This window comes from Massilia putida, assembly GCF_001941825.1.
In the GTDB taxonomy this organism is placed as follows: domain Bacteria; phylum Pseudomonadota; class Gammaproteobacteria; order Burkholderiales; family Burkholderiaceae_D; genus Telluria; species Telluria putida.
The window spans coordinates 6222965-6280635 of sequence record NZ_CP019038.1; the positions used below are offsets into that span (position 1 = coordinate 6222965).

47 protein-coding genes, 2 tRNA genes and 1 pseudogene (2 of these 50 running past the window's edge) are annotated in these 57671 nt (G+C 65.6%); 28 read left to right on the forward strand and 22 right to left on the reverse strand.

Features of this window, described 5'->3' with window-relative positions; genetic code table 11:
* The 10 genes from pstB to BVG12_RS30000 form a co-directional block, all read left to right on the forward strand.
* Positions 1 to 517, forward strand: the 3' portion of a protein-coding gene (gene pstB / locus BVG12_RS29955) for a phosphate ABC transporter ATP-binding protein PstB (protein ID WP_229503953.1). The gene continues 287 nt to the left of window position 1, outside the view; 517 of the gene's 804 nt are visible here — the last part of the coding sequence; its start codon lies beyond the left edge, outside the window; it ends in the stop codon at positions 515 to 517.
* Positions 518 to 552: 35 nt separating this feature from the next.
* On the forward strand, positions 553 to 1278 hold the full coding sequence (gene phoU / locus BVG12_RS29960) for a phosphate signaling complex protein PhoU (RefSeq protein WP_075795589.1): 726 nt from the start codon (positions 553 to 555) through the stop codon (positions 1276 to 1278).
* Positions 1279 to 1281: 3 nt separating this feature from the next.
* The gene (locus tag BVG12_RS29965; RefSeq protein WP_075795590.1) at positions 1282 to 1974 is read left to right on the forward strand and encodes a response regulator; all 693 of its coding nucleotides are present in this window, start codon (positions 1282 to 1284) and stop codon (positions 1972 to 1974) included.
* Positions 1975 to 1987: 13 nt separating this feature from the next.
* On the forward strand, positions 1988 to 3280 hold the full coding sequence (gene phoR / locus BVG12_RS29970; RefSeq protein WP_075795591.1) for a phosphate regulon sensor histidine kinase PhoR: 1293 nt from the start codon (positions 1988 to 1990) through the stop codon (positions 3278 to 3280).
* 229 nt (positions 3281 to 3509) lie between these two features.
* Positions 3510 to 4445, forward strand: a complete 936-nt coding sequence (locus BVG12_RS29975; RefSeq protein WP_075795592.1) for a patatin-like phospholipase family protein — start codon at positions 3510 to 3512, stop codon at positions 4443 to 4445.
* 51 nt (positions 4446 to 4496) lie between these two features.
* Positions 4497 to 4904 carry a heme-binding protein gene (locus BVG12_RS29980; RefSeq protein WP_075795593.1) on the forward strand — a complete coding sequence of 136 codons (408 nt, stop codon included), beginning with the start codon at positions 4497 to 4499 and terminating at the stop codon, positions 4902 to 4904.
* Between the two features lie 360 nt (positions 4905 to 5264).
* Positions 5265 to 6434 (forward strand): glutamine-hydrolyzing carbamoyl-phosphate synthase small subunit, encoded by a 1170-nt coding sequence (carA, locus tag BVG12_RS29985; protein WP_075795594.1) that lies wholly within the window; start codon positions 5265 to 5267, stop codon positions 6432 to 6434.
* On the forward strand, positions 6435 to 9665 hold the full coding sequence (gene carB / locus BVG12_RS29990; RefSeq protein ID WP_075795595.1) for a carbamoyl-phosphate synthase large subunit: 3231 nt from the start codon (positions 6435 to 6437) through the stop codon (positions 9663 to 9665).
* A gap of 217 nt (positions 9666 to 9882) precedes the next feature.
* Positions 9883 to 10356, forward strand: a complete 474-nt coding sequence (greA, locus tag BVG12_RS29995; RefSeq protein ID WP_075795596.1) for a transcription elongation factor GreA — start codon at positions 9883 to 9885, stop codon at positions 10354 to 10356.
* 20 nt (positions 10357 to 10376) lie between these two features.
* Positions 10377 to 10817: a DUF4149 domain-containing protein gene (locus BVG12_RS30000; RefSeq protein ID WP_075795597.1), complete on the forward strand. Its 441-nt coding sequence runs from the start codon at positions 10377 to 10379 to the stop codon at positions 10815 to 10817.
* A gap of 49 nt (positions 10818 to 10866) precedes the next feature.
* Here BVG12_RS30000 and yhbY read toward each other — a convergent pair whose 3' ends face one another.
* Positions 10867 to 11334, reverse strand: a complete 468-nt coding sequence (yhbY, locus tag BVG12_RS30005) for a ribosome assembly RNA-binding protein YhbY (RefSeq protein WP_075795598.1) — start codon at positions 11332 to 11334, stop codon at positions 10867 to 10869.
* Between the two features lie 43 nt (positions 11335 to 11377).
* Between yhbY and BVG12_RS30010 the strand changes: the two genes are divergently transcribed.
* The 6 genes from BVG12_RS30010 to BVG12_RS30035 all read left to right on the forward strand — a co-directional run bounded on the left by BVG12_RS30010 (position 11378) and on the right by BVG12_RS30035 (position 16732).
* Positions 11378 to 12025 (forward strand): RlmE family RNA methyltransferase, encoded by a 648-nt coding sequence (locus BVG12_RS30010; RefSeq protein ID WP_075795599.1) that lies wholly within the window; start codon positions 11378 to 11380, stop codon positions 12023 to 12025.
* 242 nt (positions 12026 to 12267) lie between these two features.
* A complete protein-coding gene (gene ftsH / locus BVG12_RS30015; RefSeq protein ID WP_075795600.1) occupies positions 12268 to 14148 on the forward strand; it encodes an ATP-dependent zinc metalloprotease FtsH in 1881 nt (626 codons plus the stop codon).
* A gap of 86 nt (positions 14149 to 14234) precedes the next feature.
* Positions 14235 to 15077 (forward strand): dihydropteroate synthase, encoded by an 843-nt coding sequence (gene folP / locus BVG12_RS30020; protein WP_075795601.1) that lies wholly within the window; start codon positions 14235 to 14237, stop codon positions 15075 to 15077.
* Between the two features lie 18 nt (positions 15078 to 15095).
* Positions 15096 to 16436: a phosphoglucosamine mutase gene (glmM, locus tag BVG12_RS30025; RefSeq protein ID WP_075795602.1), complete on the forward strand. Its 1341-nt coding sequence runs from the start codon at positions 15096 to 15098 to the stop codon at positions 16434 to 16436.
* Positions 16437 to 16499: 63 nt separating this feature from the next.
* A tRNA-Pro gene (locus tag BVG12_RS30030) sits at positions 16500 to 16576 on the forward strand.
* Between the two features lie 79 nt (positions 16577 to 16655).
* Positions 16656 to 16732, forward strand: a tRNA-Arg gene (locus BVG12_RS30035).
* A gap of 12 nt (positions 16733 to 16744) precedes the next feature.
* On the opposite strand, the gene BVG12_RS30040 is transcribed toward BVG12_RS30035, so the two are convergent.
* Positions 16745 to 18046, reverse strand: a complete 1302-nt coding sequence (locus tag BVG12_RS30040; protein ID WP_156895769.1) for a family 1 glycosylhydrolase — start codon at positions 18044 to 18046, stop codon at positions 16745 to 16747.
* A gap of 442 nt (positions 18047 to 18488) precedes the next feature.
* Positions 18489 to 19493, reverse strand: a complete 1005-nt coding sequence (locus BVG12_RS34340) for a hypothetical protein (protein WP_075795603.1) — start codon at positions 19491 to 19493, stop codon at positions 18489 to 18491.
* Here BVG12_RS34340 and BVG12_RS34345 point away from each other — a divergent pair, their 5' ends adjacent.
* From BVG12_RS34345 to BVG12_RS30060, 3 genes are all read left to right on the forward strand, one after another.
* Positions 19494 to 20216, forward strand: coding sequence for a TonB C-terminal domain-containing protein (locus BVG12_RS34345; protein WP_075795604.1), 723 nt, complete (start codon positions 19494 to 19496; stop codon positions 20214 to 20216). It begins immediately after the preceding gene.
* 123 nt (positions 20217 to 20339) lie between these two features.
* Positions 20340 to 21467, forward strand: a complete 1128-nt coding sequence (locus BVG12_RS30055) for a polysaccharide biosynthesis/export family protein (protein WP_075795605.1) — start codon at positions 20340 to 20342, stop codon at positions 21465 to 21467.
* Between the two features lie 57 nt (positions 21468 to 21524).
* Positions 21525 to 23813, forward strand: a complete 2289-nt coding sequence (locus BVG12_RS30060) for a polysaccharide biosynthesis tyrosine autokinase (RefSeq protein ID WP_075795606.1) — start codon at positions 21525 to 21527, stop codon at positions 23811 to 23813.
* Positions 23814 to 23838: 25 nt separating this feature from the next.
* Here BVG12_RS30060 and BVG12_RS30065 read toward each other — a convergent pair whose 3' ends face one another.
* The 16 genes from BVG12_RS30065 to BVG12_RS30140 all read right to left on the reverse strand — a co-directional run bounded on the left by BVG12_RS30065 (position 23839) and on the right by BVG12_RS30140 (position 41474).
* Positions 23839 to 24996 (reverse strand): acyltransferase family protein, encoded by a 1158-nt coding sequence (locus BVG12_RS30065; protein ID WP_156895770.1) that lies wholly within the window; start codon positions 24994 to 24996, stop codon positions 23839 to 23841.
* 99 nt (positions 24997 to 25095) lie between these two features.
* Entirely contained in the window at positions 25096 to 25698 is a 603-nt protein-coding gene (locus BVG12_RS30070; protein ID WP_075795608.1) for a phosphatase PAP2 family protein, read from the reverse strand.
* Positions 25699 to 25714: 16 nt separating this feature from the next.
* A complete protein-coding gene (locus BVG12_RS30075) occupies positions 25715 to 26305 on the reverse strand; it encodes a sugar transferase (RefSeq protein WP_075795609.1) in 591 nt (196 codons plus the stop codon).
* Positions 26302 to 27480 (reverse strand): DegT/DnrJ/EryC1/StrS family aminotransferase, encoded by a 1179-nt coding sequence (locus BVG12_RS30080; protein WP_075795610.1) that lies wholly within the window; start codon positions 27478 to 27480, stop codon positions 26302 to 26304. Before BVG12_RS30080 ends, BVG12_RS30075 begins: the two co-directional genes overlap by 4 nt.
* Positions 27473 to 28720, reverse strand: coding sequence for a glycosyltransferase family 4 protein (locus BVG12_RS30085; RefSeq protein ID WP_075795611.1), 1248 nt, complete (start codon positions 28718 to 28720; stop codon positions 27473 to 27475). Before BVG12_RS30085 ends, BVG12_RS30080 begins: the two co-directional genes overlap by 8 nt.
* Positions 28717 to 29502 carry a polysaccharide deacetylase family protein gene (locus tag BVG12_RS30090; RefSeq protein ID WP_075795612.1) on the reverse strand — a complete coding sequence of 262 codons (786 nt, stop codon included), beginning with the start codon at positions 29500 to 29502 and terminating at the stop codon, positions 28717 to 28719. Before BVG12_RS30090 ends, BVG12_RS30085 begins: the two co-directional genes overlap by 4 nt.
* Complete coding sequence (locus BVG12_RS30095) at positions 29499 to 30191, reverse strand: hypothetical protein (RefSeq protein WP_075795613.1); 693 nt, start codon at positions 30189 to 30191, stop codon at positions 29499 to 29501. Before BVG12_RS30095 ends, BVG12_RS30090 begins: the two co-directional genes overlap by 4 nt.
* Positions 30192 to 30255: 64 nt before the next feature.
* The gene (locus BVG12_RS30100; protein ID WP_075795614.1) at positions 30256 to 31419 is read right to left on the reverse strand and encodes a glycosyltransferase family 4 protein; all 1164 of its coding nucleotides are present in this window, start codon (positions 31417 to 31419) and stop codon (positions 30256 to 30258) included.
* A complete protein-coding gene (locus tag BVG12_RS30105; RefSeq protein WP_075795615.1) occupies positions 31325 to 32596 on the reverse strand; it encodes a hypothetical protein in 1272 nt (423 codons plus the stop codon). The genes BVG12_RS30100 and BVG12_RS30105 overlap by 95 nt, the downstream gene beginning before the upstream one ends.
* A gap of 10 nt (positions 32597 to 32606) precedes the next feature.
* Positions 32607 to 33824, reverse strand: a complete 1218-nt coding sequence (locus BVG12_RS30110) for a lipopolysaccharide biosynthesis protein (RefSeq protein WP_229503753.1) — start codon at positions 33822 to 33824, stop codon at positions 32607 to 32609.
* 23 nt (positions 33825 to 33847) lie between these two features.
* Positions 33848 to 34978, reverse strand: coding sequence for a DegT/DnrJ/EryC1/StrS family aminotransferase (locus tag BVG12_RS30115; RefSeq protein WP_075795617.1), 1131 nt, complete (start codon positions 34976 to 34978; stop codon positions 33848 to 33850).
* A gap of 16 nt (positions 34979 to 34994) precedes the next feature.
* Complete coding sequence (locus BVG12_RS30120; protein WP_075795618.1) at positions 34995 to 35600, reverse strand: acyltransferase; 606 nt, start codon at positions 35598 to 35600, stop codon at positions 34995 to 34997.
* Between the two features lies 1 nt (position 35601).
* Entirely contained in the window at positions 35602 to 36663 is a 1062-nt protein-coding gene (locus BVG12_RS30125) for a Gfo/Idh/MocA family protein (RefSeq protein ID WP_075795619.1), read from the reverse strand.
* A 10-nt stretch (positions 36664 to 36673) separates the two neighbouring features.
* Entirely contained in the window at positions 36674 to 38002 is a 1329-nt protein-coding gene (locus BVG12_RS30130) for a nucleotide sugar dehydrogenase (protein ID WP_075795620.1), read from the reverse strand.
* A 45-nt stretch (positions 38003 to 38047) separates the two neighbouring features.
* A complete protein-coding gene (locus BVG12_RS30135) occupies positions 38048 to 40039 on the reverse strand; it encodes a polysaccharide biosynthesis protein (protein ID WP_075795621.1) in 1992 nt (663 codons plus the stop codon).
* A gap of 436 nt (positions 40040 to 40475) precedes the next feature.
* Positions 40476 to 41474 carry an N-acetylmuramoyl-L-alanine amidase-like domain-containing protein gene (locus BVG12_RS30140; protein ID WP_083685525.1) on the reverse strand — a complete coding sequence of 333 codons (999 nt, stop codon included), beginning with the start codon at positions 41472 to 41474 and terminating at the stop codon, positions 40476 to 40478.
* A 195-nt stretch (positions 41475 to 41669) separates the two neighbouring features.
* Between BVG12_RS30140 and BVG12_RS30145 the strand changes: the two genes are divergently transcribed.
* From BVG12_RS30145 to BVG12_RS30170, 7 genes are all read left to right on the forward strand, one after another.
* Positions 41670 to 44615 carry a TonB-dependent receptor gene (locus tag BVG12_RS30145; RefSeq protein ID WP_075795622.1) on the forward strand — a complete coding sequence of 982 codons (2946 nt, stop codon included), beginning with the start codon at positions 41670 to 41672 and terminating at the stop codon, positions 44613 to 44615.
* A gap of 317 nt (positions 44616 to 44932) precedes the next feature.
* Positions 44933 to 45106: a hypothetical protein gene (locus tag BVG12_RS34635; RefSeq protein ID WP_169926849.1), complete on the forward strand. Its 174-nt coding sequence runs from the start codon at positions 44933 to 44935 to the stop codon at positions 45104 to 45106.
* A gap of 42 nt (positions 45107 to 45148) precedes the next feature.
* Positions 45149 to 45319: a hypothetical protein gene (locus tag BVG12_RS34640; RefSeq protein ID WP_169926850.1), complete on the forward strand. Its 171-nt coding sequence runs from the start codon at positions 45149 to 45151 to the stop codon at positions 45317 to 45319.
* Positions 45320 to 45511: 192 nt separating this feature from the next.
* Complete coding sequence (locus BVG12_RS30155) at positions 45512 to 45886, forward strand: LiaF transmembrane domain-containing protein (protein ID WP_075795624.1); 375 nt, start codon at positions 45512 to 45514, stop codon at positions 45884 to 45886.
* The gene (locus tag BVG12_RS30160) at positions 45876 to 46574 is read left to right on the forward strand and encodes a LiaI-LiaF-like domain-containing protein (RefSeq protein WP_075795625.1); all 699 of its coding nucleotides are present in this window, start codon (positions 45876 to 45878) and stop codon (positions 46572 to 46574) included. Before BVG12_RS30155 ends, BVG12_RS30160 begins: the two co-directional genes overlap by 11 nt.
* Before the next feature lie 12 nt (positions 46575 to 46586).
* Complete coding sequence (locus BVG12_RS30165; RefSeq protein WP_229503754.1) at positions 46587 to 47693, forward strand: sensor histidine kinase; 1107 nt, start codon at positions 46587 to 46589, stop codon at positions 47691 to 47693.
* 3 nt (positions 47694 to 47696) lie between these two features.
* On the forward strand, positions 47697 to 48446 hold the full coding sequence (locus tag BVG12_RS30170) for a LytR/AlgR family response regulator transcription factor (RefSeq protein WP_075795626.1): 750 nt from the start codon (positions 47697 to 47699) through the stop codon (positions 48444 to 48446).
* A 74-nt stretch (positions 48447 to 48520) separates the two neighbouring features.
* Here the strand turns inward: BVG12_RS30170 and BVG12_RS30175 are convergent, their stop codons facing one another.
* From BVG12_RS30175 to BVG12_RS30185, 3 genes are all read right to left on the reverse strand, one after another.
* On the reverse strand, positions 48521 to 50794 hold the full coding sequence (locus tag BVG12_RS30175; protein WP_075795627.1) for an ATP-dependent DNA helicase: 2274 nt from the start codon (positions 50792 to 50794) through the stop codon (positions 48521 to 48523).
* The gene (locus BVG12_RS30180; RefSeq protein WP_075796657.1) at positions 50791 to 52449 is read right to left on the reverse strand and encodes a VRR-NUC domain-containing protein; all 1659 of its coding nucleotides are present in this window, start codon (positions 52447 to 52449) and stop codon (positions 50791 to 50793) included. The genes BVG12_RS30175 and BVG12_RS30180 overlap by 4 nt, the downstream gene beginning before the upstream one ends.
* Positions 52450 to 52575: 126 nt before the next feature.
* The gene (locus tag BVG12_RS30185) at positions 52576 to 53292 is read right to left on the reverse strand and encodes a hypothetical protein (protein ID WP_156895773.1); all 717 of its coding nucleotides are present in this window, start codon (positions 53290 to 53292) and stop codon (positions 52576 to 52578) included.
* 57 nt (positions 53293 to 53349) lie between these two features.
* On the opposite strand from BVG12_RS30185, the gene BVG12_RS30190 reads away from it, so the two are divergent.
* Together BVG12_RS30190 and tssM are read left to right on the forward strand one after the other, a co-directional pair.
* Entirely contained in the window at positions 53350 to 54189 is an 840-nt protein-coding gene (locus BVG12_RS30190) for a M15 family metallopeptidase (RefSeq protein WP_075795629.1), read from the forward strand.
* 96 nt (positions 54190 to 54285) lie between these two features.
* Positions 54286 to 57671 (forward strand): annotated as a pseudogene (gene tssM, locus BVG12_RS30195) (type VI secretion system membrane subunit TssM); it runs 364 nt beyond the window's last position.

Below are 57671 nucleotides of genomic sequence, written 5' to 3' on the forward strand. Positions count from 1 at the left end.
GAACATGCTGCGTGCCAAGATCGGCATGGTGTTCCAGAAGCCGACGCCGTTCCCGATGTCGATCTACGACAACATCGCGTTTGGCGTGCGCCTGTACGAAAACCTGTCCAAGGGCGAGATGGACGAGCGCGTGGAATGGGCCCTGAAGAAGGCCGCGCTGTGGACCGAAGTGAAGGACAAGTTGAACAAGAGCGGCCTGTCGCTGTCCGGCGGGCAGCAGCAGCGCCTGTGCATCGCGCGCGGTGTCGCGGTGAAACCGGACGTGCTGCTGCTCGATGAGCCGACGTCGGCGCTGGACCCGATCTCGACGTCGAAGATCGAAGAACTGATCAGCGAGCTGAAGGGCGACTATACGATCGCCATCGTCACGCACAATATGCAGCAGGCCGCACGCTGCTCGGACTACACGGCCTATATGTACCTGGGTGAACTGGTGGAATTCGGCGAGACCGACCAGCTGTTCCTGAATCCGGTACGCAAGGAAACCCAAGACTACATCACCGGTCGCTTCGGCTGATACGGTAAGATAACTATATTGAACAGGATGGACACATGGTAGGCGAACACTCTTCCAAGCAGTACGACCAGGAGTTGGAGGCGATTCGTTCCAAGGTGCTGCTGATGGGCGGCATGGTGGAAACGCAGTTCGACGAAGCGCTGAACTGCTTCCGCGTCGGGAACACCGAGCAGGCCGACAAGGTCATGGCGGACGACCACGCCGTCAACCAGCTCGAAGTGCAGCTGGACGACGCCTGCAGCCACCTGATCGTGCGCCGCCAGCCGGCCGCCAACGATTTGCGCACGGTGATGGCGACGATCAAGGTCATCACGGACCTCGAGCGCATCGGCGACGAAGCCACCAAGATCGCGCGCACGGCCAAGAGCCTGCACGAGCGCGGCATGGTCAGCTTCAACCACTACGAGACGGTGCGCACGATCTCGCGCGCCACGGCCGACATGCTGCACGACGCGCTGGACGCGTTCGCGCGCCTGGACGGCAAGGCCGCCGTGCAGATCATCGCCCAGGACGACGTGATCGACCACGAGTTCCGCACGATCCTGCGCAGCACCATCACGTTCATGATGGAAGACCCGCGCACGATCTCGTCGGCGCTGGACGTGCTCTGGGTGGCGAAGGCCATCGAGCGCATCGGCGACCACGCGAAGAACATCGCCGAATACGTGATCTACGTGGTCGAGGGGCGCGACATCCGCCACAGCAAGCTGCCCGCGGGGCAGCTTGCACCACAGGCCCTCTCGGCCAACAACGAAGGGTGACCGATGGCGGCCAACACGAGCGTCCTGATTGTCGAAGATGAACCGGCGATCGTCGAACTGGTGAGCTATTCCCTGCGCGAGACGGGCTGGGAGATCCGCACGGCCGCCAACGTGGCGTCGGCCTGGGATTCGATCGTGCACGGCAGGCCCGACCTGCTGCTGCTGGACTGGATGCTGCCGGACCAGAGCGGTCTGCGGCTGTTGTCGCGCCTGCGCGGCGACCGCGATTTCCAGGACATCCCCGTCATCATGCTGACGGCGAAGAGCATGGAAGAGGACAAGATCGCGGGCCTGAACACGGGCGCGGACGACTACGTGACGAAGCCGTTCTCGCCGCGTGAACTGGTGGCCCGCTCGAAAGCCCTGCTGCGCCGCAAGAGCCCGCACCTGGCCGAGGCGCCGCTGCAGGCCGGCCCCGTCACGCTCGATCCGGCCAGCTGCACCGTCACGCTGGACGGCCGCCAGCTCGACATGGGGAATGCCGAATACCGTTTGCTGAAATTCCTGATGGCGCACCGCGAGCGCGTGTTCTCGCGCAGCCAGCTGCTCGACAAGGTGTGGGGCGATGCCGCCGCCGTCGAGGAGCGCACGGTCGACGTCCATGTCCTCCGGCTGCGCAAGGCGTTGAAGGAAGCGGAAAAACTGATCAAGACCGTGCGCAGTGTCGGCTACATGCTGACCGAGAAAGAAAAATAGAAAGGTCGTCCGCTTGAATCCTCGAGTCATGTTCTGGGTCCCGGCGTTGCTGCGCCTGGGCCTGACGCTCGCGGTCGCCGGCATCGCCTGGTGGCTGCTGGGCGCGGTGTCCGGGCTGGCGCTCGCGCTGCTCCTCACGCTGGCTTTGCTCATCTCCCAGCTGGCCTATTTGCACAAGCTCGGCGAGTGGCTGAACGACCCGCAAAGCACCAAGCTGCCGGACGGGTGGGGCGCCTGGACCGACGTCTTCGCCCGGCTGTACCGCCTGCGGCGCGACGACGAACGCAATCGCGACGAGCTGACGGAGTGGCTGGCGCGCTTCCGCCAGGCCATGCACCTGCTGCCGGAAGGCGTGGCGATCATGGACGACGTCCTGCTCCTCGAATGGTGCAACCCGGCGGCCGAGCGCCACCTGGGCCTGACGCTGGAGCGCGACAAGGGCCGGCGCGTGACGAACCTCATTCGCCATCCGGAATTCATCGACTACCTGATCCTCGGCCGCTACGAACAGCCGCTCACGCTGTCGCTCCGCGGTCGCAAGCTGATCGTGCAGATCATCCCGTTCGAGAACCGCCGGCAAATCCTCGTCACCCACGACGCCACCGAGACGGAGCGCATCGAAGCCATGCGCCGCGACTTCATCGCCAACGCGTCGCACGAGCTGCGCACGCCGCTGACGGTGATCGTCGGCTTCCTCGAGATCGCGATGGCCGATCCGGGACTGGACGAAAAGACGCGCACGGCGCACCTGATGCTGATGACGGAACAGGCCGGACGCATGCAGCGCCTCATCGAGGACATGCTGACCCTGTCGCGCCTGGAGTCCGACGAGTATCCCCTGAGGCGAGAACGGGTGGACATCAGGGCGCTCGTCGAGCAGGTGGCGACCGATGCGCGGGCGCTGTCGAACGGCCGTCACGAGATCGACTTCACCGTCGACGGCCCGGACGTGATGGGCAGCGGCGAAGAATTGCGCAGCGCGTTCGGCAACCTGGCCAGCAACGCCGTGCGCTACACGCCGGAAGGCGGCAAGATCGAACTGCGCTGGTCGCACGGCCCGAACGACCTGCGCTTCGAAGTGATCGACAACGGCATCGGCATCGACGAGCAGCACATCTCGCGCCTGACCGAGCGCTTCTACCGCGTCGACAAGAGCCGCTCGCGCGAGACGCAGGGCACGGGCCTCGGTCTCGCCATCGTCAAGCACGTGCTGCTGCGCCACGGCGGCAAGCTCGCGATCCGGTCGGTGCCGGGCAAGGGCAGCGTGTTCACGGCGTCGCTGCCGAATACCTCGCTGCCGGGGTAAGCTGGAGGGCCCGATTCCCGGCATGGGTGCGCGCGTCCGCGGGAAGCCGTTCCGGCAATGCCGGGAAGTCGTTTCCGGCATTGCCGGGAGCGACGGGTTCGAGGATGGCCGTCATGCCCGCGAAAGCGGGGACCCATGCTGAGCATGCGTCGACGCGGCTTCCGCGGGATCCCACGATGAACGCCAGGATCGGGTTACAATCCCGTCTTTGTCCGTTTCCCGTCCCAGGATGACCCTCTCCAGACGTTCCATTCTTGCCACGCTCGGCGCCGCGGCGGTGCTGGCCGGCTGCGGCTCCGCGCCCACCCAGCCGGCCGCGCCGGTCGCCGCCGCACCCGCGCCCGTCCCGCTGCGTCACGTAAAGATCGCGCTCGCCCTGGGCGGCGGCGCCGCGCGCGGTTTCGCCCACATCGGCGTGATCAAGGCGCTGGAAGCCCAGGGCATCGTGCCCGACATCGTCGTCGGCACGAGCGCCGGCTCCGTCGTCGGCGCGCTGTACGCGTCCGGCTACAACGGCTTCGAACTGCAGAAGATCGCGCTCGACATGGACGAGACGACGATCTCCGACTGGGCCATCCCGTTCTTCAGCAAGGCCCCGGGCGTGCTGAAAGGCGAGGCGCTGCAGGCCTATGTCAACAAGGCCGTGTACAACCGGCCGATCGAAAAACTGAAAATCCCGTTCGGCGCCGTCGCCACGGACCTCAAGACGGGCCAGCCCATCCTGTTCCGCCGCGGGAATACCGGCATGGCCGTGCGCGCGTCGTCGTCCGTGCCCGGCGTGTTCCAGCCGGTCGTGATCGGCGGCCGGAGTTATGTCGACGGCGGCCTCGTCGCGCCGGTGCCCGTGCGCTTCGCGAAGGAGATGGGCGCCGAGTTCATCATCGCCGTCAATATCTCCAGCGCGACGGAAGCGCAGGCCACGGCCAGTTCCGTGGACGTGCTGATGCAGACGTTCACGATCATGGGCCAGCGCCTGAACCAGCTCGAACTCAAAAATGCCGACGTCGTCATCACGCCCGCCCTGGGTGCGATGGGCAGCGCCGACTTTACCGGCCGCAACCTCGCCGTGCTGGCGGGCGAGCAGGCCGCGGCCGGCGTCATGGCCGATCTCAAGGCCAGACTCAAGGCCAAGCAAAGCACGCCCGCCCCGGTGGCGGCGCGCTGAGCAGCAGCACCGCAGTACTTTTCTGTCACGTTTTACGAAAGAAGACCCAAGATGCAAACCAAGCCCGTCCTTACCCTCGAAGACATCAAGAAGATCGCCGCAGGCGCCGAAGCCGAAGCGGTCGCGAACGGCTGGAAAGTCGTCATCGCGATCTGCGACGACGGCGGCCACCCGCTGTGGCTGCAGCGCCTGGACGGCGCCGCGCCGGTGTCGGCCCACATCGCCCCGGAAAAGGCCAAGACGGCCGCGCTGGGCCGCCGCGAGTCGAAGATCTACGAGGACATGATCAACAACGGCCGCGTGTCGTTCGCCCGCGCACCGGAACTGGACGGCATGCTGGAAGGCGGCGTGCCCATCGTCGTGGACGGCCAGGTGGTCGGCGCCGTCGGCGTGTCCGGTGTGAAGTCGGCGGAAGATGCGCAGATCGCCAGGGCCGGCATCGCCGCGCTGGGCCTGTAATTTCGTTTCTGCCGATTTTTGTGGTGTGTAGCGTGGGCGGCATTGCCGCCCACGCGCTCAACCCGCGCTCGATTCGTCGCATGGCCCGCATGCGCTGGCTGGACGCGTGGATGGCCGAGCCGTCCACCCGACCCAGGCTTTTCCCGAGGGTATTTAGACGAAAAGTGGATGCGAGGCGATTGCCGGCCGATATAAATCGCGCTATAATTCAGAGGTTTAGCCATCACTTATCTGCCGTAGCGACTACCCCACCCATACCTCTATCTGGCGACCTGTAACACTGGGCGAAATGCATGCCCACACCCTGTTCAGGCCGGTCTGACGTGGCGCAGCCTACGGCGACTTTATCGGGAGTTGCCCTTGCCGCCATTTTTTTCTGGCCCAGCCGTTCCAGCCATCCTAGCCCTGGCAGACGGAACCATTTTCAAAGGATATTCGATCGGCGCCGCCGGTCACACGACGGGTGAGGTGGTGTTCAATACCGCCATCACCGGTTATCAGGAAATCCTGACCGACCCCAGCTACTCGCGTCAGATCGTGACGCTGACCTACCCGCATATCGGCAACTACGGCATCAATCCGGAAGACGTCGAGGCGACCAAGGTGCATGCCGCCGGCCTGATCATCCGTGATCTGCCGCTGCTCGCATCGAACTTCCGTTCCACCCAGTCGCTGGCCGACTACCTGAAGGCCGAGAACGTCGTGGCCATCGCCGGCATCGACACCCGCAAGCTGACCCGCATCCTGCGCGAAAAAGGCGCCCAGAACGGTGCCATCCTCACCGGCACGCAAGGTAACGAACCGTCGGAAGCGCAGGCGCTCGAACTGGCACGCTCGTTCCCGGGTCTGAACGGCATGGACCTGGCGAAGGTCGTGTCCGTCAAGGAGCCATATACCTTCGACCAGACCGAATGGAAGCTGGGCCAAGGCTACGGCAAGCAGGAGAACCCGCAGTTCCACGTCGTCGCCTTCGACTACGGCGTCAAGCGCAACATCCTGCGCATGCTGGCCGAGCGCGGCTGCAAGATCACCGTGCTGCCGGCGCAAGCCACCGCCGAAGAGGCCCTCGCGCTGAACCCGGACGGCATCTTCCTGGCCAACGGCCCGGGCGACCCGGCCGCGTGCGATTACGCGATCGCCGCGACGAAGAAAGTGATCGAGTCGGGTGTGCCGACGTTCGGTATCTGTCTCGGCCACCAGATCATGGCGCTGGCGTCGGGCGCGAAGACCGTCAAGATGAAGTTCGGCCACCACGGCGCCAACCACCCCGTGCAGGACCTGGATTCGAAACAGGTCCTGATCACGTCGCAGAACCACGGCTTCGCAGTCGATGCGGCCACGTTGCCGGCCAACTGCCGCGTGACCCACGTGTCGTTGTTTGACGGCTCCTTGCAGGGTTTCGAGCGCACCGACAAGCCGGCGTTCTGCTTCCAGGGCCACCCGGAAGCGTCGCCCGGCCCGACCGACGTCGCCTACCTGTTCGACCGTTTCATCAGCAAGATGCAAGCCCACGCAAGCGAGAAGAAATAAATGCCAAAACGTACTGATATTAAAAGCATCCTGATCATCGGCGCGGGCCCGATCGTCATCGGCCAGGCGGTCGAATTCGACTACTCCGGCGCGCAGGCCTGCAAGGCCCTGCGCGAAGAAGGCTACAAGGTCATCCTGGTCAACTCGAACCCGGCCACGATCATGACGGACCCGGAAACGGCCGATGTCACGTACATCGAGCCGATCACGTGGAAGGCCGTCGAGCGCATCATCGACAAGGAGCGTCCCGACGCGATCCTGCCGACGATGGGCGGCCAGACGGCGCTGAACTGCGCGCTGGACCTGCACCGCCACGGCGTGCTGGACAAGTACAAGGTCGAACTGATCGGCGCGACGCCGGAAGCCATCGACAAGGCCGAGGACCGCTTCAAGTTCAAGGAAGCGATGACCAAGATCGGCCTGGGTTCGGCACGTTCGGGCATCGCCCACTCGATGGACGAAGCGCGCGCCGTGCAGCGCGAACTGGGCTTCCCGACCATCATCCGTCCGTCGTTCACGATGGGCGGTTCGGGCGGCGGCATCGCGTACAACGAAGAAGAATTCGAAGCGATCTGCAAGCGCGGCCTGGAAGCGTCGCCGACGTCGGAACTGCTGATCGAAGAATCGCTGCTCGGCTGGAAAGAGTACGAGATGGAAGTCGTCCGCGATAAAAAGGACAACTGCATCATCGTCTGCTCGATCGAGAACCTGGATCCGATGGGCGTGCACACGGGCGACTCGATCACCGTCGCGCCGGCGCAGACGCTGACGGACAAGGAATACCAGATCATGCGCAACGCGTCGATCAACGTGCTGCGCGAGATCGGCGTCGACACGGGCGGCTCGAACGTGCAGTTCTCGATCAACCCGAAGGACGGCCGCATGATCGTCATCGAGATGAATCCGCGCGTGTCGCGTTCGTCCGCGCTGGCTTCCAAAGCGACCGGCTTCCCGATCGCGAAAGTCGCGGCGAAACTGGCCGTCGGCTTCACGCTGGACGAATTGCGCAACGAGATCACCGGCGGCGCGACCCCGGCCTCGTTCGAGCCGTCGATCGACTACGTCGTCACCAAGATCCCGCGCTTCACGTTCGAGAAATTCCCGACCGCCGACAAGCACCTGACGACGCAGATGAAATCCGTCGGCGAAGTGATGGCGATGGGCCGCACGTTCCAGGAATCGTTCCAGAAAGCGCTGCGCGGCCTGGAAGTCGGCGTCGACGGCCTGAACGAAAAGACCCGCGACCGCGAAAAGATCGAGGAAGAACTGGGCGAGCCGGGTCCGGAGCGCATCTGGTACGTGGGCGACGCGTTCGCGCAAGGCTTCACGCTGGAAGAGGTGCACAACCTCACCAAGATCGATCCGTGGTTCCTCATCCAGATCAAGGAAATCGTCGACATCGAGCTGTGGCTGGATCACCAGAAACTGGACAGCATCGACAAGCCGACGCTGTATAAGCTGAAGCAGAAGGGCTTCTCGGACCGCCGCCTCGCGTTCCTGATGCAGACGACGCCGGAGGCCGTGCGCGCCAAGCGCCACGAGTTCGGCATCCGTCCGGTCTACAAGCGCGTCGACACCTGCGCCGCCGAATTCGCGACCAACACCGCGTACATGTACTCGACGTACGACGAAGAGTGCGAATCGAACCCGACCGACAAGAAGAAGATCATGGTGCTGGGCGGTGGCCCGAACCGCATCGGCCAGGGCATCGAGTTCGACTACTGCTGCGTGCACGCGGCCCTCGCGATGCGCGAAGACGGCTACGAGACCATCATGGTCAACTGCAATCCGGAGACCGTGTCGACCGACTACGACACGTCCGACCGCCTGTACTTCGAATCGCTGACGCTGGAAGACGTGCTCGAAATCGTCGACCTGGAAAAGCCGGAAGGTGTGATCGTCCAGTACGGCGGCCAAACCCCGCTGAAGCTGGCGCTGGACTTGGAAAAGAACGGCGTCCCGATCATCGGCACGTCGCCGGACATGATCGACGCGGCCGAAGACCGCGAGCGCTTCCAGAAGCTGCTGCAAGACCTGGGACTGCGCCAGCCGCCGAATCGTACGGCTCGTACGGAAGCCGAAGCGCTGGCGCTCGCGTCCGAGATCGGCTACCCGCTCGTCGTGCGCCCGTCGTACGTGCTGGGCGGCCGCGCGATGGAGATCGTCCACGAGCAGCGCGACCTCGAACGCTATATGCGCGAGGCCGTCAAAGTGTCGAACGATTCGCCGGTGCTGCTGGACCGCTTCCTGAACGACGCGATCGAAGTCGACGTCGACTGCATCTCGGACGGCGAGACGACGTTCATCGGCGGCGTGATGGAGCACATCGAGCAGGCAGGCGTGCATTCGGGCGACTCCGCGTGCTCGCTGCCGCCGTACTCGCTGGCGCAAGGCACCATCGATGAGCTGAAGCGCCAGACCTCGCTGATGGCGAAGGCGCTGAACGTCGTCGGCCTGATGAACGTGCAGTTCGCGATCCAGCAGACGGAAGTCGAGGGCAAGACGGTCGATACCGTGTACGTGCTGGAAGTGAATCCGCGCGCCTCGCGCACGGTGCCGTTCGTGTCGAAGGCGACGGGCCTGCAGCTGGCGAAGATCGCCGCGCGCTGCATGGTCGGCCAGACGCTGGCGCAGCAGGGCATCACGAAAGAGATCGTCCCGCCGTTCTACAGCGTGAAGGAAGCCGTGTTCCCGTTCGTGAAGTTCCCGGGCGTCGACACGATCCTCGGTCCCGAGATGAAATCGACGGGCGAGGTGATGGGCGTAGGCATGACGTTCGGCGAAGCCTTCGTCAAGTCGCAGCTCGCGGCCGGCATCATTCTGCCGACGTCGGGCCGCGTGTTCCTGTCCGTGAAGGGTTCGGACAAGCCGCGCACGGTGAAAGTGGCGCGCGACCTCGTCGACCTGGGCTTCTCGCTCGTCGCGACGAAGGGCACCGCGGCCGTGATCGCCGCGGCCGGCATCCCGGTCACCCCGGTCAACAAGGTGATCGAGGGCCGTCCGCACATCGTCGACATGATCAAGAACCACGAGATCGCGATGGTCGTGAACACGGTGGAAGAGAAGCGCAGCGCCATCGCCGATTCGCGTACGATCCGTACGTCGGCACTGCAGTCGCGCGTGGTCACCTATACGACCATCGCCGGCGCCGAGGCGGCCGTGCAGGGCATGCGTCACCTGGACGAGTTGCGGGTGTACGATTTACAAGGCCTGCATAAAACCTTAAACTAAGAGCAGGAGCAGTACCGATAACCACAGAGTTCGCGCGGCAAGCGCTGTGCGACTCTGTGGTTTTCACTTTTTTTTCGTACGCCAAAGGCCTCGTGCAACCGTAGCGAGCGGCAGCAGGGGTGGTCGAGAAGCGCAGCCGTACCGGCGTACGGCGCGCATCCAGGCCGCCCCTGCAACGCGCAACAGGTTGCGCGAGGCCTCACCACTACAGATAACCATGAACACTCCATTGACCAAATTCGGCGCCGAGAAGTTGAAGGAAGAGCTGCACCAGCTCAAGACCAAGGAGCGCCGCAACGTGATCGATGCGATCGCCGAGGCGCGTTCGCATGGTGACCTGTCCGAAAACGCCGAATACGACGCCGCCAAGGAACGCCAGGCCTTCGTCGAAGGCCGCATCGCCGAGCTGGAACAGAAGCTGTCGACCGCGCAGATCATCGACCCGTCCACGCTGGATGCCGAGGGCCGCGTCGTGTTCGCGTCCACCGTCGACCTGGAAGATCTCGAGAACGGCCAGAAAGTCACTTACCAGATCGTCGGCATCGATGAAGCCGATCTCAAGGAGAACAAGGTCTCCGTCACCTCGCCGATCGCGCGCGCGCTGATCGGCAAATATGCGGGCGACGTGGTCGAAGTGCAGGCCCCGTCCGGTCCGCGCGAATACGAAATCCTGGAAGTCCGTTACGTTTGAGTCCGCGCTTCACGAGTTCAATGCTCGCCAACGCGCGCCTGCTGCTGGCCGCCCTGTGGGCCGGCAGCGTGTGGGCCGTCAGCTATCTGGCGGCGCCGAGCGCGTTTGCCGTCCTCGACAGCACGCAGGCCGGCAACGTCGTCGGCATCATGCTGACGCGCTCGGCCTGGCTCGCGATCGTGCTGGCCGTGCTGCTGGCGCCGCTGATCGCACGCTCGACCGACCTGGATGCACGGCGCCGGCGCTGGTTGTATGGCCTCGTGGCCGGGATGCTGGCGTGCAGCCTGATCGTCTACCTGGGCCTGCAGCCGATGATGGCGGCGATCCGCGAAGCGGCCGGGCCGGCGGGTGTGCGGGCCTCGAAGCAGTGGGGGACATTCGCCGCGCTGCATGGGGTGTCGCAGGTGTTGTACCTGGCCGAGAGCATCCTGGGCGCCGTATTGGTCGTGAAGGCGCGGTAAGCATAAAAAAACCGGGCAGCGGCCCCGGTTAATTTTTTTAGAACACGGCTTATTTCAAGGCCGTCTTCTTGGTGCTGGCCTGGCGCGGCTTGACCCGCTTGATGTTGCCGCCTTGCGTGACGCGCTCATTCCCTTTCAGCAAGACCTTGGTCACGGTCGGCTTCTTGGTGCCGCTCGGGCTCGGCTTGACGATGGTGACTTCGCGCAGGCCCTTGCCCGTCTTCGTCGAACGTTCCTTGACGGCGTCCTTCTTCGGACGGTACAGGACGAGCAGCTTGCCGATGTGCTGGACCGGGGCGGCGTCGAGTTCTTCGCAGATCCGTTCGTAGATCGCGACGCGCTCTTCGCGGTCGTCGCCGAAGACGCGCACCTTGATCAGGCCGTGCGCATCCAGGCTGGACGAGATTTCCTTCAGGACGGCCTCGGTCAGACCGGCTTCGCCGATCATGACGACGGGATTGAGTCCGTGGGCTTCCGCACGCAGCGCCGCACGCTCGACCGGTGTAAGTTTGATCATGATGTTATTTTGAGATACCTATTAAAAGCAGTATTTTACGCGAATGGCCAAGAACAAATTCAATAAAAACTGGATCCACGATCACATCAACGATCCTTATGTCAAATTGGCACAGAAAGAGGGCTACCGGGCCCGTGCGGCCTACAAGCTGAAAGAAATCGACGAAAGCGAAAAGCTCATCAAGCCGGGCCAGGTGATCGTCGACCTCGGCTGCACCCCCGGCAGCTGGGGCCAATACACGCGGCGCAAGCTCGCCGGCGGCGAGGAGGGCGGCATCAAGGGCACGATGATCGGCCTCGATATCCTGCCGATGGAGCCGATTGCCGATATGCACTTTATCCAGGGCGATTTCCGCGAGCAGGAGGTGCTCGACGAGCTGGCTGGCGTCCTCGAGGGCCGGATGGCCGACCTCGTGCTGTCCGATATGGCGCCGAATCTGTCCGGTATTCCGTCTGCGGATGCGGCGCGCATGGAGGATTTGATCGATCTCGCTATTGAGTTCTCTCAAATGCACCTCAAACCATCCGGCGCATTGTTAGTGAAATGCTTCAAGGACATGGGTTTTACCCAGGTCTTGGAGAAGTTCCGTACCGAATTCAAGGTCGTCAAGCAGATCAAACCCAAGGCCAGCCGCGACAAATCTTCGGAAATCTTCCTGCTCGGACGCGGTCTCAAGAATCCGGCGGGCTGAAACTGCGAAAATCGACGGGACCGCCCTTGATTTTCAAGAGCGCAACCGCACATCATCACAGGACAGGCATATCCGCGTCCAGCGTGCATGGAATGTTCGTGATGCCTGCGCAACGGAAATAAAAACCGTTTATAGTGGTGTCCAGGCACCTTGGGCGGGCGTGCGTGGCACCGTCTGCTTAATGCGGTAAAATCTGCCTTTGAAAAAATGGGAAAAGATGCGTTCGCATCAGAGGAGTCTTCGTGAATAATATGTTTTCCAAATCCGCCATCTGGGTGGTGGTCGCGCTGCTGTTGTTCATGCTGTTCAAGCAGTTCGACAACCACAGCGTCGCGGGCGGCAGCAAGACCATTGCTTATTCCGAGCTGCTCGATGACGTCAAGGCGAAACGCATCAAGGACGTCGTGATCGAAGGGTCGAGCATCACCGCGACCCGCAACGACGACACCAAGGTCCGCACCACCGCGACCATGCTCGACCGCGGCCTGATCGGCGACCTGCGCGACAACAACGTGCGCTTCGACGTCAAGCCGCCCGAGGAACCGTCGTTCCTGCAACAAGTCTTCATTTCCTGGTTCCCGATGCTGCTCCTGATCGGCGTCTGGGTCTTCTTCATGCGCCAGATGCAAGGCGGCGGCAAGGGCGGGGCGTTCTCGTTCGGCAAGTCGAAGGCGCGCATGATGGATGAAACGAACAACACCGTCACGTTCGCCGACGTCGCCGGCTGCGACGAAGCGAAGGAAGAAGTGGGCGAGATCGTCGACTTCCTCAAGGACCCGACCAAGTTCCAGAAACTGGGCGGCCGCATCCCGCGCGGCGTGCTGATGGTCGGCCCCCCGGGCACCGGTAAGACGCTGCTGGCACGCGCCATCGCCGGCGAAGCCAAGGTCCCGTTCTTCTCGATCTCCGGTTCCGACTTCGTCGAGATGTTCGTCGGCGTGGGCGCGTCCCGCGTGCGCGACATGTTCGAGAACGCGAAAAAGCATTCGCCCTGCATCATCTTCATCGACGAGATCGACGCCGTCGGCCGCCACCGCGGCGCCGGCATGGGCGGCGGCAACGACGAGCGCGAACAGACGCTGAATCAGCTGCTGGTCGAGATGGACGGCTTCGAAGCGTCGTCGGGCGTGATCGTGATCGCCGCGACCAACCGCGCCGACGTGCTGGACAAGGCGCTGCTGCGTCCGGGCCGTTTCGACCGCCAGGTGATGGTGGGCCTGCCGGATATCCGCGGCCGCGAGCAGATCCTGAACGTGCACATGCGTAAAGTGCCGATCGGCACCGACGTGAAGGCCGACATCCTGGCCCGCGGCACCCCGGGCTTCTCCGGCGCCGACCTGGCCAACCTCGTCAACGAAGCCGCACTGTTCGCCGCGCGCCGCAGCAAGCGCCTCGTCGAAATGAGCGATTTCGAAGATGCGAAGGACAAGATCTTCATGGGGCCGGAGCGCAAGTCCATGGTCATGCGCGAGGAAGAACGCCGCAACACCGCGTACCACGAATCGGGCCACGCCGTGATCGCCAAGCTGCTGCCGAAGGCGGATCCCGTGCACAAGGTCACGATCATGCCGCGCGGCTATGCGTTGGGTCTGACCTGGCAGTTGCCGGAACACGACAGTCTGTCCGGCTACAAGGACAAGATGCTGGAAGAAATTTCGATCTTGTTCGGCGGCCGCATCGCCGAGGAAATCTTCGTCGGCCAGATGTCGACCGGCGCCTCGAACGACTTCGCCCGCGCGACCAAGCTGGCCCGCTCGATGGTGACGCGCTTCGGCATGTCGGAAAGCATGGGTGTGATGGTTTACGAGGACGATCCGAACGAAGGCTTCTTCGGCGGTTCCGTGAAGACCATTTCCGAAGCGACGCAGCAGAAGGTCGATGCCGAAATCCGCAACATCCTCGACACGCAGTACACCCTGGCGCGCCGCCTGCTGGAAGAAAACCGCGACAAGGTCGAAGTGATGACCAAGGCACTGCTCGAGTGGGAAACCATCGATGCCGACCAGATCAACGACATCATGGCCGGCCGCGAGCCGCGTCAGCCGAAGTCGGTGGTCCTGACCAAGCGCACGCCTCCGAGCGACAACGGCGGCGTCGCACCGAACGCGACCGCACCGGCTTGATCGCCGTTCTGCCGTAGCCCAGTCACTCCACGAAAAGGCACCCCGAGCGGGTGCCTTTTTATTGTTTAATCCGTTGGTATTTCGTCATGCGTCAATATCTGCAGTGCGGCCGTTTCGGCTATAACCTCGCCCAGCGTCCTCTGGTTATGGGCATCCTCAACGTCACCCCCGATTCCTTTTCCGACGGCGGCCGCTTCCAGGCCCTGGAATTCGCCGTGGAGCGGGCCGAACAGATGATCAAGGACGGCGTCGACATCATCGACATCGGCGGCGAATCCACGCGGCCCGGCTCGCCCAGCGTGCCCGCCGACGAAGAGCTGCGCCGGGTCATGCCGGCGATTTATGCGCTGCGCGAACTGGGTTATCCGCTGTCGATCGACACGTGCAAGACCGAGGTCATGCGCGAGGCGATCATCGCGGGCGCCGACATGATCAACGATATCAACGGCTTTCGCGCGCCGGGCGCCATCGACGCCGTGAAGGACAGCGACTGCGGCCTGTGCGTGATGCACATGCAGGGCACGCCCCAGGACATGCAGGCGCTGCCGGCCTACGAGGACGTGGTGGCCGACGTGATCGCCTTCCTGCGCGAGCGCGTCGATGCGCTGCTGGCGGCCGGCGTGGCGCGCGAGCGCATCACGATCGATCCCGGATTTGGTTTTGGGAAGAGTGTCGAGCATAATTATGCTTTACTCCGGAGCATAAGCCGCATGGAAAGCGAATTGGGCCTGCCCGTATTGGCGGGGCTGTCGCGCAAATCGATGATCGGCGCCGTGACGGGGCGCAGCGTGGAACAGCGCCTGGCCGGAAGCCTGGGTGGCGCGCTCGCTGCGGTAGCGCAGGGCGCCCGGATCGTACGGGTCCATGATGTGGCAGAGACGGTGGATGCGCTGAAGGTCTGGCAAGCGGCCACTACGAATAATCAATAGATGAAGAGAATTTAATTAATGGCACGCAAATATTTCGGTACCGATGGCGTACGCGGCCTGGTGGGCAAGTCGCCCATCACCCCTGACTTCGTGATGCGGCTGGGCTATGCGGCAGGCAAGGTGCTGGCCAAGGACAAAGCCGGCACGAGCGAGCGCCCCACGGTCCTGATCGGCAAGGACACGCGCATTTCCGGCTACATGCTGGAAGCGGCGCTGGAAGCCGGTTTCTCGGCGGCAGGCGTCGACGTGATGCTGGCCGGCCCGATGCCGACGCCGGCCATCGCCTACCTGACCCGCGCACTGCGCCTGCAGGCCGGCGTCGTGATTTCGGCTTCGCACAATCCGTTCCAGGACAACGGCATCAAGTTCTTTTCCGGCCACGGCACCAAGCTGCCGGACGCCGTCGAGCTCGAAATCGAGGACATGATCGACCAGCCGATGGGCTGCGTGTCGTCGGAAAAACTGGGCCGTGCCACGCGCCTGCGCGATGCGCAAGGCCGTTACATCGAATTTTGCAAAAGCACGTTCCCGAACGAACTCGACCTGCGCGGCCTGAAAATCGTCGTGGACTGCGCCCACGGCGCCGCCTACAACATCGCCCCGCACGTGTTCCATGAACTGGGCGCGGAAGTCGTCGAACTGGGCACCAAGCCGGACGGCTTCAACATCAACGACGGCGTCGGCGCCACGGCACCGAAGGCGATGGCCGCCGCTGTCGTCGAGCACAAGGCCGACCTCGGCATCGCGCTGGACGGCGACGCCGACCGCCTGATCATGTGCGACGCCAAAGGCCGCCTGTACAACGGCGACGAGCTGCTGTACGTGATGGTGCGGGCCCGCATGGCGGCCGGGCCCGTGGCCGGCGCCGTGGGCACCCTGATGACCAATATGGCGCTCGAAGTCGCGTTCAAGGACATGGGCATCGGCTTCGCGCGCGCGAAAGTCGGCGACCGCTACGTCCTGGAAATGATGCAGGAGCGCGGCTGGCTGCTGGGCGGCGAGGGCTCCGGTCACCTGCTGGCGCTGGACAAGCACACGACCGGCGACGGCATCGTCTCGGCCCTGCAGGTCTTGACTGCGCTCAAGCGTTCCGGCAAGGGCCTGGCCGACTGCTGCAGCGACCTGACACTGTATCCTCAGACCTTGATCAATGTCCGCGTGCAGCCGGGCACGGACTGGACGAAGAATGCCGCCGTCGTGGCCGAGAAGGACCACGTCGAACGCGAGCTGGGCGACAACGGCCGCGTGCTGATCCGCCCGTCCGGAACGGAGCCGCTCGTGCGCGTCATGGTCGAAGCGAAGAGCGCGGAACTGGCCGAAACGATGGCCAAGCGCATTGCCGCGCGCTTCGAAGTCTGACCGTCCGCCGGCGCGGGAGGCTTCATTGACGCTTCCCGCCCGGCGGGGTATGATCGTCTCAATCGGAGTGTAGCGCAGCCCGGTAGCGCACCTGCTTTGGGAGCAGGGGGTCCAAGGTTCGAATCCTTGTACTCCGACCACCGTTTGATAAACGGGCTGTCGCCGACGGCCCGTTTTCATTTGTGAAGACCTATCCCTGCCGTACGGTCCTTTCTTGCACTGCCCATAGCTCAGTTGGATAGAGCAGCAGCCTTCTAAGCTGCGGGTCACAGGTTCGATTCCTGTTGGGCAGGCCATTCCATCCGGCGTCATTCGCGCTCCTCGGTGCGGGGTGCCATCGTGGCGTCCTCGTCGAACGGCCAGCCGCTGGGCGGCGGCACATGGCGCTGGAATTCATGCGGCATCACGATCGGCACCTGCAGGCAGACGCTCTGCGTCGGCAGCACTTCCATCCAGGCCCGGACGAGCTCCTTGTACGCGATGCCGACGGGCCGGATCTTGCGGTCGAGGTCGAACAAACCCAATGCGTTGACGTTGCCGTTGTTCTCGCGCAGGGCCGTGTCCCAGTCGACCTGGTCCGTCAGCGAATACCACGTGAAGCCGACGAGCGGCACGCCATTGTTGCGCACGCGCAGGACATTGGCCCATTCCTTGCGCAGCCAGTTCACGGCTTCGTCGCCCCGCGGTCCCTCGGACAGATTCGTTTCCGTGTGCATCACGGGCAGCCGGTAACGGTTGTAATACTGGTGCGTGATGACGGCATAGCCGAAGATTTCGCCCGCCGCGCGTGTGAGTCCGTCCGCGGACACGTAATGCTCGTTGGTCTGGTAATAATCGTTGCCCATGATGCAGTGGTGCTTCAGATTATTATTCAGGAAGAAGTGGTACTCCTCGCGCGTCATCCCATTGTCCATCAGGTATTCGTACATTTCCGAATCCACGCGGCGGCCGTAATTCAAATCGAGCGAGAGGAAGCGCCGTGAGTTGTACAACTCGGCGGGGCCGATGGCGGACGGACTTTCGGCGTGGAAGTATTCCGTCGATTCGCTCTGGATGAATAACGCGTCCGGGCGGACTTGCAGGATGGCGCGCATGGCGAGGATGTTCGCCTTGACGAGATTTTTCGTCGCGGTGACGAAGCCGCGATCGGTCGTCATCTGCTCGTTCCACCAGCCGTACAGGGCGGAAAAGAGGGCGCAGATCGACATCTCGTTGATCGGCGTATACAACTGCAGCCACGGATAGCGGCGCGCGAACGTGCCGGCATAGTCGGCGAACAACTCGGGGAAATCAGGGTTCTGGAAATTGCCGATCCAGTCGGGCACGCCGAAGTGGCACAGGTCGATGATGGATGCGATGTTGCGCTGGCGCAGATCGTTGAGCGTCAGATCCGCGAATTCCCAGTCGTAGCGCTTGGGACCAAGCCAGGTCTTGTGCAGCGGCGGTCCGTAGCGCAGGACCTTCAGGCCGAGTTCCTGCACTAGATCGAAGTCCGTGCGCCAATGCGTGTAATGGCCGCACTTCTCCATCTCGTCCATCCGCACCCGACCGTTCTCGATCGTCGGAATGCTGTTTTCGATACCCGTAGCGAAAATAAATCCTGGCGACATGCGAACCTCTGGTTGCTGATCGGTCCAATTTATTGTAGCCGGGATTGCAAATAGCGTTCCGAACCGTGCGCGCCCCCTTTACTGTCGCGTGTAAGCTGTGCTATCAATCAGGCAACATTTCAGATTTTTATCCCTGATGGTCACGACCAGCATGCCCAACCCCGCCGCGGCACGACCCGCCTCGTCCCTGGACACATCCGAGCGCCGGCTGGCAACGGGCGTGCTCGTGTCCTTGCTGCTGCACGGCCTCGTGCTGTCCTTGCAGTTCGGCATCCCAGGTTTGCGTCCCGGGCCAGGCGGGCCCATCGCGGTTCGGCTGACGCCCGCGCCTGCCGCCGTTCCGGTGCCTCCGCCGTCGCCGCTTCCGCAGGTACCTGTGCCTGTACCGGCGCCGCCACTGGTCGCGGCCGTGCCGGCACCTCAGGTGGCGCCGCCGTTGCCATTACCGGAAGCGCCGCGCCAAGGCTTCAAACTCGTCGATCCTGTCGCGCCTGCGCCACCGCCAGCGGCACCGGCGCCCACGTCCGCGCCCCCGCCGCGGCGGGTTGCCAAACGCCGCCGCAAAACACCGGCGACGCGCCTGGCGGATGGCCTGCACACGCGTGTGATCGCACAGGAAACGCACCGGGACAACACGTTCGATGTGCCGCTGCCGGCGCTGGAGCCCGATCCCGCGCCCGACCCGCTGGCCCGTACGGAGCCGCCGGCCGAGGCCGACAACAAACCTGTCGAGGACGCCGCCGCGGCCGAGGCTGAGGCAAGGGCCGAGCGCACCCGCCTGGCCGATGAACGCGAGCGCGAACGGGAGCGGAGGCGGGAGGCGGACGAGGCCCGTCTGCGGCTCGACGCCGAGGACAAGCTGCGCGCCGAGGTCGCGCGGCAGCGCCAGCGGCTTGCCGATCAGTCCGCCCAATACGAGGCGGCACTGGCTGACGAGGCGCAGGCGCGCGCACGGCAGGAAGAGGCACAGCGACTGGCGGAACGGCAACGTGCGGCGCAATTGGCCGAACAGCGGCGTAGCGAGGAGGCCGAGCGGGAACGCGTGCAGCAGCTGGCCGAGCAGCGACGTGTTCGGCAGGTCGAACAGGAACGTGCGCAGCAGCTGGCGGAACAGGAGCGCATCCGGCAGGCCGAACAGGAGCGTGCGCAGCAGCTGGCCGAGCAGCGACATGCTCGGCAGTCCGAACAGGAACGTGCGCAACAACTGGCGGAACAGGAGCGCATTCAGCTGGTCGAGCAGGAGCGCGCGCAGCAACTGGCGGACCAGCGACGTGTTCGGCAGGCCGAACAGGAACGTGCGCAACAGCTGGCGGAACAGCAGCGCATTCAGCTGGCCGAGCAGGAACGCGCGCAGCAACTGGCCGAGCAGCAGCGCCTCCGGCAGGAACAGGAACGTGCGCAGCAGCTGGCCGAGCAGCGCCGCGCGGAAGAGGCCGTCCGCCAGCAATTGGCGGAACAGGAGCGTGCCCGCCAGCTGACGGACGAACGGCTGCGTCAGGAGCGCGCTCAGCAGGTCGAACAGGCGGCACGCCGGCAGGCCGAGGAGAGCGCCCGGCTCGCGCAGGAGCAGGCGCGCCGCGAACGGGAGCGGGCGGGTGCCGGCGGCCCGGCCGCGACGCCGGCGCCGGGCCCGGTGCGCGCAAGCGCGGACGGCGGCGCCGGCGACGGCGCGGGGCGGGGCAACGGTACGCTGCCGCGCGGCGCGCTGGGCAGCGATCTGGCCTCGCGGGCGCGCGAGATGATGCGCGGCATCGACATCCTGAAACCCGTGCCGCAGGCCGTGCGTCCGGCCGAGGACGCCGCACGCGCGTTGCGGCGCGCGCTCGCGGAGGCTGCGCGCCACGACATTCCGCTGCGCATGTACATCGACAGCGTGCGCCAGAAGATCGAGCGCAACGCGGTCCTGAGCGACGCCCAGCTGTCGGCCGACGTGGTCCGCACCGATCCCATCGTCAGCGTGGCGATCCGCAGCGACGGCAGCGTCGACGACGTGGTGATCCTGCGCTCCAGCGGTCGCGCGGACATCGACGAATTCGTGCGCCGCATCGTGCGCTTGAACGCGCGCTACTCGGCGTTTCCGCCGAACGTCGCCGCGAATTACGACGTGATCGAATTGCGGCGCGTGTGGCGCTTCGCCGGCGCCCTGCGGCTCTTGGAAGAGATGCGCTGACGACCATCCGCGCGCCCGGATGACCTATGCCTGGCACTTGACGTGCGCCAAAGTCCTGACGGTTGAGCGGCTTACCCTGACTCTGTTTGCCAGAGGTTGGCAGCACATTTCGACAGGCAACACATGAATACTTCCCCTACGCAATTTCTAAGACTGGCCCTGCCATGGCTGCTCGCCGGCCTGCTCGCAGGCTGCGCGCCGACCATCCACTTCCGCTCGCAGGATCATGCGGAGTCGGACGAGCCCGCGCCGCCCACGGAGATGATCACCGAACACCTGATCGCCGCGGAACGCCAGCAGCACCAGGTGCGGGCCAACGAAGACCTCGACCGTCTGCTGGTGCCGAATCCGCCGCCGTATGCGATCGGCAGCGGCGACATCCTGGCCATCGTCGTGTGGGATCATCCCGAGCTGACCGGCGGCCTCGTCACGGCGGCCAATGCCGATCCCGCCGTCACCGCCGCCGCGGCCGCGAACGCGAATGCCGCGCCTCAGGGCTTCGTCGTCGACCACCAGGGCCGCATCCAGTTTCCGCTGGCGGGCATGCTGACCGTCGAAGGCCTCACCGAGGAACAGGCGCGCGCCCTGCTGACGACGCGCCTCGCGAAATACCTCGCCAATCCGAACGTGACCTTGCGCGTGCAGGCCTACCGCAGCAAGCGCGTGTATATCGACGGCGAGGTCAAGTCGCCCGGCCTGCAAGCCATCAACGACATTCCGATGACGCTGGTCGAAGCCATCAACCGCGCCGGCGGGCTGCTCCCCACGGCGGACCAGAGCCGCATCGAGCTGGAACGCGGCAAGACGCATTACGCGATCAACCTGCGCGACCTGGTCCAGAAGAACATCAACCCTGGACTGGTGATGCTCGCGCCGGGCGACGTGGTGCGCGTCCACTCGCGCGACGAAAGCAAGGTGTTCGTCTCGGGCGAGGTCGTCACGCCCAAGGCGCTGACCATGCACGACGGCCGGCTGACCCTCAACGAAGCGCTGGGGGAAAGCGGCGGCATCAGCCCCCTGAGCGGCGACGCGCGCCAGGTCTACGTGGTACGCAAGACGCCGCAGCGTACGCGCGTGTTCCAGCTCGACGCGCGCGTGGCCGGTTCCCTCGCGATGGCCGAAGCCTTCGAACTTCAGCCCAAGGACATCGTGTACGTGGCCGCGACGCCGCTCGCGAACTGGAACCGCAACCTGAGCCTCCTGTTCCCGGGCGCGCTGACGTCGGCGGTGAGCGCCGCCAACCGGCCTTGAACCGCATCGTCCGCGCCCTCCCGCAACGCCCGTCCAAGCCGATCTACGGAGCACCCCATGAGCACCACTGGTGAGTCGCACGCCCTGTCGCACGTCATGTCCCGCCCACCCATCATCGGCGTGCCGTTCGATCCACGCGCTGTCGACGGGCCGCGCGAGGAGCCCACATTCGATCTCAAGGGCTACCTGAACACGCTGTACGACAGCCGCTGGCTGATCGGCGGCATCACGGCCTTCATCACCCTCGTGGCGGTGCTGTATGCGCTCGTCGCCAAGCCCGTGTTCGAGGCCAACCTGATGATCCACGTCGAGGAGGAGAGCCCGAACGCATCGAAGAACATCCTCTCCGAAGCGTCGTCGCTGTTCGAAACCAAGAAGGCGGCCATCGCCGAGATGGAGCTGCTGAGGTCGCGCATGGTGGTGTCGCGTGCGGTCGACAACCTGCAGCTGTATATCGACGTGCAACCCAGATACTTCCCCATCGCCGGCTTCTGGTTCGCCAACCAGAACGGCAACGCGCTGTCGACGCCGGGCCTGTTCGGCTATGGCGGCTATGTGTGGGGCAGCGAACGGGCCGAGGTGTCGCTGTTCGAAGTGCCGGAAGCCTGGCTGGGGCGCGAGTTCACGCTGACGGCGCTCGGCCAGGACCGTTACCGCTTCTCCGGCGGCGGCCAGCGCATCGTGTTCGAAGGCGAAGTGGGGCTGCGCTACCGCGTGCCGACGCCGGAAGGACTGATCGAGCTGAAGGTCGACCGTCTGTCCGCGAATCCGGGTGGCCGCTTCCGCCTGCGCCGCATGTCGCGCTTCGCCATGATCGAGGCGATTCAGAACGCGCTCGTCATCACCGAGCAGGGCAAGCAGTCGGGCATCATCGAAGTCAAGCTGCAGGGCGAGAACGCGCGCCGCACCTATGCCGTGCTGAGCGAGATCGGGCGCGAATACATGCGGCAGAACCTTGCACGCAAGACCGAGGAAGCGGAAAAGTCGCTGGCTTTCCTTAATCAGCAATTGCCGATCCTGAAGCGCCAGCTGGAGCAGGCGGAAGACCGCTACAACCAGTTCCGCAACGCGCACAGCACGGTCGACCTGCAGGAGGAAGCGCGCATGAGCCTGGGCCAGGCGGCGGCGGCGCGGGCGCGGCGCATGGACCTCATCCAGAAGAAGACGGAGCTGCTGGCCCGCTTCACGGAAGACCACCCGATCGTCGCCGCGATCAATCGCCAGCTCAAGGAAGTCGACACGGAGATCGAGCAGGTCAACACCCGCATCAAGGACCTGCCCGTGCTCGAACAAGATGAAACGCGCCTGACGCGCGACATCAAGGTCAACACCGATCTCTATACGGCCCTGTCGAACACGGCGCAGCAGCTGCGACTGATCTCCGTCGGACGGGTCAGCAACGTGCGCATGGTCGACGCGCCGATCGCGCCGGAAAAGCCGATCAAGCCGAACCGGCCGCTGATCGTGGCGCTGGCCGTCGTCACGGGCCTGTTCCTCGGCACCTTGATCGCGTTTACGCGCAAAGCCATGATGGGCGGAATCGACGATCCGCAAGCCATCGAGCGGCTGCTGCGCGCGCGGGTCGTTTATGCGACGATCCCGCACAGCAATAATCAGGACAAGCTGATGCGCAAGGCGAGAAGCGACGGCGGCATGTTGCCGCTGCTGGCTCAGATCATCCCCGAGGATGCCGCCATCGAAAGCCTGCGCAGCTTCCGCGCCGCGCTGTTGTTTTCCATGCCTCACTTCCGCAACAATATCGTGATGTTCGCCGGACCTACGCGCGCCCTCGGCAAGTCGTTCGTGTCCGTGAATTTCGCGGCCGTGATGGCGGCCAGCGGCAAGCGCGTACTGCTGATCGACTCGGACCTGCGCAATGGCCAGCTCCACCGCTATTTCGGCATCAGCCGCGAGCGGGGCCTGTCGCGCGCCATCCTGGGCCAGTCGTCGATCGACGAGGTCATCCACCACGACGTCGTCGAAAACCTCGACTTCATCCCGACGGGGGAACTGCCGCCGAATCGCTCCGAATTCCTGCTTCACCTGAACGTCGGCGGCCTGCTGCAACAGGTCGCGGCCCGCTACGATCTGGTGCTGCTCGATCCGCCGCCGCTGCTCGACGTGGCCGATGCGCTGATCATCGGCGCCCATGCGGGTGCCGTCTTCATCCTTGCCCGCTCGGGACGCACGAACGAATCCGAGATCAACGAATCGATCAAGCGCCTGAACCACGCTGGGATCTCGCCCCAGGGCGTGCTGTTCAACGATATGGCGCCCCGCCTTGGCGCTTACGGGGCCTATACCAAATTTACGGCCGCAGGGCAGATTGGTTTCTCTGCCGGATGAGTGGAAACGCTGCGGCCGTCGGTCGTCATTTCATCGAAGACGATGCCATCGATGCACGCCGTGGGCGGGGCTGCAAGGCATTCTTGACTGCACGCCGCACGCGAAACGTATGCGATTCGAACAGCAGGTATGACAGCCATGCCGCAGCCAGCACGACCACCAGCATGCCCGCATACACGGCGTAATCCAGCGGCGCATGGGGCGAGAGGCGATCGCGCCCGAACGTTTGCAGGCCGATATACCGTAGCAGCTTGATGATGGGAATGTGCGTCACGTACAGCGTGAACGAAAACTCGGACAGTGTGTGCGCGATCCGAGCGACGATACGCATCCGGGATGACCGCATGGCGAGCGGCGCCTGCATCGACGCCAGGACGGCCAGCAAGGGCAGGCTGTACATGAGATCTTGCACGAACGATTCGACGTTGAGGTCGTTATTGCTGCCGCGCAGGCGGAAGTAGATCGAACAGGTGGCTGCCAAGGCGATCAGCACCACGCGTGCGCCGCCGCCGCAATCGATACGGATGCGCGAAAACGCCGCGCCGAGCAACCAGAGTGCGCAATACAGTGTGATCGACCACGGCAGCGAAGCACCCAGCACCAGGAGCAGAGCTGCGGCACCGGCCTGGCACACCCGGTTCCGGCTCGTGAACATGATCAGCAGCAGCGGAAACTGGATGTAGTACCAGGTCTCGTTGGCCAGGCTCCACAACGCGTAATTGCCTCCAAAGTTTTCCACGACAACGGTTTGCAGACCGACCAGATTGCCGATGAACGCGGTGGTCGAGTATTCGTTGACGGTCGACACATCGGCGCGGGCGGGATCGATGGCCTCCGTCACGACGCCGACGAGCAGCATCAGGCACAAGGCGGGGACAAGGACCGTCCACAAGCGGGTGAGGCGGTCGATCGCATAGGCCAGCCATGGCGAGGCGTCGTCCGCTGTGGCGCAGGTCGATGCGCTCGCGCGATCCAGCTTGTTCAGCAGGCTGCCGCCGACGAGCCACCCGCTGATCAGGAAAAAGACGACGACCGCCTGGTGCGCGAAGCCGGTGGTGAAGGCCAGCGCCTGGTAGTAGATCGGGGGACTGGCGATGTCGCGCAGGCCCGGGAACATTTCGGCGCGCAAGTGCGCCGCCACGACCTGCAGCGCCGCCAGGCCCCGCATCAGTGAAATGAGCACGGAGCAGCCGCTGGTACTGTCGAGCTGACTCTGTCGCTGCCATTGGATTGAAGGAAAAATGTGCCTGACATGGATATCTCCTGTTTAAAGTTCCGGGCACTAGCTACAGATGTCCCAGGGGTAGGGGTAGGGATTGCCGGACAGGGCCAGCGCGAGCCGGATCATCCAGTAGCCGACGGACACGGCGTGGAGCGCCCAGGCCGTCGTACCAAAGGCGAGGACGGCGCAGGCGATGGCGCGGCCCGTCGGGGGCGCGGGTGCGTCGCCCGTCAGGTGGGCCGAGCACAGGAAGGCGGCCATTCCGATGATCCAGCCGGCGATCGCTTCGGCCGGCGTGTGTTCGCCGGCGCGGACGAGGGCCGCGGCGACCGCCACGCCGAGGCCCAGCGCCAGCAGCGCCGCACCGAGGCGCGCCTGCGGCGCGCAGCGTTGCGACAGCAGCCAGCACAGCGTCGGAAAGGCGGCCGTGAACCCGGCGGCGTGCCCGCTGATGGCCTTGTAGCCCAGGGCCGGCAAGCCTGTCGCCCAGCCGAGGAAAGCGACCTTGGTCGCGGCGACGAGGGCCAGCGCGAGGCCGAACACGAGCGTCCAGCCGAGGGCGGCGCGCCAGGCCCGCGCCGCCAGCAGCCAGGCGGCAATCGCGCTGCCGGCGGGAAGCGTGAGGGACAAGTCGCCCAGGTGGAACAGCTTGGTCCAGAGCATGGCGGCACCGGGCTCGTTACTTGAGGATCGCGGCGAGCGTCCGGAAGATGATGCGCAGGTCGAGCCAGAACGAGCGCTCGCGCACATAGCGCTGGTAATACTCGAGCTTGACGGGCAGGATCGTCTCGACATAGGCCCGCTCGGGATCCTGGGCGCGTCCGAGGATGTCGTTCTCGTCCTTGTACAGAATCGCCGCCAGGTCGGTGATGCCCGGCGCCACCGACAGGACGGTCTGGCGCACCGTGGGCGGATAGCGGTCGACGTAGCGCGGCACTTCCGGACGCGGTCCGACGAGGCTCATCGTGCCCTCCAGGACGTTCAGCAGCTGGGGCAGTTCGTCCAGCTTCGTCCGGCGCAGGAAGCGGCCGGCGCGGGTGATGCGCGGGTCCCGGCCGACCGTCAGCTGGCGGCCGTCGTCGGGACGGTCGGCCATGGTGCGGAATTTATAGATGTCGAAGTGGCGGCCGAAGCGTCCGACGCGGCGCTGGCGGAACAACGCCGGCCCGGGCGAGTCGAGCCGGATCCACAGCGCGATCGCGAGCAGCGCCGGCGCCAGAAGGATCAGGCCGCTCGCGGCCGCCACCACGTCGAACACGCGCTTGCTCATGCCAGCAGCTCTGCCAGGCACCCGATGACGCGGTCCTGGTCGGCGTCGCTCATCTTCGTGTACAGCGGGAGCGTGAGCATGTCCCGATAGCATGCTTCGGCCACCGGAAAGCGGGCGGGCGACAGGTCGTACGTGTCGCGCCAGAACGGCTGGCGATGCAGCGGAATGAAGTGCACGCTGGTGCCGATGCCGCGCCGGGCGAGCTCGACGATCAGCTCATCGCGCCCGAACCGCGCTTCCGGCGCCAAGCGGATCACGTACAAATGCCAGGCGTGCGTGCTGTCGCCGTCCGGGAGGGCGGGCAGCCGCAGCGGCAGGCCGGCGAGACCGTCGTGGTAGCGCTGTGCCAGATGCGCCCGGCGCACGGCGAAGCGGTCGATCTTGCGCAGTTGCTGGATGCCGATGGCCGAGGCGATGTCCGTCAGGTTGTACTTGAAGCCGGCGGCCACGACTTCGTAATACCAGGCCGGCTTGTGCGACACGTAACGGTCGAACGCGTCCTGGCTGATACCGTGCAGGCGCATGACGCGCACACGCTGCGCGAGGTCGGGGTCGCGCGTGACGACCATGCCGCCTTCGCCCGTCGTCATCGTCTTGTTGGCATAAAAGCTGAACACGGTGATGTCGCTGTCCAGCGTGCCGATCAGCCGGCCCCGGTAGCGGGTCGGGAACGCGTGGGCGGCGTCTTCCACGACGCGCAGCCCGTGGCGCCGGGCCAGGGCCAGCAGGGCGTCCATGTCGCAGGCCAGGCCGGCATAGTGGACGGGGACGATGGCGCGCGTGCGCGGCGTGAGCGCCGCTTCGACGGCGTCCACGGACAGCGTCATCCGGTCCGGCTCGACGTCGACAAACACCGGCCGCGCCCCCAGGTAGCGCACGACCTCCGCCGTGGCGGTGAACGTGAGCGTGGGCACGATGACGTCGTCGCCGGGGCCGACGCCCAGGCTTTCGAGCGCGAGGTGCAGGCCCGCGGTGGCGGAGTTCACGGCGATCGCTTGCAGGCCGCCGCCCAGGTAGGCAGTGAAATCGTGTTCGAACTGGCGCGTGGTTGGACCGGTCGTGACCCAGCCGGAACGCAGGCAGGCGACGACGGCCTCGATCTCCGCCTCGTCGATGTCGGGCAGGGCGAACGGCAGAAACGGTGCGGCAGTGGCTTGGGTCAGGTCTTCAGGCATGGCGATTGTCTCCAGCGAGTGCGGTCAGGAAGCGTTGTCCGAGGACGGGATACGTGTGGTTCGCCAGCGCATGGGCGCGCCCGCGCCGGCCGAGCGCGTCGCGCGTGGGCGCGTCCAGCGCCTGCATGGCGAGCACGGCGTCGGCGATGGCCTGGGGATCGTCGGGGGCGACCGTTAGGCCGCAGCCGGCTTCCATGACTGGATCGTTGCCGGCCTCGACGGCATGGACGATGGGGCGGCCGGCCATCATGTAGTCGATCAGCTTGTTCGGCGAGATGCCGAAGCGGTACAACGCCTGACGACGCCAGCCGATGTACGCGACGTCGAAGCGTTGCAGCAGGGCCGGCACCTGGGATTTCGCGACCGGGTCGAAGAAATGCACATTGTCCAGGTCCAGCTCGGCGGCGCGCCGTTCCAGCGCGGGCTTGTCGGGACCGGACCCGACCAGCACGAAGTCGACAGGGTGGCCGCGCAGGCGGCGCGCCGCGTCGAGCAGCGTGCCGAGCGCATTCGCTATGCCGTGCGTGCCGGCATAGCCGACGACGAACCGGCCCTGCTGGCGCAAGCCGTCGAGGACGACGTCGAGCCGGCCGGGCAGCGCCGCCGCATGACCTTGCCATTCGTCCGGATCGACGCCGTTCGGCACGAGGTGCAGCTTGTGCGGCGCCATGCCGTGCGCTTCCAGGTGGGGCCGCACCTTGGGAAGGATCGAGACGATGGCGTCGGCGCGGCGGCAGGCGAAGTCCTCCGCGGCCTGCAGCAGCATGATGAACGGATGGCGGGGCGAATAGCCGCCCAGTTCCATCGGCGACAGCGGCCACAGGTCGTGCACTTCGTACAGCAGGCGGGCGCCGGCGCGGCGCGCGATCCGGGCGGCTGGCCAGATGTCGAGCGGATAGGTGCTGGACGCGATCACCGCGTCCGGCCTGACCGTCCGCGCCAGCTGCTCGCCCACCGCGTGCAGGCGCCACAGGAACACCGCCATATTGCGCACCCGCGCCGCGCCGTTGCCGCGATACGGCGGTGCCGCCAGCCATACGTAGTCGATGCCGTCGATGGTCTCTTCCATCCGCGCGCGCCGGCCCATCTGCGGCGCTTGCGTGCGTACGTGCGAGGCCGAGGCGGCGACGATGGTCACCTTGTGCCCCGCGCGCACCCATTCCCGCGCGAGGTAGTAGGGACGGTATTCCATCCCGTGGCGCACCGATCCGGCGTAATGGTTGATCAGGAGGATATTCATGTGTGCCACACCACTTCCTCGGCCAGGCGCACCATGTTGCAGCGGGTGCTCTCGAGCCAGTTGGTTTCCCATTGCACGGGATGGGTGAGAAAACAGACGCGCTCGTAGCGGCCGAGCGCGTCGAACGGCGACAGCGGGTAGTAATAGACCGGGTACGGGCGGTCGCTGATGTAGACGTCGAAATGGCGCAGCAGGTCGGCGTCGTAGGACTCGCATTCGATGCCGCAGCGCCGGCGCAGTTCGGCATCGCTCAGCAGCTCGTGGTTGATCACTTTCAGGCGGCGGTTGGCGAAGTCGCCGTGGCTGGCGACCGTCGTCATCGGCGTGCCCAGATGCTCGGCGATACGCGTGAAATTGCGCACGAACAGTTCGCGGATTTCGGGGAAGCGGGCCCGTACCTCGTCGCCGCGGCGCAGGCGGTGGCGCTTGGCATACGTCGCGACTTCCTCGTAGTGGTAGCTTGCCTCGCTGCCGGCCGCCTCGATGTCGCGCATGAAGCCGTAGTCCAGCGTACTGAGGCGAAAATAATAGCTGGCCTTGACGCCATGCTTCGTTTCGAGGGCGAACATCTTGCGCGCCGTGCGCAGGTCGCTGTCGATGTCGTGGCGGTGCACGAGGACTTTTGTCGGCGGTGCCGTTTCCTCGCGAACCGCACGGTGGAAATCGCGCACGGACAGCTGCCGGTAGCCGCATTGACGGGCCTGGACCAGGATCGCTTCGTACTCGGGCAGGCGCGATGGCATCAGGTAGTCCGAGTAGACACGGTTGAGGAGCGTCTTCATTGCAGCTTGTACTTCACGCGATAGGGTTCGAAGCCGAGGATGCGCTTGAAGTGCTGCAGCCCGGACTGCGCGCCGAAGAAGGTGTCGTACATGACGTAACGCACGCGCTGCCGTTCGATGAGACGCGCGATGATGTCGACGATAAGCAGGTGCATGATGCCGTCGTTGTTGCGCAGGCCGATCAGTTGCGAGAACGCGCTGAAATTGCCGTAACACCCGACGTTCGCGTAGGCGACCAGCCGACCTTCGTCGTTCAGGACGCCGTAATAGTCGAAATGGGGCTGGCGCTCGTAGCGCATGACCTTGTCGAGGTACTTGGCGTCCATCGGCCGTCCCTGGCGCATGTCGAGCGACGTGTTGATCGCGTGGATGGCGTCGATGTGATCGTTGCGGTCGATCTCCTTGCAGACATAACCGCGCGCCCTGGCCCGCTTCGCATGCCAGGCGCCCTTGTTCCTGCCCTGGATGGCGTCGAAGTAGGCCGCGGCGGCGGGGTAGCGGGCGAGGTCGATCAGCGCGGCGCCGATCGTCTTGTTGCCGATGAGCTTGTAGCGCGGATGCGGTTTCGTGTAATAGCGATAGGTGGCCGGGACGTCGTCCGGTTCGATCCGGGCGTCGAAGCACAGATCCGCTCGCGGGAGGGCGAGGATCTGGCGCAGCGTGTCGAAATGATGCAGCAGGGTCGTCATGGTACGTGGGCTCGGCGTTCTCGGTCGTTGGTAAGTGGGCGGTTGCAGTGGCGGTCACCGGCGCCTATGGAATGCCGGCATGCAGGCCGTCTCCGTGGCGCACGTGGCAACTGGTTGCGCCGCCCGGCAGGACGGCGTCGTAGAATGCGGCGAGCTTGTCGGCCTCGCTGCCCCAGTTGTAGCGGGTATGGATGGCGCGGCGTCCGTTCTCGCCCATGCGCCGCGCGATGTGCGGATGGCGGCAGAAGTGGTCGATCGCGGCGGCGATCGCGGCGGGATTGCCCGGATCGACGCAGACGCCGCACTGGTTGCCTTCGACGATGTCTTGCCACAGCGGAAAGCGCGAGGCGATCACGGGCAGGCCCGCAGCCATGTACTCGAACATCTTGACGGGCAGAGCGTCGAGGTAGTTGACGACCGGGTGCAACGTCACGAGCCCGGCCATCGCGCGCCGCATGACCTGCTGCACGCCGGTGCGGTCGAGATGGCCGTGCGCCTGCACCCGGGCCCAGCCCGGAAAGCGTGCGACTTCGCACGCCAGCGCCGGCTCGGAAAACGTGCCGACGAGGGCGAGGCGCGCCGGCGAGTGCAGCAGCTCGCACGCGCGCACCAGTTCGCGGATGCCGCGGATCGCCGAGATGCTGCCGACGTAGCAGACTTCCTGCGCCTTGCGGTCCCAGTCGGCCGCGCCGGCGAACTCCTGCAGCAGCGGATAGTTGTTGATGTCGACCGTGTGCGGATGCAGCCGCCCCAGCCGCTCCCGGATGAACGGCGTGGCCGCGATCAGGCCGTCGAACCGGCGGCACGCGTAGTCTTCGTAGAGGCGGAAGGCGCGGGACAGCGTCTGCCGCGACACCTTGCCGAGATAGGGCTTGGCGAGCAGCTGCGTCGGCACGTCTTCGTGGGAATCGAAGATCACCCGTTTGCCGTTGCGCTTGAGGCGCAGGCCGGCCGGCAGCAGCTCGGGATCGTGCAGCTGGTAGACATCCGCGTCGAGCCGCAGCGCCGCGCGCAGTACGCGCCGCGTGGTCCGCAGGATCCGGTCGATGCGGCCAGTGGGCCGGCCGACGTCGACGATGCGGATGCCGTCGATGTTTTCGTCGCCCCGGCCGTCGGCCACCACCAGCGTGACGTCATGCCCCCGTTCGTTCAGGCTGCGGCACTGCTTGATGAAGATCCGGGTATCGTAGCGCGGATGGGCTGAGGTCAGGTGGACGATATTTGCCATGTTTTCTCTCGTACCGGTATTGCACGTAAGCGCCGAGCGTGGCTCCGATCAGCATGTCGGTGAAGTAGTGGGAAGAAATCAGAAGCAGGACGGTGACGCAGGCCAGTGCGAACCCGTGGATGAATTCCGGGCGGCGCCGGCCGGCAAAATACTCCTTGAAGAACATGGGCACGGCCGGCAGCGCCGTGATCGCCAGGAGATAGACGAAACCGAACAGGCCCAGGTCGACCCAGGCCGAGAGCACGTTGTGCGAGTAATAGCCGAGGGTATAACTGGCGTAGTCGCCCAGCAGCGGGTGTGCGGCGATGGTGTGCTTGGCGTACACCGTCAGGTGGTGCCGCTTGTTGGCCGACGTCGATTGCGACAGGTCGAGCAGTTCGAGGATGCGGTTGTCGGGCAGCGCGGCGATGATCTCGTCCATGTGCGCGGAGACCAGCAATGTGGCGAGCACGGCCACGCCCAGGAACACGAGCTTGTGGCGCGAGAAATAAAATTCGATGATTGGGATCGCGAACAGCAGCGCGGCGAATTCGCTGCGTGCCGTGTTGACGAACAGCGTGGCGGCGCCGCTCGCGTACAGAACGAGGCGCAGCGGCAGCGAGCGCGTGTAAGCCAGGACGGGCAAAATCGTCATCAGATAGGAACGCGAGAAGCCCTGGTAGGTGGCGAGCGAGTCGGCGTCCTTGGCGATGCCGAGCGCGCCCAGGAAGAACACGCCATTGACGGAGAACGTGAATACGATCGCGCTCATGGCCGCGAGGCTGGCCAGACCCATCAGGCGGAACTGCCAGTGGTCGAAGTCGATGAGCGCGAACAGGAAGAACGTGTTCACCATGAACAGGATCCCCGCCAGGTGGTGGGCGACGACGGCCGTGTTGGCGCCGGCGGCCGCGTTCACGATGACGACCGCGATGAAGTAGGCGTTGAACAGGCCGTAGTGCATGTCGATCGGCGACAGGCGGCATGGATCGCGGCGCAGTCGTCTGAAATAGACCACGGCCAGCGGTACCATATAGACCAGCGACACGGGCGAGAAATAGCCGCCCAGGAAAGCCCCCGTCGTGCCCGTGCCCAACAGGGTGTGGTAATAGAAAAAGCCTGGGAACAACAGGAAGAACGCGGAATTCAGCAGCAGCTGTTCGCGTGCGGAAGTGGCGGCGCTGTAGGTCGTCTTCATGGTCACGTCTTCATGCCGCGGCCAGGCCGTTCTGCGAGATCTGCCACGACATGTGCAGGTACACGAGATAGAGGACCGAATAGCCGATCGCGTACCACAACACGTTGTCGTGCAGCGACCCGGGGATCAGGAAGGCGCCCAAGGTCGTGAAGAACAGCGCGATCTGCCAGATCAGGTCGACCTGTTGCTTGCCCGTGACGAAAAACACGTAGCTGAGCGGGCTCGCGATGAAATTCAGGAAGCACAGCGGCGCGAGGATCTGCGCCAGCTCGCCGGCGGCACGCCAGGATGGCCCGAACACGTGGTCGAACAGCTCGGGCGAGAACAGCAGCAGCACGAGTGCCGGTCCCGCGCCGAGCATCGACAGGGCCTTGAACGTGTAACGGTAGGCGTGGCTGCAATGGCCGAGCGTTTGGAACTCGTGCACGGATTCGCGCTTGAACACTTCAAGCACGGAGGCGGCCAGCAGCGACACCGGCGCGGCCAGCACGCGCTGGGTAAGGGCGTACAGGCCCGCCGCCACGGCGCCGTGACGCATGCCGATCAGGAACAGGGGCATCTGACCGACGAGCGCATTGAGCAGGTTGGACGGCAGCGAAAACCGCCAGAATTTCTGATGCCGGTGCAGGTAGGCGTGCGCGGCACGGTCCAGGTGCAGCGCCAGGTGCGGGCGCGGCGGATGCAGCAACAGCGTCGCAGCAAGCAGGCCGGCCGCGAGGCCGATCAACTGGCCCATCAACAGACCGGCTTCGCCGGCGCCCGCGGCCAGCAGGAGCAGCTGCGTGAGCGCGATGGTGCCGGCCCCCCAGACCTTGGCGCGCGCGGCTTTACCAAAGGCTTTGTGCGATGTCGCGTAGGCCAGCGTCGTCTGGGTGTAGGCCGTGAGCCAGGTACCGGCGCCGACGAGCAGCAGCGCCAACCACGACTGGTCGCTCAGCGCGGGCAGTCCGAGCGCATGGGCCAGCAGCGCGCACAGCGAAACGAGAAGGGCCGTTGTGCTGGCGGAATAGAACACGACGGAAAAGCAGACTCGCTGCTGTTCCGGCTCGTGGTCGAGGATCATGGCGGTCTCGAGACGCAGGGTAGCGGCAATGGCGGACACGGCGACGACGCCGAGCCACACCGAAAACGCCCCCATCTCGCTGGGCGTGCACATGCGCGTGATCAGCGGCGCGGCCAGCAAGGGCAGGGCCTGGGCGCCGAGTGCGCCGCCCAGGACCGTTGCCACATGTCTCCAAAAGCCGGGCAGACTCATACGGGCACGGCTACCGTTGCGGAAGGCGAAGCCATCGGCGTACCGACGGCTTCCAGCAGCGCCGCGCACACCCGCCGGATGTCTTCGTCCGGCAGGTAAGGTCCCATCGGCAGACTCATGACCCGATCCGCGAGGGCGCGCGCCACGGGGCAGGTCGCGCCACCGCTCAGGTGCGCATACGCCGGCTGCATGTGGATCGGCACCGGATAGTGCACCGCCGTCGGGATGCCGGCGTCCTGCAGGGCGCGCTGGACATCGTTGCGCCGGTCGACCAGAACCGTGTACTGGGCGAATGCGCTGGACCGGTCGGTGCCGCGGGCGACGAGGTCGACCTTGCCTGCCAACAGCGCGTCGTACGTGGCCGCCGCGCGCCGGCGCTGTGCGAGTTCCCAGTCGAACAGGCCGAGCTTGGCCAGCACGACGGCGCATTGCAGCGTGTCCATACGGCCGCCGACGCCGACGCGGGTGTGGACGTAGCGCCGGCTCTGGCCGTGCACGCGGATTTCACGCATGGCGCGCGCCAGGTCGTCGTCGTTCGTGAACAGCGCGCCGCCGTCGCCATAGCAGCCGAGCGGCTTGCTGGGGAAGAAGCTCGTGCAGCCTATCGTCGACAGGTTGCAGCTCTTGCGGCCGCGGTAGTCGGCGCCGAAGCTCTGGGCCGCATCCTCGATCACGGCCAGGCCGTGGCGCGCCGCGATCGCATTGATCTCGTCCATGTCGGCCGGCTGGCCGTACAGCGAGACGGGCATGATGGCGCGCGTGCGTGCACTGATGCTTGCCTCGACGAGGGCCGGATCGAGGTTGCCGGTGCGGGCATCCACGTCCACGAACACGGGGACGGCACCGAGCAGCACGATCGTTTCGGCCGTGGCGATGAACGTGAACGGCGTCGTGACGATTTCGTCGCCCGGCCGGATACCGAGCGCCATCATGGCGATCAGCAACGCCTCGGTGCCCGAGGCCACCGTGACGCAGTGGCGCGCGCCGGTGTAGGCGGCCAGGCGTTCCTCGAGCTCGGCGACTTCCGGACCCATGATGTATTGGCCGTGGTCGAGCACGGCCTGGATGCGCCGGTTGATCAGGTCGCGCGACGCCTGGTACTGGGATTTGAGATCGATGAATTCCATGGTGGTCTGCGAAGAATCACGGTTGTTGGGACGCCGGGCGCAGGGTGCAGGTCCCGTCGCGCAGCAGGTAGACGTCGCCGGTGTGGGGACAGGCCGCCTCGCCGGTGCCGGACAGCGGCAGCGGCAGGCGTTCGCCGAAGCGGCTGATCCAGCCGATCTGGCGCGCCGGCACGCCGGCCATGAGGGCGAAGTCGGGCACGTCGCGCTTGACGACGGCGCCCGCGCCCACGAAGGCGTAGCGGCCGACCGTCACGCCGCAGACGATGGTGGCGTTGGCGCCGATGCTCGCGCCGCGCCTCACCACGGTGCGACGGTACTGGTCCTTGCGAACGATGCCGGCGCGCGGGTTGTAGACGTTCGTGAACACCATGCTGGGGCCGCAGAACACCTCGTCCTCGAGCGTGACGGCGTCGTACACGGACACGTTGTTCTGGATCTTGACCCCGTTTCCGATCACGACGTCGTTGCCGACGAAGACGTTCTGTCCGAGCGAGCAGTCGTCCCCGATGCGGGCTCCGCCGCAGACGTGGCTGAAGTGCCACACGCGCGTGCCCGGCCCGAGCACGGCGCCCGGGTCGACGATGGCGCTGGGGTGGACGGCCTGAGATTCGGTCAATCGCATGTCAGTACTCCAAAGGCAAGGCGACACGCTTGCCGTCGCGCGCCGACATATACGCCGCCACGAGCACTTCCAGCGACTTGAGGCCCTCGCGGCCGTCCGTTTCGGGCTCGGCCTCGCCGCGCAGCACGCGGAGCACGTTGTCGTAATACAGCGGATGGCCGAAGCCGTATACGGACGTCGTCTGGTAGCTGGCGTCCGCCACTTGCGCGTCGTCTGGGTCGGGCGTGGCGAATTCCCATTGCTGGATCTCGTTGACGGCGACGCCGCCGATGCGCACCGTGCCGTGCTCGCCCAGCACGGTGATCGAGCCTTCCAGGTTGCGCGGGTAGGTGAGCATCGTGACGTTCATCGAGCCCAGCGCGCCGTTCCGCCAGCGCAGGCTCAGCACACCGGTGTCCTCCACTTCGATGTCGCGCGCCAGCGTGGCCGTGTAGGCCTGCAGGCTCTCGACGGGGCCGACGATCCAGTCGATCAGGTCGACGTAGTGGCTGGCCTGGTTCATGAAGGCCCCGCCGTCGAATTCCCACGTGCCGCGCCAGCTGGCGCTCCGGTAGTACTCGGGCGGCCGTGTCCAGAACACGTTCAGGTTCACCATATAGATCCGGCCGAAGCGCTTCTTGTCGACGGCACGCTTGAGCAGTTGCAGCGTGGCGTTGCGGCGGTTCTGCTTGACGACGAACAGGCGCACGCCGGCCGCATCGGCCGCCGCCACCATGCGTTTGCCGTCTTCCCAGCGCGTGGCCATCGGCTTTTCCGTGATCACGTGGCGGCCGGCGTGGGCGATGCGGATCGCTTGCTCGGGATGCAGGCCGGACGGCGTCGTGACGATGAACGCATCGGCCGGGCAGTCACGCAGCATCGCCTCCAGGCTCGTGTAAGCGGCCGCGCCGGTGGCCCCGACGGCGCGGTCGAGGGCGCGCGGGTCGACGTCGCATACGCCAATCAGTTCGGCACGGTCGTGATGCTGGCGCAACGCTTCGAAGTGATTGGCGGCGATGCGGCCGCAGCCGACCAGCGCGAAGCGGATCTTGCGGTCGGTGATGGGAGCGGGATACTGGCGCATGGTCGGCTCCTCACGCTTTGACGAGGTTTGGCAACGGTGTCGGGTAGACGCCGCGCGTATCGACGATCAGCCCGGCATACTGGCGCACCAGTTCGTAATCGAAGGCGCTGTGGGCCGTGGCCAGCAGCACCACGTCGTAGGACGCGATCCGCTGCGGCGTGAGTTCGACGCTCCTGAGGTCGAAGCGGTGTTCGCGCATGCGCGGGAACACGGGCACGTGCGGGTCGGAGTACTCGACGACGGCGCCTTTTTCGCGCAGGATTTCCATCAGTTCGACGGAAGGCGATTCGCGCATGTCTTCGACGTCTTTCTTGTAGGCGATGCCCAGCACCAGCACACGGCTGCCCATCACGGCCTTGCCGCGACGGTTCAGCGCGTCCGTGAGCTTGCCCACGACCCAGTGCGGCATGTCGCTGTTGATTTCGCCGGCGAGTTCGATGAAGCGCGTGTGCAGTCCGTACTCGCGCGCTTTCCAGGTGAGATAGAACGGGTCGATCGGGATGCAGTGGCCACCCAGGCCGGGGCCGGGATAGTAGGGCGTGAAGCCGAACGGCTTCGTGGCGGCCGCGCGGATCACCTCGTGGATGTCGATCTGCATGCGGTCGGCGATGATCTTCATCTCGTTCACGAGGCCGATGTTGACCGCGCGGTGGATGTTTTCCAGCAGCTTGGTCAGTTCGGCGGCGCGGGTCGAGCTGACCGGCACGACGCGGTCGATCGCCTGGCTGTACAGCGCGACGCCGGCTTCCAGGCAGGCCGGCGTGACGCCGCCGCACACCTTGGGGATCGTACGGGTGTGGAAATCGGGGTTGCCCGGATCTTCGCGTTCGGGTGAGAACACGAGGAAGACGTCCTGCCCGACCGTGAAACCCCGCGATTCCAGCCGCGGCTTGAGTTCTTCGTCGGTCGTGCCCGGATAGGTGGTGCTTTCCAGCGACAGCAGCTGGCCCGGCCGCATGAAGGGCAGCAGGGCGTCCGTCGTGTCGAGCACGAACGACAGGTCCGGTTCGCGGTAGGCGTTGAGCGGCGTCGGCACGCAGATGATCAGGGCGTCCGGCTCGCCGGCGCGGGTGAAATCGGTGGTGGCCTCGAAGCCGCGTTCGCGGGCGCGGGCGATGTCGGCGGCGGCGATATGGTTGATGTAGCTGTCCCCGCGGTTCAGGCGTTCGACCTTCCCGCCGTCGATGTCGATGCCGAGCACGCGGAAACCGGCTTCGGCATAGCGCAGCGTCAGCGGCAGGCCGACGTAGCCCAGGCCGATGATGCCGATGACGGCGGTGCGCTCACTCAGCCGGGCGGTGAGCTGTTCGAGATAGGCCGGTTTGCTTTCGTCACGCATGTGTGTCCTCGCCAAACGGGTGGTGGAAGGGTGGGTGTGCCGCCGTCAGATCCGGAACGGCACGAATCGCTTGATCAGGCCCAGGCGCTGCTGCGGCGCCGCGAGCGCCGCCGCCGGCGCAGCTGCGGACGTCGTCGCTGCCGTCGGGACGCTGGCCGGCTCCACGGCGGGCTGATTGGGGCTGTATTCGGTGACGATGGCCTTGACCATCGCCTCGATCATCGGGCGTTCATGGGTCTCGCAAGCCATCATCAGGCAGGTGATGAATGTGTCCAGCACTGCCGGGCGCAGGGCGTTTTCTTTCATGCGCATGATGCGCGGATGGTCGCTGGGGAAGACGACGCCGTCCGTCAGCAATTCCTCGTGCAGCTTCTCGCCGGGGAACAGGCCGACATAGCGGATCTCGATCTCGCCGCCGGGGTTCTGCGGCGACTTTTCTGTCAGGCCGGACAGCGCGATCAGTGTGCGTGCCAGGTCGACGATGCGGACCGGTTCGCCCATGTCGAGCACGAACACGTCGCCGCCCTTGGCCATGGCGCCGGCTTGGATCACCAGCTGGGCCGCCTCCGGGATCAGCATGAAGTAGCGCGACACGTCGGGATGCGTGATGGTGAGCGGGCCGCCGCGGGCGATCTGGCGCTGGAACAGGGGGATCACGGAGCCCGACGAGCCGAGCACGTTGCCGAAGCGGACCATGCAGAACGTCGTGCCGGGGCCGTTGTCCGCGCCGTCGACTGGCCCCTGCCGCGCCGCCGCGGCCTGGAAGATCAGCTCCGCGATGCGCTTGCTGGCGCCCATGATGTTGGTCGGCCGCACGGCCTTGTCGCTCGAGATGAGCACGCAGGTCTCGACGCCGTGCCGGGCCGCCTGCGTGGCGATCACCTGGGCGCCCAGCACGTTGTTGCGCAGGCCCTCGACGATGTTCGTCTCGACGAGGGGCACGTGCTTGTAGGCGGCCGCGTGGTAGATCGTGTCGACCGGGCCGGCGCGCAGGATGCGTTCGACCAGGTCGGCGTTGCAGACGGAGCCCAGGTGGGCCTGCACGGGAATGTCGGGGAAGCGGGTGGCCAGTTCCTGGCGGACCGTGTACAGCGCGTATTCGGAATGGTCGAGCAGATGCAGGCGGCTCGGGGCGAGGGTGACGATCTGGCGACACAGCTCGCTGCCGATGGAGCCGCCCGCGCCCGTGACGAGCACCGTCTTGCCGCGCACGCACTTGGCGAACAGGTCGAGACGCGGCGGTACAGGGGGCCGGCCGAGCAGGTCTTCGAACTTGAGGTCGCGGATGCTTTCGCGCGGCGTGGCCTTGTCGTCGGCGAGGTCGACGAGGCGGCTCAGGATCTTGGTGGTGATGCCGGCCTGGGCGAGCCGCTGCATGATGTCGCGCAGGCGTTCCGGCGACACGGACGGCAGGGCGATCACGATCGAGCGGATGCACAGCGCGCCCGCGATCTCCGCCAGACGGTCGGTATGGAATACGCGCAGTCCGCCGATGTTGCGTTCGATGAGCGCGTGCTTGTCGTCGAAGAAGCAGACCGGGCGGTATTCCTCGCTGTTACGCATCGCCTGCGCCAGCCGTGCGCCGGCTTCGCCGGCACCGTAGATGGCCACCACTTCCGTGGCGCCGCGCGGACCCGCCTGCTGATTGCGCAGGAACGCTCGTACGCCGATCCGCGACGCGATGACATAAGAAAATACGATGAACCAGTAAATGGCCAATGCACTGCGCGGGAAATTTTCCTCCTTGATCGAGAACGTCACGGCGTACGCGCACAAAATGGCAACGGCCAATGCGATGCCGGTGACGCTCAATAAGCGCTGGTCGATGAAGCGAATGACGGCACGATATAAATCGGAAACGGAAAATGCGGCAATCGTCACGACGGCGACCAGAATATAAGAGGCCGGCCCGAAATGGGAGGCCAGTTTCAGATCGCCGCCGCGCAGCAGCATTGCAATCAGAAAGCAGAAAGGCAGTGCGATCAGATCAGCCGTCACCATCAGCGCGATTTTCGTCGTGCGATGCAGGGACACCATTCTGGAGCAAAATCGGCTGATTAGCGCTTGATTTAGCTGGATCATGATTCTGAAACGCGGCGTGAGTTGGCGAAGATGAATATCCGTCAGTAAAAAACAAACGGGTTATCGGGTATGCGTAATTGTTTCTAAGGTCATCTGTTGATGGATGAAATGTGCCGCTTGTTAGATTAAATATTGCTGAGTAAGTTTATTATCTCGGCGTATATGAAATTCGGGTTTGACCATGCTCAACCGCCTAAACGGAATTCGTCGAAAATGACACGAACACGAAATAGGAAATTGAATTATGGAATATGTTTGAGAGTAATTTTTCCAATTAAGGAAATAGATTTCATTTTCGGAAATGAATTCCGAGAATGGATCAAGCGGAGGGGGACGCGGCGGATCACCGCCGGGAAGAGTGCGGTCCGGCGGCGGCGCGCCGGACGGAGGTTCAGGTGCCGGCCGGATGGCCCGGGCGGGGCTGCGGTGCCATCGGCGGCACCACGATGTCGTCGTTCAGGCGCAGGAATTTGAACCCGGCCAGGACCTGGCCGTTCTTGCCGGCCTGGCGGTTGCGCTCCTCGCGGGCGGCGGCGCGGGCGATATAGGATTCGAATGTTTCCTCGCGCACCTGCGGCTCGGACGAATGGAGGAAGTGACGCCGGCCGTCGGGGCCCAGCACGACGAGGCCCACGTGCGACGCCCAGTACTGGCCGTCGCGCGTCGAGATCACGTCGACGAGATCGCCTTCACGCAGCCGGCTCGCGATGGCGGCCACGCGGTCTTTCGGCACATACGCCTGGCGGCTCGTCTCGACCGGGATGCTGGCGTCCGTGTGGTGGCGCGTCTTGAGGAAGCGGGCGCGGTCGATCGTCATCGTGTAGGCGGGGCCGTCGGGGCCCGCCAGCTCGGCGCTGATGTCCGTGACGAGCCAGCGGTTCGCGACGTTCCAGTCCATCTCGGTGTAGTGGTTGCGCGTGGCCACGCCGACAATGCCGTCGCGATAGCGGATGCGTTGCAGCATCCAGAAGAATTCGTCCCACGACTGCGACAGGGCCATCGCGTAGGTGTGTTCCGCGAACACGACACAATCGCTGTGGTCCAGGCTGAACATCGGCAAATCGTCGTGCACCTGGTACGGAAATTCGCCCAGCAGGTTCAGGCGGTACGGCTGGCCGAGATTCTTGCGGGCGATGGCGGCGATGCGTTTGCGCAGGTCGGGTTCGGCCTCGTGCACCCAGGTGATGTAGCGGCCCGCTTCGACCGGGTGCATGCGGTACAAAGGCTTCGCCAGGATCGTGTCGAGCGGTTCCGTGGCCGCGACCTGTGCGGTCGGGACGGCGCCGGTCATGGCCGCGGGCGGCGCGACGGGCGGCGTTGCGCAACCGGCGCCCAGCAGGGCGATCAGCGTAGGAATCAGAAGCGCGCACGGCGCGCGGGCAGGACGCATGGCATTCCTCGGGCGGACGATAAACCACTACGCTAACCCGGCCGCGCGCTGCAGTCAAAATGAAAATATTCTGCCGAGCATTCCTTTAAGTTATAGATTCTTCAACAGTAATCATTATCCAACGACTTTGTCATCGTCAATACTGAGCGCGCGACCGGGAGACACCGGCCCTACGATGATAATGAGGAGAGAGAAATGTTGAAGCGGAAGCCGCTCGCGGCCGCTGTCTCGATGGCGTTGCTGGGCGTGACAGGCATGCCCGCGCTGGCCCAGACCGACGCCGGCAGCGCCGGCATGCAGACGGTCGAAGTGACGGGCATCCGCGCGTCGATGGCCAGGTCGCTGGCCGTCAAGCGCGACGCCACCGCCAACGTCGAAGTGATCACCGCCGAGGACGTGGGCAAGATGCCGGACAAGAACCTGGCCGACTCCCTGCAGCGCCTGCCCGGCGTGGCGGTCCGCACCGACTACGACGAAGCGGAAAAAGTGGCGATGCGCGGCACCAATCCGGACATGTCCCTCATCGTCTTCAACGGCCACACGGTCAGCAGCGGCGACTGGTACATTGCCGACCAGGCGTCCAGCAGCCGCTCGACGAGCCTGTCGCTGATGCCGTCGTCGGTGCTGAACCAGGCCATCGTCTATAAAACGTCGCGGGCCGACATCGTCGACGGCGGCCTGGCCGGCACCGTCAACGTCACGACCCGCAAGCCCCTGGCGCAGAAGGAGCGCCTGTCGGGCGTGGCCAGCGCGGGCGCCAGCTACGCCACCTTGCCGGGCAAGACTGCGCCGGACCTGAACGCCTCCGTCAACTGGAAGAACGAAGCGGGCACGTTCGGCTTCATCGTCCAGGGCTTCGCGGAAAAGCGCTATATCCGCCGCGATTCCGCGTCGCGCCTCGCCTACGGCACGAGCAGCGGCTGGGACGTCATCAACACGAGCACCATGAAGGGCATCACGGACGCGTCGCTGGCAGGCAGCGGCTACAAGGCCGCGGACCTGAACGGCGTGCGCCTGCCCGGTTCGATGAGCACCGAATTCGTCGAGGGCGTCCGCGACCGCAAGGGCGGCATGTTCTCGCTGGAGTTCAAGCCGAACCAGGACCTCGACTTCACGATGACGGGCTTCACGTCCACGCTGAAGGCGCCCAATTACGGCCGCCTCAAGGCCGGCGCCATCTACAGCATGCTGCTCGGTAAAGCGTCGCTGGCCGACGGCGCCACCGGCGCGTCCGCGCCGAACACGAATTCGAACGGCCAGCAGGTGTTCGCGTCGATCCGCAACCCCGTCATCGTCAACGAGACGACGCTGTACGGCGACCAGCTGCGCGTGCTGAAAAGCGCCGACATCATGTTCCCCGACGGGACGCCGCCGCAATACATCGGCAACTCGGAAGGCTTTTATCGCCAGGGCGCCCGTGCCACGAGTTCCTTTCTCGACCTGGACGGCAAGTGGCGCGTGAATCAGGACCTGACGCTGAAGACGCTGCTGTCGACGACGCGCGGCGTCGGCAAGACCGACTTCGATCAGGGCCTGACCTACGCCAGCTTCGGCACGGGCGTGTCATATGCGCTGGCCGGCGTCGACAATGCGCCGTACGTGAAGTACTACGGCACCGGCGTCAAGCCGGACCAACTGGTGGTGCGCACGATCTCCGGCCTCAAGACGACGGACCGCGAGACGAGCGGCCAGATCGACGGCGAGTACCGCGTCGCACAGGGCTGGATCCAGTCGATCGACAGCGGCCTGCGCTACGCCGACCACCACCGCGACAGCGCACGCCGCTATCCGGCCTACCACAACCGCGACATCACGATCGGCGCGCCGACCGGCACGATTCCCTGGCCGTCCAATTTCGGCGCGGGCCTCGACGGTCCGGCCGGCTGGGACAACACGGGCTACACGTTCGACCCGGCTGTGCTGATGGCGTATTTCGCGGGCGCGACGAAAGCGACGAGCGACGACTACGAGCGCCGCATCGCGTCCGAGCTGCATATGCGCGAGCGCCAGAGCGCAGGCTATGTGATGGCCAACCTGGAGGGCGAGCGCTGGTCGGGCAACGTCGGCCTGCGCTTCGTGCAGACCCGCATCAACGCCGACATCCCGACGCCGATCCCGGCCGGCGTCTGCCTGCGCGCGGCGCCCGGCCAGCCTGCGATCCCGTGCGCTGCCTATCCGGATGCGATCACGAACGCAGGCGACCTGCAGCCTGACTACGACAACGAGCCCTTCAAGAACAACACCGGCAACACCTATTACTTCATCAAGACGGACCGCCGCTTCAACAACTGGCTGCCCAGCATGAACCTGCGCTACGAGCTGACGAAGGAACAGATCGTGCGCTTCGGCGCGAGCCGCACGGTGGGACGCCAGAACTACAACCTGCTCGGCGCCGGCTTCGGCACGCCCACGTGCGACGCGCAGGGCTGCCGCGTGACGGGCCCGAATCCGGACATCAAGCCGCTCACGTCGGACAATCTGGACGCATCGTGGGCGTGGTATTTCGCGCGCCGTTCGCTTGTCGCCGTGGACCTGTTCTACTCGCGCATCCAGGGGTATGCGAAGACCGGTACCAGCGGCGGCGCCACGATCGACTTGTGGGACGCGGCGGCGCAGGCGATGAGGACGTATGCCGTGCAGACGTCGCAGCAGCAGGGCGCCCACATCGCGGGCCTCGAACTGTCGTACGAGCAGCCGATCGGGACGACCGGCTTCGGCTTCACGAGCAATATCAGCCGCGCCCACACGAAGGTGGACGACGGCCGGCCGATGATCGGCGCATCCGAGCGGGCCGCGAACCTGGGCGGCTATTTCGAGAACGACAAGGTGTCGTTGCGCCTCGTGGCGAACTATCGCAGCGAGTACGTGAACAGCTCCACGGCGCCGGCGCCGACGGCCAACAGCCAGGGTTTGTACAGCGTGAACGGCGTCCTGATGCCGACCGCGCCCACGATGGCCGCGCCGGTGACGACGCTGGCCTTCAACGCCGGCTACAACATCACGCCGAACCTGTTACTCACGTTCGACGCGACGAACCTGACCAACGTGAAGCGCGCCTACTACCGTTACAGCGAGGAGGAACAGCAAAAGCTTGACGTCAGCGGACGCCAGTTTTACGTGAACCTGAAATACCGTTTCTGACGCCGTTTCCGGGCGTAGAACAAGGGGCTCCGGCCCTTTTTTTTATTGCATTTCCGACGCTGCGTAGGCGCAGTTGAAGGTGGTTTGTAGGACTGGAACTCAAGGGGCCGAACAGTGTGCGGCATCTAACGGTTCGCACCCCCATGGCGTCGTTACGATGGAGGCGTTGAGTGAGGCGCCAGCGAACATCCGCGGCGACCAACCACCTCAACAGGTCAGCCGGTCGCCTCGAGGACCGGCACCAGAATTTCATGCGGGTGTCGTTCCGCGGTCATCGATCCGCGAACGCGCCGGCCTCACCGGAAGCGGAGGTTGCCATGTCTACGACGACGACTACGACGAGCCATCCACCCAAGCACCTTGTGCGCGAATACCTCGAGCGGCGCTCGAAGGACACCAGCCCGCCGCCGACGCCCGAGGAAATCCGGCGCCAGCTGGGCTGGGGCATGTTGATGCCGTCGGACGACCGGATCGGCACCTCCCGTTCTTGAATCACGATTTGCAGGCTTACCGTCACCGAACAGGAGAAATCAATGACCGCCAAGATCGGCAACAAACACGTCGCCCAGCACCGCGGCAAGAAAGAACGCGAGGAAATCCGCAAGATGAACATCGCGCGCGAAGCCCTCAAGATCGAAGCCGCCCGCGCCAAATACCGCAACCAGCAGAAGGGCCAGCGTCCGCAGGCCGTCGCGGCCGCGTGATCATGGCCTGATCCGCCCGCCGTTTCATCCGCTTCCAGAGGCCCGCCATGGCGACATGGCGGGCCTTTTCGCATTCACCGACCGCGCCGCAATTCACCGGCACGGCACCGCCGTTTGCCGAAAAGCGCTTCCGCAGCAGGCCCGGACTCCGTTATCGTGTCGTCATTCGATTCAACGACAACCGGAGGTAACATGAATAGCGAAGCTTCCTACCACCTGCGGCGCCAGGTGTTGTGGGGACTGGTGCTGGTGGGGCTGGGCGTGGCCTTCCTGCTGGACCAGATGGACGTGGTCGACATCCGCTCACTCTGGCACTACGCGCCGCTGCTGCTGGTCGTGATGGGCATCAACCAGACCATCGGCTACCCGAGCGCCCGCGAATTTTCTAACGGGCTGTGGACTGTCTTTATCGGCTTGTGGCTGTTCGCCGTGCTCGAAGGGTTGTGGGGCCTCACGTTCGGCAACAGCTGGCCCCTGTTCATCATTATCAGCGGCATCACGATGGCGATCCGGCCGATCGCCGAGCGTCGCTTCGGCGCCCGGGGAGGGAACGGTCATGGAAAATAATACGAACCGCGCTTCCAGCCAGGTCGTGCTGGGCCTGCTCGTCGTAGGCATGGGCGTCCTGTTCCTGCTCGACAATCTGGACATCCTGAACTTCCGCCACGCGATCGGCTTCTGGCCGCTCGTCTTCATCGTGGCCGGCTGCGCCGCATTGTTCGGCAACGGTCCGCGCAGCGGCAACTACATGGGCGGCGTGCTGATCGCGATCGGCCTCCTGATGATCTTCGGCCGCCTGGGTTACTTTTACGTCAGCTGGGGCACCCTGTGGCCGCTCGTGATGATCGCGCTGGGCGGTCTCGTGCTGTACCGCTCGCTGGGCCCGGGACGGGTGGCGCGCACGAGCAGCGTGGCGGGGACGGGCCCGGACAATGTCGTCGACATCGTGGCCGTGCTGGGCGGCATCGAGCGCCGCGTCAGCTCGCCGGATTTCCGCGGCGGCGAGATCACGGCCGTGATGGGCGGCTGCGCGCTCGACCTGCGCGAAGCGTCCATCGTCAAGGAAGCCGTGATCAACGTCTTTGCGATCTGGGGCGGCATCAACATCAAGGTACCGCCCGACTGGACCGTCGTCCTGAACGGCACGCCGGTGATGGGCGGCTTTTCCGAAAAAACCGTCACGCCGCCCGACGGCAGCAAGCGCCTCGTCATCACCGGCTACGCCATCATGGGTGGCGTGGAAGTGCGCAACTGACGGGCGCCGCCGGTGCACGGGGTCTTCGCCAACTGGCGCGCGGCGCTGCTCTACCTGCTGGCCTGGCTGATGCTGGGCCTGCTGCTTGCGGCCATGCTGGCCGTCAGCGGCGCGGGCTGGGGCGCAAGCCTGTCGTTCTCCGTGCCGCTGGCTTTCGTGTACGCGTACGCCACGGGCTTTTCCGCCTACTACGTGTGCCGCGCGTATCCGCTGGACCGGCGCCGTCCGCTCGCGATCGCGGCCGGCGTCGGCATGACGGCGGCCTGCGCCGCCGCGCTGTGGTGCGCGATCGGCGCGGCGTGGAACAGCCTGCTGGCGGCGCTGGCGCCCGAAGGCTATAGCCCGGTCGCGAGCGCGCCGGTGCTGGCATCGATGTTCGGCCTCGGCGTCATCCTGTATGGCCTGGCGGCCGCCGTGAACTACCTCCTTATCGAGTCCGAACGGGTGCGCCAGCTGGAAACGCAGCGCTTGCAGATGAAGCTGATGGCCCAGGATGCCGAGCTGCGCATGCTGCGCGCGCAGGTCGATCCGCACTTCCTGTTCAACAGCCTGAACTCGGTCAGCGCGCTGACGTCGCTCGACCCGGCGGCCGCGCGCGACATGACCGTCCAGTTGGCCGAGTTCTTCCGCCACACGCTGGGACTGCGCGCCGACCGCAAGGTCACGCTCGAGCGCGAACTGCAGCTCGTGCGCCATTTCGTCGCGATCGAACAGGTGCGCTTCGGCGACCGGCTGCGCTTCGAGGCCGACATCGATCCGGCAGCCGCTCAGTGTTTGCTGGCGCCGATGCTGCTGCAGCCGCTCGTGGAAAACGCGATCAAGCACGGCATCGGCCAGATGATCGACCCCGGCCTCGTGCGCATCGAGGCGACACGCGCCGGGTCGATCCTGCGCATCCGCGTGGAGAACGACGTCGACCCGGACGGTGCCGGCGGTGACGCCAGCGCGCCCGGCACGGGTCTGGGCCTCGTCAACGTGCGCCAGCGCCTGGCCGCGGACCACGGGCACGAGGCCAGCGCGCATTGGGTGCGCCGCGACGGCCGCTTCATCGTGGAGCTCGCGCTGCCGGCCGTGACGGCCTTTGAACCGCATACCGCAACCGACATGGAAGGAATCTGACGCATGCGCGTGATCATCGTTGACGACGAACCTCTGGCGCGCGCCGTGCTGCGCGAACACCTGAATGCGCATGCCGACGTGGAGATCGTCGGCGAGTGCGCCAACGGCTTCGAGGCCGTGAAGGCGATCGCGGAGCTGACGCCCGATCTCGTCTTTCTCGACATCCAGATGCCCAAGCTGGACGGTTTCGAAGTCGTCGAGCTGGCCGGCGCAAAGACGCATTACGTGTTCGTCACCGCGTACGACCAGTTCGCGCTGCGCGCGTTCGATGTGCACGCGCTCGACTATCTGTTGAAACCGTTCAGCCGCGAGCGCCTCGCGCAGGCGCTCGCGCACGCACGCGCACGCCTGGCCACGCCGGTGTCCGCAACCCAGGGGGACGATGCGCTACGCGCGCTCGTGAGCGACGCTCAGGCGCGCCATCAACCGATCGAGCGGGTCCTGATCCGCGACGGCGCGCGCGTGCAGGTGATCCCCGTCGCGCGCATCGATTATGTCGAGGCCCAGGACGATTACGTGGCCTTCTTCGCCGAAGGCCGCCAGTGGCTGAAGAACCAGCGCATGGCCGAACTGGAAAGCCAGCTCGATCCGAAGGCCTTCCTGCGCGTGCACCGCTCGTACATCGTCAACCTGGGCGCCATCGCGCGCATCGAGCCGACGGGCAAGGATGGCCATTGCGCCGTGTTGAAGTCCGGCGCGCGCATTCCGATCAGCCGCAGCGGTTACCAGAAGGTGCGCGACCTGATGCGCTAGGGGCCGATTCAGGTCAGCCATGGCGCCGTTGCAGCTCCTCGCCGTGTAATCGCGCTGTCTTCGTCGCTGCGCCTCTACAAGGCCGCTTGACCGACATGCCACCAGGCCGGCAGCAGGGCCTGCACGTCGGGCCGGGAGAAGCGGTCGTCGATGAGCCAGACGACGCCGCGGTCCTGCTCCGTGCGGATCACGCGGCCGGCCGCCTGCACGACCTTCTGCATGCCGGGATAGAGGTAAGTGTAGTCGTAGCCCGCGCCGAACATCGCCTGCATGCGCTGGCGCAGCTGCTCGTTGACCGGGTTCACCTGCGGCAGGCCCAGCGTCGCCACGAAGGCGCCGATGAGGCGCTCGCCCGGCAGGTCGACGCCTTCGCCGAACGAGCCGCCCAGCACCGCGAAGCCGATGCCGCGGCCGCCCGCGACGAAGCGCGCGAGGAACTCCGCCCGTTCCGGCTCGCTCATCCGGCGCGCCTGGCGCCAGACCGGGATATCGGGATGGTCGCGTTCGAAGCGGTCCGCGACCTGCTCTAGATACTCGAAGCTGGAAAAGAACGCGAGATAGTTGCCGGGCCTCGTGTGGTACTGGTCCGCCATCAGCGTGGCGATCGGTGCCAGCGAGCCGGCGCGCTCCTGGTAGCGCGTCGAGATGCCGTGCGCCACGTGCACGTCCAGCTGGCTCGCGGTGAATGGCGAGTCGACGTCGATCCATGCCGTGTCCGCGGGCATGCCGAGCAGGTCGGCGAAGTAATGCCAGGGGCTCAAGGTGGCCGAGAACAGCGTCGTCGAATGGGCGTAGCCGAAGCGCGGACCGAGAAACGGTGCCGGCACGACGTTGCGGATGCACAGCGTCGTATCCCGCTCGTTGTCGCGCGTGACGTCGAACAGCGAGTGCTCGCCGAACGATTCGGCCAGACGGCCAAACTGCAGCGCGGCGAAATAAAAGTCCTGCAGTTCCGGATCGAGCGGCACCGGGAACGCAGCCATATGCTCCGTGATGGCGCTCGCCGCGCCCTGCAGCGCGTTCAGGAATTTGTCGGGCAGGCCGTCCAGCACCTGGTAGGGCAGCGGCGCGGACTTGCTCACGTCCGTCCACGAGCGCTTGACCTTGTCGAGCGGCTTGTGCAGCGCCGGCGGCGCGACGGCGCGCGCCGCGCGCAGGTCGCCGCGTTGCAGCGTCGCCGTGTACATCGAGCGCGCGCGCGCCACGAGGTTATGCGCCTCGTCGGCCAGCACGCTGACCTTCCAACCCCGCTCCAGCGCCAGCGCGTACAACATGGCGCCGCCGTCGAACCAGTAGTTGTAGTCGCCCACGACGACGTCGCTCCAGCGCACCATCTCGCTGCCCAGATAGTATGGGCAGACGTCGTGCGCCAGGCCGATCGCGCGCAGCGTGGCGCGGTCGAGCGTGTCCGCCCCGGCGGCCGCCGCGCGCGCGGCCGGCAGGCGGTCGTAGAAGCCCTTGGCGAGCGGGCAGGAATCGCCGTGGCAGGCTTTGTCCGGATGCTCGCAGGCCTTGTCGCGCGCGCTCAGCTCGAGCACGCGCAGGGGGATCGTCCCGCCGGATTTCAACGTGGCCGCGGCGTCCAGCGCCAGTTGCCGCCCCGGGGTCTTCGCGGCCAGGAAAAGGATCTTGTCGAGGTTCTGTCCAGGCGCCGCTTTCAGCGCCGGGAACAGCGTGCCGATGGTCTTGCCGATGCCGGTCGGCGCTTGCGCGAGCAGGCTGCGCTTGCCCGCGTTCGCGCGGAAGATGGCTTCGGCCAGCTGGCGCTGGCCGGGGCGGAAGTCCGCGTGCGGGAAGCGCAGCGTCGTCAAGGCCGCGTCGCGCGCCGCGCGGTGCGCGAGTTCCTGTGCGGCCCAGGCGACGAAGCGACGGCACTGGTCGTCGAACAGCGTGGCGAGTTCGGTGCGCGTGCGGGTCTCGCGCAGCACGGTCTCCTGCTGGCTGCCGATGTCGAAGTAGACCAGCGCCAGATTGACCTCGTCCAGTCCGAGCTGCTCGCACAACAGGTGGCCGTAGACGCGCAGCTGGGCCCATGCCAGGTGCCGGTGATTGTCGGGGATGCTCGCGAACTGGCCGCGGTATGTTTTGACTTCTTCGATCAGGTTCCGGTCCGGGTCGTAGCCGTCGGCGCGACCGCGCACGTGCAGCGGGCCCCAGTCGCCCGCGAGCGTCACTTCGCTGCGATAGTTCTCGCCGCGCCGGGACGCCACGACGGCATGGCCGGCGATGCCTTCCTGCGCGGTGGGCGAGGGCGTGAAGCGCAGGTCGAGGTCGCCCTGCTTGGCCGTGAATTCGCACAGCGCGCGCACGGCGACGACGTAGCGCGCGCCGCTGTCGATCTCGCTCATGCCGCCGCCTGCTCCCATTGCAGGTAGCACACCGTGATCGGCATGCCGTGCGCGGCGCAATAGTCGATCCAGCGCAGCTGGTTGTCCTGCAGACGGTCGCCGGGGCCCTTCACTTCGATCATGTCGTAGCGCGATTCGCCCGGCCAGAACTGGATCAGGTCGGGGAAGCCCGTGCGGTTTTCCTTCACGTCCTGCAGGATGCGGCGGAACCACAGCTTCAGGTGCGCGGCCGGGATGCAATCGAGGGCCAGTTCGATGATGTCGCGGCCGAGCCAGTCCCACGCGACGAACGGCGATTGCACGCCCGTTTTCTCTTCATACGTCGCGAGGATGGCGGCGCGGTGGCGGCCGTCGTCCAGCAGGGCGAGGCAGGCGTCGAAGTCGCCCTTGCGGCGCTGGTAGAAGTCGGCCGCGAACAGGTCGGCCGGACCGCGGTGGAACGGGTGGAAGAACGCGCCCGGAATCGCCGCGAAGATGGCGCGCCAGCACAGGAGGCCGAACAGCGTGTTGGCCAGCGTGTTCTCGACGTAGAAGACCGGCGCGTCGTCGCGCCACAGATGCTCCAGCACGACGCCTTCGACGCGCCATTCGCCGCCGCCCGGCAGCGGCAGATTCACGTCGATTCGCGCGGCCGGCGGCGCGCGGCGCGCGGGACTTTTCGGGTGCCCCAGCTTGCGCGCCAGGCGCGGCCCGAGGCGCAGCAGGTGCTGGCGCTCCGCCTCGCTTTCCGGAGCCTGCAGCGCGGTCTCGAACAGCGCGTAGGCTTCGTCGAATTTCTCGTGCTTTTCCAGCACGCGGATCGCGCGTCCGCGCGCACCCGGATAGCGGCAGCCGGCATACACGGCATAGGCGTTGTCCCAGTCTCTTTCCTTTTCGAGCAGTTGCCCGAGCTGGAACAGGAGACGCTCGCGGCGGCTGTCGAGCCAGTCGTTGCCGAATGCGTGGCGGGGCAGGTCGGCCAGGACGTCCAGCGCCGGCTCGCCCGCGTAATAGCGCTCCTTGCAGGCGTGCAGTTGCAGATAGTGGTCGATGTCCCGGCGGGCCCGGAAGCCGCGCGACGCCGGCGAGAATTCGACGCGTTCGTAGCGGAACAGCCCGAGGTCGGACAGCACGAATTCCGTCCAATCCTGGGAGAGGTTGCCGAAGAAGATCAGGCGCAGGCGGTCGCACAGCGGTTGCACGCGCAGGCGCAGCGCGAGGTCGTCGCAGCCGGCATACCACTGCGAGAAGGGGCGGTCGTCGGCATGGGCGGCGTCGGCGCGCAGCGATTCGAGCTGATCCGCCTTGCGCGCGCTCTTCTGCGCGCCCGTCAGGCCGAAGGCGACGGCCAGTTCCGGCTTGGACAACAGGTCGAACAACTCGTCGAGCGTGAGGACGGGATCGGACTCGATCCAGCCGCTGGGCAGCAGCGCGTGCGCTGCCTCGCGCGGGCAGCCGATCTCGGCGTAGTTGAGCTTACTGGCGCGGAACAGGGTGCCCTTGCGCATCACCATCCGGACGAACAATGCGCGCGCCGGCTGCGGCAGCTGGGGAAAGGCGGCGATGAAAGCGTGCTCGTCATCGATGAGCAGGTCGGCGTAACGCTCGGCGATCCAATCCAGCACGCGCTGGAAGTTATCCAGGTAATAAAACTCGTTTTCCAGCACTTTGATCATCGTCATACCGCGCCAACTGTATTTTTGTACAGTATAACGGTGCCGGCGACGATGGCCCAGCGGTTTTGGCGTCGCGGCGGCGCACGGCGTGGTTTTCCCGCGCCGGTACGGCCTGCTCGTGCGTTCCTATTGTCGGGACGGCAAGCGCGGGTTACACGCCTTATCCACGCACGTCGGCGCGCCGCCGGCATCGGCTGCCTCGCTGCCGGTGCCGGTGTGCTGCAGGATGGCCGAGATCAGGGCGACGTCCGTATCGACCGTGGCGGACGACGGCGCTGTCCTGGACATTGCCCGTTTCTGGCGCGGTACCGGGTCTGCATGCGCCAGCGACGCCGCCTGGGACGGCGCCGACCGGGATGCCGGCTGCGGTCGCGCCGGTGTGCGATGTGCTGCGGCATGTGCCGACGCGGCCGGCGTCGCCGCGGCCGGGGCAGGCGGAGGCGCCATGACCGGTGCCGGCGCTGCCACATCGACGATCACTGCGCCACGCGTGGCGTCCGGGACCTGTACGGTCTGCGGCCCGGGAGTTTGCGCCGGCACCGGTAGCGACGTGGGCGCCGGCGCTTCCCTGGTCAGTGTCGTACCCGTGGTCGGCACGGCCGCCCGAACGCTGTCGCGCGCCGGCGTCGCGCCGCGCACGAGCCAGGCCAGTACGACGAGCAGGGAACAGGCCGCCACGCCGGCGGCGCCGTACCAGAGCACGGCCGGCCGGGCGAAGATCCGCCTGCCGGGCGCGTGGCCGTCCAGCATGGCCAGGATATGGATGTCGCCATTCGTCCGGCGCGACGACGACATCAGGTTGGGACGTCTGGAGACGGCTTGATTTTCATCTGTAGGGCGCACAGCGTTACTCCTAAAATTGGAAAACTAGTTCCAATTAGAAACAAACGGGAGAAGCCGATGCTGATCTTCGTCGCACTCTTGTACTTTTGTCTGGCCTGCAGCGTCATCTGGCTCGCCCTGTTTCCGGGTGGGAGGGCGTCGGTGCTGCAGGTGCTCGGCATGTTGCAGCGACGTTTGCAATGGCGGGTCGAGGGCTGGCAGCGCAGCGGCAATGCCACGCTTCAGGCGTCCTGGTCGGGTGCACGCGGCTTGTTGTACGACGGCCGCACGCTGCTGCGCCGGCGCTGGCCTTGGTTCGCCGTCGGCGTGCCGCTCGTGCTGATTCCGACGCTGCTCGCGTTGCTGTTGCGCCGGCCGGACATGCTGCCCGACTACGAACCCGTCGATACGGTCGTCGACGCCCAGGTCGCCGCGCTGCTCAAGGGCGAGCAACTGGTGCCGCCAGCCGCGTTGCCGCCGCTCGCGTTCGGTACGCGGGACGTGGAACTGGTGCGTCCGATGCTGGTCGACGCCAGCCGCAATTGGGGGCTCCTGCGGCCCGAGTACAGCCAGAGACTGTTGTTGGTTTTTAAGATCATGAAAGAGAAATACGGTTACGAGATGGCGCTGCTGGAAGGGTACCGCAGCCCGGCGCGCCAGGACATGTTGGCCGGCATGGGTTCGCAGGTGACGAACGCGCGGGCATTCCAGAGCTGGCACCAGTATGGACTGGCGGCCGACTGCGCGTTCTGGCGTGACGGCAAACTCGTGATCTCGGAGAAGGATCCGTGGGCAATGCGGGGTTATCAGCTCTACGGCGACGTCGCGGAATCGGTGGGCCTGACTTGGGGCGGACGCTGGACCATGATGGATTTCGGCCATACCGAGTTGCGGATGCGCGGGGTGATGCATCACTGATCCTGGTCGGGGTCCCGCAGCGTTGTCTCACCTCAAATTTTCAATTAGGAAATAGTGCCAGTATTGCCGATGGTATTCACCAACTCCCGAACAAATATGATCGCCCGACTCTGGCAGTTCTTGACCGACAGACGTGTATTGGCCGTGATCGGCATCGGGATGCTCGCGGCATTCCTGCTGCTGGGCGCGGAATCTCCCGACGTGGCCCTGATCTGGGCGGCGCTGCTCGGCCTGTTGTTGCTGGGCGCGGGCGGCCTCGTGTGGCTCATCCGTGCTTGGCTGCGCAAGCGCGCGGCCAGCCGGCTGGGCGACGCGATCCTGACGGACACGGAGGCCGACGGCAAGGCCCAGTCCGCGCGCAACGATGCGGCCGTACTGCGCAAGGGTATGCTGGAAGCGATCAACACGATCAAAACGTCCAAGCTGGGGCTGACGCGTGGTGCCGCGGCGCTGTACGAATTGCCGTGGTACATGATCATCGGGAACCCGGCGGCGGGAAAGAGCAGTGCGATCAAGCATTCCGGCCTGACCTTCCCGATCCCGGGCAGCAAGGCCGTGCAAGGCGTCGGCGGCACGCGCAACTGCGACTGGTTCTTTACCACGGACGGCATCCTGCTCGACACGGCCGGGCGCTATTCCGTCTTCGAAGCGGACCGCGCCGAGTGGTTCAGTTTCCTCGATCTCCTGCGCAAGCATCGTCCGCGGGCACCGATCAACGGCATCCTGATCGCGGTCAGCGTCGCCGAGCTCGCCGGCGGCAGTCCCGAGGCCTCGATCGAGCTGGCCAAGAGCCTGCGCACCCGCGTGCAGGAATTGACCGAACGGCTGGGCGTCCACGCGCCGGTCTACGTGATCTTCACGAAGGCCGATCTGATCGCCGGCTTCGCCGACTTCTTCCATGACTGCGAACGGACGGAACGCGAACGCGTCTGGGGCGCGACCCTGCGCTACAACCGGCGCAGCACGCCGCAGGACGTCCTGGCATTCTTCGACCAGCAATTCGACGAACTGCACGATGGTCTGAAGGAGATGAGCCTGGCCAGCATGGCCGGCAATCGCAGCACCGCGCCGCGTTCCGGCGTGTTCACGTTCCCGCTCGAATTCGCCGTGCTCAAGCCCCAGCTGCGTGCCTTCCTCGCCACGCTGTTCGAAGAAAACACGTGGCAATTCAAACCCGTGTTCCGTGGCTTTTATTTCACCAGCGCCCTGCAGGAAGGCAGTGTCGAGAATTTGTCGGCGCGGCGCGTTGCCGGACGGTTCGATTTGCAGCTGCGACCGCTCGGCGACAAGGCTGCCGGCGACGAATCCACGCAGGGAGCAGAGCAGTCCGGTTTCTTTCTGCTGCAGCTGTTCCGCAAGGTGATCTTCGCCGACCGCGACCTGGTCAAGCGTTACACCAGCCCGGCCGCCACGCGCATGAAGATCGGCGCGTTCTTCGCGGCCACGCTGTTGCTTGGTTGCGCGCTGGGCGGCTGGAGCTGGTCATACATGGGCAACCGCCAGCTGGTTGCGAACGTCAAGGCCGACCTGGACAAGGTCATGAAGCTGCAGGCAGGCCGGTCCGACTTGCAGGCGCGACTGGAAGGCCTCGACATCCTTCAGGACCGCATCGAGCAGCTCGAGAAATACCGTGAGGATCGTCCTTGGGCGCTGGCATTCGGCCTGTACCAGGGTGAGGCGCTCGAACGCAAATTGCGCGACGAGTATTTCGCAGGCGTGCGCGAAGTGATGGTGCAGCCGGTGGCGGGCGCACTCGAGGGCCTGCTGGCCGACATGAATGCGAATGCCGCCCAGCTCGACCCGAACGTGCGGGCGACGCCGGCGGCCAGGCCGGGCCAGCCTTATCAGGACGTTTCCTCGACCAATGTGGGCGACGCCTACAATGCGCTCAAGACTTACCTGATGTTGGCGGACAAGACGCATGCCGAGTCCGGCCACCTGAACGACCAGCTGACGCGCTTCTGGCGCGGCTGGCTGGAAGCGAACCGGGGTGCGATGCCGCGCGAACAAATGATCCGCAGCGCCGAGCGCCAACTGACCTTCGTGCTGGCGCATATCGACGACCAGGCCTGGCCTCAGATCACACCCAAGCTCAGCCTGCTGGACACCGCGCGCGAAAACCTGCGCCGCGTCGTGCGCGGCACGCCGGCGCGCGAGCGCGTGTACGCAGACATCCGCACCCGCGCCTCGACACGCTTTCCCGGCGTGACGGTGGCGCGCATCGTGGGCGAACAGGACCAGGCACTGGTCGTGGGCAGCTATGCCATCGGCGCTGCCTACACCCGCGATGCGTGGTAGAAATTTGTCCAGGGCGCGATCCGCGAGGCATCGACGCGCGAACTGCAAAGCAGCGACTGGGTCCTCAAGAGCGTCGCCAAGGACGACCTCACGCTGGAGGGCAGCCCGGAACAGATCCAGAAGGCTCTCGTCGAGATGTACAAGGCCGATTATGCGCGCGAATGGAGCAAGTTCGTGCAGGGTGTGACGATCGCCGACCTGAATGGCTTCGACGCCAGCGTGCAGGCGATGAACCGCCTGGGTGATCCGCTGACCTCGCCACTGGCCAAGGTGCTCAAGGCCGTCCACGAACAGACGTCCTGGGACGACCCGACGCAGGGGCGGGTCGACACCGTCAAGCTCAAGCGCGGCCTGACCGGGTGGTTTCGCGACATGGTGCTGAGGCAGACGCCTAGCGAGGCGCGCCAGGTCGCCGACGCCGTGGGACCGTTGCCCGTCGGCGGCGTGCAGGCGGCCGGCCCGGTGGGGCGCGAGTTCGCCGGCGTCGCGCGTCTCGTCGGCGTCAAGGAAAAGGATGCGTCGCTGATGACGGGCTATCTCGATGCCTTGTCGAAGCTGCGCAGCCGCCTGAACCAACTCAAGAACCAGGGCGACCCCGGCCCCGGCGCCAAGCAGCTGATGCAGCAGACGCTGGAAGGCAATGGTTCCGAGCTGGCCGACGCGCTGAAATACGTTGACGAGCAGATGCTGACCGGGATGACGGACACGCAGAAGCAGATGCTGCGTCCACTGCTCGTACGTCCGCTGGTGCAGACCTTTGCGATGATCGTGTTGCCCTCGGAATCGGAAATCAACAAGACGTGGCAGGCGCAAGTCGTCGAGCCGTTTCAGAAGACACTGGCGGCCAAGTATCCGTTCGCGCCTTCGGCCCAGATCCAGGCCACGCCGGCCGAGATCGGCCAGGTGTTCGGTCCGGACGGCGTCGTCGCGAAATTCGTGGGCACGACCATGGGGCCGCTAGTCGTGCGCCGCGGCGACGTTCTCAGCAGCCGCACGTGGGCCGATATCGGCATCACGCTGGCGCCGCAGGTCGTGAGCGGCTTCCCGGGCTGGGTCGCGCCCTTGTCGGCCAACGGCGTCGCGGCCGGCGGCGGGCCACAGACCGTGTTCCAGCTGCTGCCGCTGACCGCCCCCGGCGTCATCGAGTACACGATCGACATCGACGGCCAGCAGCTGCGCTACCG

What these genes read in the sequence shown, in the direction of transcription:
- BVG12_RS30090 (WP_075795612.1), bottom strand. Translation starts at nt 29,502, where the DNA reads ATGAAGACGCTCCTCAACCGTGTCTACTCGGACTACCTGATGCCATCG.
- BVG12_RS30115 (WP_075795617.1), bottom strand. Translation starts at nt 34,978, where the DNA reads ATGGAATTCATCGATCTCAAATCCCAGTACCAGGCGTCGCGCGACCTG.
- BVG12_RS30170 (WP_075795626.1), top strand. Translation starts at nt 47,697, where the DNA reads ATGCGCGTGATCATCGTTGACGACGAACCTCTGGCGCGCGCCGTGCTG.
- folP (WP_075795601.1), top strand. Translation starts at nt 14,235, where the DNA reads ATGCGTCAATATCTGCAGTGCGGCCGTTTCGGCTATAACCTCGCCCAG.
- BVG12_RS34640 (WP_169926850.1), top strand. Translation starts at nt 45,149, where the DNA reads ATGACCGCCAAGATCGGCAACAAACACGTCGCCCAGCACCGCGGCAAG.
- BVG12_RS30085 (WP_075795611.1), bottom strand. Translation starts at nt 28,720, where the DNA reads ATGAATATCCTCCTGATCAACCATTACGCCGGATCGGTGCGCCACGGG.
- BVG12_RS30105 (WP_075795615.1), bottom strand. Translation starts at nt 32,596, where the DNA reads ATGAAGACGACCTACAGCGCCGCCACTTCCGCACGCGAACAGCTGCTG.
- BVG12_RS29965 (WP_075795590.1), top strand. Translation starts at nt 1,282, where the DNA reads ATGGCGGCCAACACGAGCGTCCTGATTGTCGAAGATGAACCGGCGATC.
- BVG12_RS29980 (WP_075795593.1), top strand. Translation starts at nt 4,497, where the DNA reads ATGCAAACCAAGCCCGTCCTTACCCTCGAAGACATCAAGAAGATCGCC.
- BVG12_RS30190 (WP_075795629.1), top strand. Translation starts at nt 53,350, where the DNA reads ATGCTGATCTTCGTCGCACTCTTGTACTTTTGTCTGGCCTGCAGCGTC.
- BVG12_RS30040 (WP_156895769.1), bottom strand. Translation starts at nt 18,046, where the DNA reads ATGTCGCCAGGATTTATTTTCGCTACGGGTATCGAAAACAGCATTCCG.
- BVG12_RS30125 (WP_075795619.1), bottom strand. Translation starts at nt 36,663, where the DNA reads ATGCGCCAGTATCCCGCTCCCATCACCGACCGCAAGATCCGCTTCGCG.
- BVG12_RS30120 (WP_075795618.1), bottom strand. Translation starts at nt 35,600, where the DNA reads ATGCGATTGACCGAATCTCAGGCCGTCCACCCCAGCGCCATCGTCGAC.
- BVG12_RS30145 (WP_075795622.1), top strand. Translation starts at nt 41,670, where the DNA reads ATGTTGAAGCGGAAGCCGCTCGCGGCCGCTGTCTCGATGGCGTTGCTG.
- BVG12_RS30140 (WP_083685525.1), bottom strand. Translation starts at nt 41,474, where the DNA reads ATGCGTCCTGCCCGCGCGCCGTGCGCGCTTCTGATTCCTACGCTGATC.
- BVG12_RS30070 (WP_075795608.1), bottom strand. Translation starts at nt 25,698, where the DNA reads ATGCTCTGGACCAAGCTGTTCCACCTGGGCGACTTGTCCCTCACGCTT.
- BVG12_RS30080 (WP_075795610.1), bottom strand. Translation starts at nt 27,480, where the DNA reads ATGCCTGAAGACCTGACCCAAGCCACTGCCGCACCGTTTCTGCCGTTC.
- BVG12_RS34635 (WP_169926849.1), top strand. Translation starts at nt 44,933, where the DNA reads ATGTCTACGACGACGACTACGACGAGCCATCCACCCAAGCACCTTGTG.
- yhbY (WP_075795598.1), bottom strand. Translation starts at nt 11,334, where the DNA reads ATGATCAAACTTACACCGGTCGAGCGTGCGGCGCTGCGTGCGGAAGCC.
- BVG12_RS30075 (WP_075795609.1), bottom strand. Translation starts at nt 26,305, where the DNA reads ATGAGCAAGCGCGTGTTCGACGTGGTGGCGGCCGCGAGCGGCCTGATC.
- BVG12_RS30130 (WP_075795620.1), bottom strand. Translation starts at nt 38,002, where the DNA reads ATGCGTGACGAAAGCAAACCGGCCTATCTCGAACAGCTCACCGCCCGG.
- greA (WP_075795596.1), top strand. Translation starts at nt 9,883, where the DNA reads ATGAACACTCCATTGACCAAATTCGGCGCCGAGAAGTTGAAGGAAGAG.
- BVG12_RS30180 (WP_075796657.1), bottom strand. Translation starts at nt 52,449, where the DNA reads ATGATCAAAGTGCTGGAAAACGAGTTTTATTACCTGGATAACTTCCAG.
- BVG12_RS30000 (WP_075795597.1), top strand. Translation starts at nt 10,377, where the DNA reads ATGCTCGCCAACGCGCGCCTGCTGCTGGCCGCCCTGTGGGCCGGCAGC.
- BVG12_RS30160 (WP_075795625.1), top strand. Translation starts at nt 45,876, where the DNA reads ATGGAAAATAATACGAACCGCGCTTCCAGCCAGGTCGTGCTGGGCCTG.
- BVG12_RS29975 (WP_075795592.1), top strand. Translation starts at nt 3,510, where the DNA reads ATGACCCTCTCCAGACGTTCCATTCTTGCCACGCTCGGCGCCGCGGCG.
- BVG12_RS30055 (WP_075795605.1), top strand. Translation starts at nt 20,340, where the DNA reads ATGAATACTTCCCCTACGCAATTTCTAAGACTGGCCCTGCCATGGCTG.
- carB (WP_075795595.1), top strand. Translation starts at nt 6,435, where the DNA reads ATGCCAAAACGTACTGATATTAAAAGCATCCTGATCATCGGCGCGGGC.
- BVG12_RS30155 (WP_075795624.1), top strand. Translation starts at nt 45,512, where the DNA reads ATGAATAGCGAAGCTTCCTACCACCTGCGGCGCCAGGTGTTGTGGGGA.
- BVG12_RS30175 (WP_075795627.1), bottom strand. Translation starts at nt 50,794, where the DNA reads ATGAGCGAGATCGACAGCGGCGCGCGCTACGTCGTCGCCGTGCGCGCG.
- BVG12_RS30010 (WP_075795599.1), top strand. Translation starts at nt 11,378, where the DNA reads ATGGCCAAGAACAAATTCAATAAAAACTGGATCCACGATCACATCAAC.
- BVG12_RS30095 (WP_075795613.1), bottom strand. Translation starts at nt 30,191, where the DNA reads ATGACGACCCTGCTGCATCATTTCGACACGCTGCGCCAGATCCTCGCC.
- BVG12_RS30100 (WP_075795614.1), bottom strand. Translation starts at nt 31,419, where the DNA reads ATGGCAAATATCGTCCACCTGACCTCAGCCCATCCGCGCTACGATACC.
- BVG12_RS30135 (WP_075795621.1), bottom strand. Translation starts at nt 40,039, where the DNA reads ATGGTGTCCCTGCATCGCACGACGAAAATCGCGCTGATGGTGACGGCT.
- glmM (WP_075795602.1), top strand. Translation starts at nt 15,096, where the DNA reads ATGGCACGCAAATATTTCGGTACCGATGGCGTACGCGGCCTGGTGGGC.
- phoU (WP_075795589.1), top strand. Translation starts at nt 553, where the DNA reads ATGGTAGGCGAACACTCTTCCAAGCAGTACGACCAGGAGTTGGAGGCG.
- BVG12_RS30060 (WP_075795606.1), top strand. Translation starts at nt 21,525, where the DNA reads ATGAGCACCACTGGTGAGTCGCACGCCCTGTCGCACGTCATGTCCCGC.